This is a genomic window from Actinokineospora lacus (genome assembly GCF_053813445.1).
In genome coordinates, this window is record NZ_JBQERA010000001.1 from 669350 (window position 1) to 723512 (window position 54163).

Here is a 54163-nt window from a genome sequence, read left to right on the forward strand (position 1 = left end):
ACCGCGCTCGCGATGAGGGGCGGTTCCGGCTCTGGCACTACGGCTTGGTCATGGACGCCCTCACCCTGGGCGCGAGCCAGCGCACGGTCGCCGTCGTGGACGACGAGGTCTTCGACCGGTTGTTCACCGGACTGGTCGCCACCAACGATGAAGGCACCGTGATCGGCGAAGGCGGGCGAACCGACATCCCCTTCACCAGCGAAGCGGTTGACCGCCTCGAGCCTCGGCTTTCGGCCAGCTCATTGACGTTGCTGCGTCTGGCGTTGCGAGACCGGCGGAACCTCCTCGAACCGTGATCGGTGCGCGCCGCCTCCCTTCTGCTATCGGCTGAGGCGGGCGAGGGCGGGGGGCAGGTCTTCGGTGTGGATGACGCCGACGCGTTGGGTGGCTCTGGTCAGGGCCACGTAGAGGTCGTTCATGCCTCGGGGGGACTCCGCCACGATGTGGGTGGGTTCGATGACCAGGACGGTGTCGAATTCCAGGCCCTTGGCTTGGGTGACGGTCAGGACCACCACCCGGCTTTCGAGGTCGGGGCGTTCGCCGATGGCGGCGTCGGGTACGGCGGTCAGGACCGCCTCGCCGACGGAGGTCAGCAGGGCGGTCGGGACCAGTACCGCGAGGGAGCCGGGGGTGTTCTCGGCGGCCAGGTCGGCTGCGGTGGCGGCGGGGTTGGACACCCGGCGTGCCCAGGGGGGTACGCCGGTCTCGCGGACCGACTTCGGGGCGGTGACCGGGGCGCCCAGTTCGGCCAGGACGTCGGCGGCCACGGCCATCACCTCGGCTGGGGTGCGGTAGTTGACCGTCAGCTCCGCCAGCCGCCAGCGGTCCTCGACGTACGGTGAGAGCACCGAGGACCACGTCGACGCGCCGCCCAGGTCGCCGGTCTGGGCGACGTCGCCGACCAGCGTCATCGAGCGTGACGGGCAGCGGCGCATCAGGACCCGCCAGGTCATGGCCGAGAGCTCCTGGGCCTCGTCGACGATCAGGTGGCCGAAGGTCCAGTCGCGGTCCGCGGCGGCGCGCTCGGCGGCGGTGCGGTAGTCGACGTCCTCCTGGCGCTCGGCCAGCTGCCCGGCGTCGATGAGGTCGTGGGCCAGCAGGATGTCCGGGTCGGCCTCGTCCTCCAGTTGCAGGATGTCCAGCACGCCCTGGGCGTAGTCCTCGGCGTCGCGGCGGCGCTGCGCGGCGCGGGCGCGCTCGGCGCTGTCGTCGACGCCCAGGATCTCCGCGGCCTCGTCCAGCAGGGGGGCGTCGGAGGCCGCCCAGCCGCCGGGCTCGCGCAGCAGCAGGGCCCGCTCGGCCTCGGTGTGGTCGGGCATGGCGGTGCGCAGGCGCCCGGGGTCGGCGTAGAGGTCGTCGAGGAGCTGCTGGGGGGTGAGGTCCGGCCAGAGCTCGGCCACGACGGCGCCGACCTCGGGCGCCTCGGCCAGCTCGCCGCGGATGTCGGCGAGGTCGGCGGCGTCGAGGAACTCCGCGCCGAGGCGGTCGGCCTCCTGGCGGGTCAGCACGGCGATGATCTCGCGGGTGAAGACCGCGCGGGCGTGGTTGTGCAGCAGGCCGCAGCGGCGGGCGCGGGAGCGGGCGGCGGCGATGTCCGCCGGGCCCAGCACCATCTCCTGGCGCTCGATCTCCAGCGTGATCGGCTCGTCGGGGACCACCTGGCGGTCGGCGACCGCGCGGCGCAGCACGTCGACCATGTCGACGCGGCCCTTGACCTCGGCGGCGGCCGGGGACTCCGGGCGGATGGCCCGGACACCGGGGAACAGGTCGCCGACGGTCTGCAGGAGCACGCCTGTCTCGCCGAGGGACGGCAGCACCTGGCCGATGTACTTGAGGAACGTCGCGTTCGGGCCCACGATCAGCACGCCTCGGCGGGCCAGCAACTCGCGATGGGTGTAGAGCAGGTAGGCGGCGCGGTGCAGGGCCACGGCGGTCTTGCCGGTGCCCGGCCCGCCCTGCACGACCAGGACGCCGTTGAGGCTCGCGCGGATCACCTCGTCCTGCTCGGCCTGGATGGTCTCGACGATGTCGCGCATGACACCCGATCGGGTGGCGTTGAGCGCGGCGAGCAGCGCGGCCTCGCCGGTGACGCCGTCGCCCACCCGCTCGGCGCCGTCGGCGAAGTCCAGGTGCTCGTCGTCGATGCCGGTGACCTTGCGCATGCTGGTGCGGATGTGGCGGCGCCTGCGCACGCCGTCCGGGGCGGCGGCGGTGGCCAGGTAGAACGGGCGGGCGGCCGGGGCGCGCCAGTCCAACTGCAACGGCTCGTAGTCGTTGTCCCGGTCGAACAGGCCGATGCGCCCGATGTAGGTGTCGGTGCCGTCGGTGAAATCGAGCCTGCCGAAGCACAGGCCGTTCTCCACCGCGTCGTATTGGGCGAGGAGTTCACTCAGGTGGGCGACGGCGGCATCGCGCAGCGACATCGCCTGCGGCAGGCTGCTGACCTCCCGCAGCGTCGTGGCGAGGCGGGTGTCGGTCTCGGTCCTGAGCTGGTCGAGGTGCGTGTAGAGCATGGTGAGGTATTCCTGCTCGACACCGATCTCGTTTGACAACCGCCCTCCAACGACGATATTATAGGCGCAATGGCCGCAATTGTTTGCGGCCTTTTGTTTTGCGCGCGGACTGTCGAATATACGCGTTTGCCCTGTGGTGGTGTCAGCCTCGCGTGAGGCCGTCGTCGCCCGCGCCCAGGCTCAGCACGATCTCCTCGGTGCGGCCCAGCGCCTCGCGCATCCTGGCGGGCTCGACGTCGGGGTCGGCGGTGAGGTCGGTGAGCCGGATCGGCGGCCCGAGGTCGACCAGGGTGGGCAGATACTCGGCCTTCTCGACCGCCCAGGTTCCATCGGACCTGGTGAACCGGAAGCGGGCCAGCGCGCCCTCCTCGGTCGTCCCCTTCGGCTCGGCGTGCCGGGCGACCTGGTTGCCGAGGCCGTAGGCCACCCACTTGCCGCCGACGTTCTCGAAGGGCTGCATGACGTGCGCGTGGTGGCCGATGATCAGGTCGACGGCCGGGTCGCCGAGGATCTGCTCGGCCATGCGCCGCTGCTCGGCGGTGGCCTCGTGCTTGCCCTCGATCCCCCAGTGCAGGCTGGCGACGACGACGTCGGCTCCTGCGGCCCGCGCGGCGCGCGCGTCCTCGATGACGGTCCCGGTGTCGAGCAGGTTGGCCATCCACGGCGAGCCCGCGGGCCGCTCGGTGCCGCTGTTGAACGCGAAGGTGTACGACAGCCACCCGACCTTGGCGCCAGGCACGTCCAGGATCAGCGGCTCCTCGGCGTCCTCGGCCGACCGCGCCGAGCCGGTGTAGGCGATGCCCGCGCCGTCGAGCGCGTCCAGGGTGCTGAGCACCCCGTCGGCGCCGTGGTCCATGGTGTGGTTGGAGGCGGTGGAGCAAACGTCGTACCCGGTCGCGGCGAGCCCGGCGGCCAGCTCCGGCGGCGCGAAGAACCGCGGGTACCCCTGGAACGGCCCCTCCGCCCCGGCGATCGGCACCTCCAGGTGGCAGACGGCCAGGTCGGCCGCCCCCACCACCGGCGCGATCCCGGCGAACAGCGGCGCGTAGTCCCGCTTCCCGCCCCCGTCGGCCTCCGCCTGCTCGGTGAGCGCCGGGTGGATCAGCACGTCCCCGCCCGCGACGATGGTGAAGCCCTCGGGCTTCGCGGTGGTGGTCGTGGCAGGCGCGGCTTGGGCGGTGGACGTCGAGGCCCCGCCGCCCGGCCCAGCGGGCGTGGGCACACCACCTGTGGTGGGCGCGGCACAACCGGCCACAACCACCACAACCAAGCCGATCCCGGCACGCCGACGCACGCGCGCACCCTACCGACCGACCTCCCCCACCACGCCACGGCAGTTCCCCAACGCCCACAGCGCACGCCAGGCCCGCCCGATTACCCCCGGCAGACGGATCTGACACCTGAGGCGCACAGGTCCGCCCCACGCCGATCAGTTGTCACAGGGCTGGCGGTTTGCCGGGAGGTGTCATCTGCGTTTGCGCATCACCACCGCCACCACCGCGCTGACGGCGGCCAGTACGGCCAGTGTCGGGATGGCTCGTTTGACCACCGAGCGGCCCGCCAGTTCCATCAGGTCGATTGCCTCGCCCTCGGCGTTGGGTACCGCGGCCAGGGTGGGGCGTTCCCGGAGTTCTGATTCAGGTGTCGGTACCCGTGCTGGGATTTCCTCGGTCCCCTGCTCGGCTTCCGCGATCTTCGGTTCCGTGGTCTTTTGCTCTGGTTCCGCCGCTTCCTGGTGTGGTTCCGGGTCCGGTGCTGACGGGCTCAGCTTGTCGGAGAGGCAGGTGGCGAAGGTGTTCAGGAGTTTGCCGCCGACCTCGGCGATCAGGCCGCGGCCGAATTGGGCGGGTTTGCCGGTGATGGCCAGGTCGGTCTCGACCGTGCCGGTGGTGGCGTCGCCGTCGGGGGTCAGGGTGAGGGTGACGGTGGCCGCGGCGGTGCCGTTGCCGTGGGAGTCCTTGCCCGAAGCCTTGATGACCACGCGGCGGGTGTCGGGGTCGCGGCTGAGGAATTCGCCCTTTCCCTTGTACACCAGTGAGATGGGGCCGAGTTTGACCTTGACGGTGCCGGTGAAGGTGTCGCCGTCGACGGCGGTGAGGGTGGCGCCGGGCATGCACGGAGCCACCTTCTCCGGGTCGAGCACCGCGGCCCACACCGTCGCCACCGGGGCGGGCACGCGGAAGTGGTGTTCGAGGCGCACGTCAGACCCCCGCCGCGGCGGTGAGCGCGCGGCCGGTGAGGACGCGGGCCAGGTGTTCGCGGTACTCGCGGTCGGCGTTGCCGTCGGCCGACGGCGAGGTCCGCTCGGCGGCGTGGGCGGCGGCGTCCCGGATGGCCGACGCGGTGGCGGGCTGCCCGACCAGGGCCGACTCGACGGCCGTGGCGCGCATCGGCACCGCGGCCATGTTCGTCAGGCCGACCCGCGCCTCGGCGATCACGCCGTCGGCGACGCGCAGGGCGGCGGCCACGCCGACGATCGACCACGCCTGGGCCACGCGGTTGAACTTCTCGTAGTGGGCCTGCCAGCCGGTGTGGCGGGGGAGGCGGACCTCGACCAGGATCTCGTCGGCGCGCAGCGCGGTGGTGAAGTAGTCGACGAAGAACTCCGCCGCCGGTATGGTCCGCCTGCCGTCGACGCCCTGGGCGACGAACTCCGCCTCCAGGGCCAGCACCGGGGCGGACAGGTCGCCCGCCGGGTCGGCGTGGGACAGCGCGCCGCCGAGGGTGCCGCGGTGGCGGACCTGGGGGTCGGCGACGGTGTCGGTGGCCAGCCTGAGCAGGCGCAGGTGGGTGTCCACCAGCGGGTCGCGCTGGACCTCGTGGTGGGTGGTCATCGCGCCGATGACGACGTGGTCGCCGTCCTCGCGGATGCCGCGCAGCTCCGCGATCCGGCCGAGGTCGACCAGGGTGGTCGGCGCGGCCAGGCGCATCCGCAGCACCGGCAGCAGGCTCTGCCCGCCCGCGATGACCTTGGCGTCCTCCCCGGCGTCGGCCAGCGCGCGGACCGCCTCCTCCACTGTGGACGGCGCGGTGTAGTCGAATTCCGCCGGGATCACCTGGCACCTCCGGTCGCGTCGATGGAGCCGAGCCCGCCGCCCGCCTCCGAGCCCACCCCGCCCGCGTCGGCGCGGCCGGTGCGGATGGCCGTCCACACCCGCATGGGCGTGCACGGCATCTCGATGTCGCGGACGCCCAGGTGGCGCACCGCGTCCACGATCGCGTTGACCACCGCCGGGGTGGAGGCGATGGTGCCCGCCTCGCCGACGCCCTTGACGCCCAGGGAGTTCGTCGTCGACGGCGTCTCGGTGCGGTCGGTGACGAACGAGGGCAGGTCGGCCGCCGAGGGCAGCAGGTAGTCGGCGAAGGTGCCCGTGATCAGCGTGCCGGACTCGTCGTGCACCGCCTCCTCGAACAGCGCCTGCGCGATGCCCTGCGCCAGGCCGCCGTGCACCTGGCCCTCCACGATCAGCGGGTTGACGACCGTGCCGATGTCGTCCACGCACACGTACTTGCGCAGCGACACCGCCCCGGTCTCGGTGTCGACCTCCGCGGCGCACAGGTGGGTGCCGTGCGGGAAGGAGAAGTTGTCCGGGTCGAAGGTCGCCTCGGCGTCGAGCGAGGGCTCCATGCCCTCGGGCAGGTCGTGCGCGGAGAACACGGCGAAGGCGATGTCGGCCATCCCGGTGGACTTGTCCGTGCCGCGCACGGTGAACTTCCCGCCCGCGAACTCCAGGTCGCCCTCGGCGCACTCCAGCAGGTGCGCGGCGACCCTGCGGGCCTTGGCGATCACCTTCTCGCCCGCCTTGACCACCGCGATCGCGCCGACGGTCAGCGAGCGCGAGCCGTAGGTGTCCAGGCCGCGCGGGGAGACCTGGGTGTCGCCGTGCAGCACCTCGATGTCCTCGAACGGCACGCCGAGCTGGTCGGCGACGATCTGGCTCCACGCGGTCTCGTGGCCCTGGCCGTGCGCCGAGGAGCCGGTGACCACCTCGACCTTGCCGCTGGGCAGCATCCGCACCGCGGCGTGCTCCCAGCCGCCCGCGGCGTAGGACAGCGCGCCCAGCACCCGCGAGGGCGCCAGCCCGCACATCTCGGTGAACGTCGAGACGCCGATGCCCAGCTGGACGGGGTCGCCGCTCTCGCGGCGGCGCTTCTGCTCGGCGCGCAGGCCCTCGTAGTCGAACAGCTCGACGGCCTTGGCGGTGGCGGCCTCGTAGTTGCCCGTGTCGTACTCCAGCCCGGCCACCGTGGCGAACGGGAACTCCTCGTGCCTGATCCAGTTCTGCTCCCGCACGGCCAGCGGGTCCACGCCCAGCTCGGCGGCCAGCTCGTCCATCAGCCGCTCGATGGCGAAGGTCGCCTCGGGCCTGCCCGCGCCGCGGTAGGCGTCGGTCGGGGTCTTGTTGGTGAACACGTTGGTGCAGGCGAAGTGGTACGCCGGGAACTTGTAGATCGCGTTGAACATGAACGCGCCCAGGATCGGCACGCCAGGGCCGACCAGCCGCAGGTACGCGCCCATGTCGGCCAGCAGCTCGACCTTGAGGCCGGTGACGGTGCCGTCGCGGCGCGCGGCCAGGGTCAGCTTCTGGACCTGGTCGCGGCCGTGGTGGGCGCTCAGCAGCGACTCCGAGCGCGACTCGGTCCACTTGACCGGCTTGCCCAGGCGCCTGGCCACCAGCAGGGTGATGACCTCCTCCGGGGTGACCTGCAGCTTGCCGCCGAACCCGCCGCCGACGTCCGGGGCGATCACCCGGACCTTGTGCTCGGGGATGCCGGTGGTCAGCGCGACCATCAGCCGCAGGATGTGCGGGATCTGCGTGGCCGACCACATCGTGTACTGCTCGCCGGTCGGGTCGACCACGACCGAGCGCGGCTCCATGAACGCCGGGATCAGCCGCTGCTGGCGGAAGGTGCGCTCGATGAGCACCTCGGCCTCGGCGATGGCCTGGTCGACGTCGCCGCCGGTGCCCGCCGCCGCGGAGTCGAACACCCACAGCGCGGACTTGTTGGTGCCCAGGTCCTCGTGCACGAGATCGGCGCCGTCGGCGACGGCGGCGGTCATGTCCAAGACGACCGGCAGGTCTTCGTAGTCGACGTCGATGGCCGAGAGGGCGTCGGCGGCCTCGTACGGGCCGCGCGCGATGACCACGGCCACCGCCTCCCCGGCGAAGTTGACCTCGTCGACGGCCAGCGACGGCGCGTTGGGCGCCTTCTGGTCGGCGGTGACCGGCCACGCGCACGGCAGGCTGCCCTGCTCGTCGGCGAAGTCGCGGCCGGTGAACACCGCGACCACGCCGGGCATCTCGCGCGCGGCGGAGACGTCGATGTGGGTGATGCGCGCGTGCGCGGCCGGGCTGCGCAGGAACGCCACGTGCAGCAGGCCGGGCAGGGTGATGTTGTCCGTCCACCGGGTGCGCCCGGTGATCAGCCGGGCGTCCTCCTTGCGCAGCCGGGCCCGGCCGACCTCCGGCTCGGTCGTCGAGGTCATCACTCGCCCCCGGCCAGCTCGGCGGGCCGCATCCGCCCGGCGGCGTCGCGGACCGCGCGGACGATGTTCTGGTACCCGGTGCAGCGGCAGAGGTTGCCCTCGATGCCGTGGCGCACGGTGTCCTCGTCGGGGTCGGGGTGCTCGGCCAGCAGGTCGATCGCCTGCATGATCATCCCGGGGGTGCAGAAGCCGCACTGCAGGGCGTGGTTGTCGTGGAAGGCCCGCTGGACGGGGTGCAGCTGCCCGTCACGGGCCACGCCCTCAATGGTGGTGACCTCGCGGGCGTCGGCCTGCACGGCCAGCACCGAGCAGGACTTCACGCTGCGGCCGTCCAAGTGGACGGTGCAGGAGCCGCAGTTGCTGGTGTCGCAGCCGACGACCGTGCCGACTTTCCCGAGTTTGTCGCGCAGGTAGTGGACCAGCAGCAGCCGCGGTTCGACGTCGTCGGTGAAGGTCGTGCCGTCGACCCGGACCGTGATGCGCATCGTGCCTCCTGGAGCGGACGTGATTGGCCTCACAACCGAGACTGCTCCCGTCGCGGCCCGCCGACAACCCCGAGTCCGCCACTTGTGGACAACTTCGACGCCTGTGGACAACTTCGGCTCAGCCGTGGATGCGCCCGGTACCCTCCGCCAGCCGCAGGCCGCCGCCGCCCCAGCGCAGGGCGATGATCTCCGCGGCGATTGAGACCGCGGTCTCCTCCGGGGTCCGCCCGCCGAGGTCGAGGCCGATCGGCGAGGACAGGCGCGCCAGTTCCGCGTCGGTCAGCCCGGCCGCGCGCAGCCGGGCGAGCCGGTCGGCGTGCGTGCGGCGCGAGCCCATCGCGCCGATGTAGCCGAGCCGGGCGCGCAGGGCGACCTCCAGCACCGGCACGTCGAACTTGGGGTCGTGGGTGAGCACGGCGACCGCGGTGCGCTCGTCCACCCGGCCCGCGGCCAGCTCGGCGGCCAGGTAGCGGTGCGGCCAGTCGACGACGACCTCGTGCGCGCCCGGGAACCGCGACGTGGTCGCGAACACCGGCCGCGCGTCGCACACCGTGACCCGGTAGCCGAGGAAGGCGCCCATGCCCGCCATCGCCGCGGCGAAGTCGATGGCGCCGAAGACGAGCAGCCGGGGCGGGGGCTCGTAGGAGTTGACGAAGACCCGCATCCCCTCGCCGCGGCGCTCGCCGTCGGGGCCGTAGCCCAGCACGCCGTTGCGGCCCGCGGCGAGCAGGCCGCGGGCGTCGTCGGTGATCGCCGCGTCCACGCGCGCGGAGCCGGTGCCGCCCGCCGCCCGGTCGGGCCAGACGACGACGCGGCGCCCGAGCAGCGCGGGGTCGGGGTGGGCGACGACGGTGGCCAGCGCGACCGGCACCTCCGCGCGCACCGACCCGGCCAGCTCGGCCAGCTCGGGGAAGCCCGCGCGGTCGACCTTCTCCACGAAGACGTCGATGATCCCGCCGCAGGTCAGGCCCACGGCGAAGGCGTCGTCGTCGCTGACGCCGTAGCGCTGGAGCACCGGGCGGCCGGTCTCGATGGCCTCGCGGCCCAGCTCGTAGACCGCGCCCTCGACGCAGCCGCCGGACACGCTGCCCGCGACCGTGCCGTCGGCGGCGACCATCATCGCCGCGCCCGCCGAGCGCGGCGCGGAGGAGAAGGTCGCCACGACGGTGCCGACCGCGACCGCCTCGCCCGCCGACCAGCGGCCCAGCACTTCGTCCAGCACGTCACGCACGGCGCACCTCTCGCAGGAGTTCGTCGAGGGTGGCCAGGCTGTGCCCGGCCAGCAACACGTCGATGTGCGGCAGCGCCGCGGCGATCCCGGACTGCACCGGGCGGTAGGTGTCGGCGCCCGCGTGCGGGTTGACCCACAGGACCCGGTGCGCCAGGCGGGACAGCCGCCGCGCCTGCTCGCCGAGCAGCGCGGGGTCGCCGCGCTCCCAGCCGTCGGAGAACAGCACGACGACCGCGCGCCGGGCGACACCACGCTGGCCCCAGCGGTCCAGGAACGCGCGCAGCGTCTCGCCCAGGCGGGTGCCGCCCGCGAAGTCGGGCACGGCGCGGGCGGCGGCGGTGAGGGCGAGCTCGGGGTCGCGCTGGCGGAGCTGGCGGGTGAGCCGCGTCAGCCGGGTGCCGAGGGTGAAGACCTCGGTGGTGGCGGGGGAGCGCCGGGCCACGGTGTGGCTGAAGCGCAGCAGCGCGTCGGCGTACGGGCGCATGGAGCCGGAGACGTCGACCAGCAGCACGACCCGGCGCGGGCGGGTGTGGGCGCGCTCGCGGGGCAGCAGGACGGGTTCGCCGCCGGTGGCCCGCATCGCGCGCAGCACGCGGTCGGCGTCGAGGGTCCCGCGCCGGTCCGGGCGCTTGCGGGCGGCGCGGCGCAGCGGCGGGTCGGGGCGCAGCCGCGCCAGCAGCTCGCGCAGGTGGGCGCGCTCGGCGGCGGTGAGCCCGCCGATGTCGCGGTGGCGCAGGACTTCGGCGTCGCTGGCCGCCGGGTCGGCGTGCGGCTGGGCGTCGCCCGACGCGGTGTCGGGGACGCCGGTCAGCGCGGCGAGGGTGGAGCGGCGCGGGCGCGGGCGCGGGGGCGCGGGCCGGGCGGCGCGGGGGAGGTCGTCGCCGAACCAGGCGCGGAAGGCGTCGTCGTAGCGCGGCAGGTCGTCGGGCTCGCCGCAGAGGGTCAGGCGGCCCGCCCAGTACAGCCGGGCCGGGTCGCCCGCGTCGAGCGCCGCGGCGGCGGCCAGGTACGCCCGCACCCGGTCGGCCCCGCACGCCACCCCGGCCCCGCGCAGCGCGGCGGCGAAGCCCGTCAGCCCGGGGAGCGGGTCCATGGGGCCATTGTGACCGCGGACGAGGGGAGCCGGGCACCGCAAGCGCCGCCACGCGCTCCGGGACCCGGCTCCGAGATGGAATCCTGCCTGGTCAGTGCGGGGAACGCGACCGAATTTCAGCCGCCGAGCAGGGCGTCAAGACCCGCGGTGATCACGCGGTCGGTGTCCTCGCGGTACTTCAGCACCGCGCCCAGGGTGGCCGCCGCGGCGGCGGCGTCGAGCTCGGTGCGGCCCAGGGCCAGCAGCGCGCGCGTCCAGTCGATGGTCTCGGCGACCCCGGGCGGCTTGAGCAGGTCGGCGGCGCGCAGGCGGTGCACGGCGCCCGCGACCTGGGCCGCCAGGGTCGCGGTCACCTCGGGCAGGGTCCGGCGCAGAATGGCGATCTCGCGCGGCAGGTCGGGGTGGTCGAGCCAGTGGTAGAGGCAGCGCCGCTTGAGCGCGTCGTGCACCTCGCGGGTCCGGTTGGACGTGAGCACGACCAGCGGCGGGACGGCCGCACGCACCTCGCCCAGCTCCGGGATGGTGACCGCGTACTCGCCCAGGACCTCCAGCAGGAACGCCTCGAACTCGTCGTCGGCGCGGTCGATCTCGTCGACCAGCAGCACGCAGGGCGCCTCCTCCAGCGCGCGCAGCAGCGGCCGGGCCAAGAGGAACCGCCTGGTGTACAACGATTTCTCCGCCGCGTCGGCGTCCAGCGCTCCTGGGGCGGCGGCTTCGAGGGCACGCAGGTGCAGCAGCTGGCGGGGGAAGTCCCAGTCGTAGAGGGCCTGGGTCGCGTCGATGCCCTCGTGGCACTGCAGCCGGATCAGCGGCACGTCCAGCGCGCGGGCCAGGGCGCCCGCCAGCGCGGTCTTGCCGGTGCCGGGCTCGCCCTCGCAGAACAGCGGCCTGCCCAGGCGCATCCCCAGGAAGGCCGCGGTGGCCAAGCCCACGTCCGGCAGGTAGCCGACCCGGTCCAGGGCGGCGGCGACCTCATCCGGCGTGGTGGGCTGCACCGGGCCACCGTATCCGGAGCCCGGCCCGGGTTCACCCTGAGCCGGGACTCCGGGTCGGTCCCCGATGCGCGCGGACCCCTGCCCGGCGCACTCTGGAGTCATGACGAACGAGACCCCCACCCCCGTCCGCAAGCTCCACCGCAGCAAGTCCGACCGGATGGTCGCGGGCGTGTGCGGCGGACTGGCCACGATGCTCGGGGTGGACGCCGCCCTGGTGCGCATCCTGCTGGTCGGCGCCACCCTGCTCGGCTTCGGCGCGGGCGCGGTGATCTACCTCGCGTGCTGGCTGATCGTGCCCGAGGAGCGGTGAAATAGGGTCACCCGGTGACCCGATCCCGTGCGCTGGTGCTCATCGCCGCCGCGGTGCTGCTGGCCGCGTCCGGGCTGGTGAGCTTCGTGGTCCTGGTGTTCGGGCCCGCGCTGGGCGGGCGCCCGGTGACCGGCACGCTCGTGTTCACGCTGGTGATCGTGCTCACCTCGGCGACCGCGGTCGTGCTCGCCCTGCGCCGGGCCCAGGCATTGTGGGGCTGCGCGGTGCTGCTCGTCGGCGCGGTGGTCGCGACCGGGGCGCTGCTGGCCCTGGTCTACCAGCGCTGACCGCGCTGGACCTCGATCAGCTTGGGCCGCACGTCGACGATGTAGACGAGGGCGGCGACGAGACCGGCCATCCAGAAGATCCACCCGGTCCCCGCGAAGCTGAACAGCAGCAACGCCGCCAGCGCGCCCGCGGTGATGCCCAGCCACGCGGGCTTGGACATGCGGTCGGCCGCCGAGTACGCGTCCGGCCGCTGCAGCAGGGCATGGACGAAGGCGAACGCGCCCACCGGGACGGCCGCCCAGGAGATCACGTTCAGAATCCAGATCGCTGCCATTGGCACGCCACCAGACTACGTGCGCGCCTCGGCGATCACCAGATCGGTGCCCCCGGATCGGCGCCCCCAGGTCGGATGCCCCCAGGTCGGATGCCCCCAGCCCCGGGACCTCAGGTCCCGGGGCTGGGGTGGTGCCGCGTGTCTACTTGGTGGGCTTGCGGGTCGCGGGGGCGGTCTTGTTGGCCACCCGGCGGCTGGTGCTGCGCACCTCGTGGGCCACGTCACCGCCCGCCTCCACGACGGCCTCGGCCACCTCGGTGGCGACGCGCTCGGTCCGGGCCGCGGTCTTCTCGCCGACCGACCGGGTCTTGCGGGTCACCCGGCCCAGCACGTCCTCGGCCAGGGCGCGGGCGTCACCGGCGACGCCGCCTGCGCGCAGCTGGGCGGTGCCGACCGCCTCCTCCAGCTGCTCGATGGCCTTCTTGACCTGCGGCTGCGCGCGCAGCTTGCCCAGCGCGTCCTCGCCGTGGTCGGCCAGCTTCTGGTACAGCTTCACCGCGGCCTCGGTGTACTCGTCGACGAGCTTGCGCAGCTCGACCGCGTCGAGCCTGCCGCGCACGTCGGCGGGCAGCTCGGTGACGTTGACGTTCCCGGCCCGCTCCTTGGCGCGGTTCACGGCGTCGGCGACGGCCTTGGCGGCCAGGTCGCCCGCGCCCAGCGCGGCCAGCAGCGACGTGCGGACCTGCTCCAGCGCGGTGTTGACCGCCTGCTCGCCGCTCTTGCGGTCGCCGTCACCCTTGGGCAGCGTCATGTGTGCTCACTTCCTCAGCGGGGTCCGTCGTCTGGTCATGTCCGTCCACATCAGACCCCTCTACTGTGGACTTTCGGGTGGCTGTGTCGCGTCCCCCGGTGTTCTCGCGCCGGAAGGACTCGTAGATGTCCAGCAGGACCTGCTTCTGGCGCTCGGTCAGCTCCTCGGCGGCGCGCACGGCGTCCACCACGGGACCGCCCGCGGGCATGTCCAGAATCCCGGCCTGCACGTACAGCGCCTCGGCCGAGATGCGCAGGCCCTTGGCGATCTGCTGGAGGATCTCCGCGCTCGGCTTGCGCAGCCCGCGCTCGATCTGGCTCAGGTACGGGTTGGACACCCCCGCGAGCCGGGAGAGCTGGCGCAGCGAGATCTTCGCCGAACTGCGCTGCGCGCGGATGTACTCGCCGATGTCACGGCCGAGGTCGGCGACCTTGTCGAAGGTGTTGGACTCGTCCACTCGCGTTCCTCCTCGTGACTTCTCCGACGCTACGCCGCACTGCTAGCTCCTGCAAGCGGAGCGCTTGCGGGCTCGGTCACATACGCTCCCCGCGTGGTCCTGGCGGTGGTGGCCGCGGGCGGCGTGCTCGGCTCGCTGGCCCGGTTCGGCCTGGCGAGCGCGTTCCCCGGCGCGGTGACGACCGTCGTCGTCAACGTGGTCGGCTGCCTGCTGATCGGCGTGCTCATGGAGGCGCTGGCCAGGCACCACCCCCGTCAGCGGTTCACGCGCCCGTTCCTCGGGGCAGGCGTGCTGGGCGGGTTCACCACGTTCTCCGCGGCCATGACCGACGCGCAGGCGCTCGCCCAGGACGGGCGGGCCGCGCTCGCGGCGCTGCTGCTGGGCGGGACGGCCGTCGCCGCGGTGGCGGCGACCGCGGCCGGGGTGTGGCTGGTGCGGCGGTGACGGCGCTGTGGGTGGCCGCCGGAGCGGCCGTGGGGGCCCCGCTGAGGTACCTGGCCGACCGCGCGCTCGGCACCCGGTTCCCGTTCGGCACGCTCGTGGTCAACGCGCTCGGGTCGCTGCTGCTCGGCTACCTCGTCGCGCTGCCCGCCGACGGGCCGCTGATGGCCGGGCTCGGCGTCGGGTTCTGCGGCGCGCTGACGACGTACTCCTCGTTCGGGTACCAGACGCTGTCGCTGATCGAGCGGGGCGCGGGCGGGCAGGCCGCGGCCAACGTGGCGGCGAACCTGGGGCTCGGGCTGGCCGCGGCCTACGCCGGGATGTCGCTGGCCTGAAGCCGCGCGCGGACCCAGGCGGCCACCGCGAGCGCGGTCTCCTCGGCGGGCACGTCGGAGGTGTCGAGCAGGTCCATCGGCGGGTCGGTGGCCGCGGCGTTGTCCTTGACCCAGGCGTTGAACCGCAGCATGTCGGCGATGCGCCGCTCGTCCTGCCAGCCGCGCCACGACGGGCGCGCCAGCAGCCGGGCGCGCAGCACCTCGTCGTCGGCGACGAGGGCGAGGTAGTGGATGCCGGAGAACAGCACGCGCTCGGGCCGGGTCTCGAACTGCGGCGGGGCGACGGTGCCGCACAGCACCGACGGGCGCCCGCTCTGGTTGAGCATGGCGATCATGCGCAGCCAGGTCTGGCGGAACGCGGCGAAGTCGCCGGCGGGGTCCTGCAGCGCGTCGATCCACAGCACGTCCTGCTCCAGCACCACGACCTGGTCACCGAGCAGGGGGCCGAGGCGCTTGCAGACCGTCGACTTGCCCGTCCCGCTGGGACCGGTCAGGGCGAACACCGGGAGGCGGTGGAACGGCTCCCGGTGCCCGCACCGGACGCAGACCAGGACGGCCCCATCGACCACGGGCGCGTCGGCCCACTCGCCGCAGGCCGCGCAGATCATCGGGTTCGTCAGTCGAACAGCTCCTCGAGGAAGCTCTTGCGCTTCTTCTTGTAGTGCCCGCCCTGGTGGCCCTGGTGGCCGTATCCGGGGGGCGAGTCGCGGTAGCCGGGAGGCGAGTCGCGGTAGGCGGCGTGGCCGTAGCCCGGCTGCTGCGCGGGCGGGTACGCGGCGGGCGGGTACGGCGCCGCGGCCGGCTGGGCCGGGTAGGCGCCAGGCGCGGGCTGGTAGGGCGGCGGAGGCGCGGCGGAGGCCTGGTAGCGCTGCTCGGCGCTCAGGATCTGCTCCAGCTCACCGCGGTCGAGGAAGATCCCCCGGCAGCTCGCGCACTGGTCGATGTGGATGCCCTGCCGGTCGACCGCGGTCATCGGGTTCGAGCACTTCGGACAAATCAATTCACACGCTCCGTCTCTGGGCACGCCTGCCCACCGTCAAGATCATAGGCCGGGCACCTGCCTCAGCCGTCCAACGCCGCGCCACGCGGCCAGGTTCCCGACCGGAGAGCGGTATGGGTGCTGTCGCCATTGATTCACGACGAGGTGTAGGCGTCTGACACATGGCTGGCCCGACCCGCCCAGCCTACCGTTTCCGCCCATGACCAGTGGTCCGCATCACACGCTCGACGGGCGCACCGCGCTGGTGACCGGCGGGGCGAGCGGCATCGGGCGCGCCTGCGTCCGGGCGCTGGCCGCCGCGGGCGCCAAGGTGCACGTCGTCGACCGCGACGGCCCCGGCGCCGAGGCCGCCGCCGCGGAGGTCGGCGGGTGGGCGCACGTCGTCGACCTCGCCGACCCCCAGGCGGTGGCCGCCCTGCCCACCGAGGTCGACGTCCTGGTGAACAACGCCGGGCTGCAGCACGTCGCCGCCCTGCACGAGTTCCCGCCCGAGCGCTTCGCGCTGATCCAGCAGGTCATGGTGACCGCGCCGTTCCTGCTGATCCGCGCGGTCCTGCCGCACATGTACGAGCGCGGCTGGGGTCGCGTCGTCAACGTCTCCAGCGTGCACGGCCTGCGGGCCAGCGCGTACAAGGCCGCGTACGTCACGGCCAAGCACGGCCTGGAGGGGCTGTCGAAGGTGACCGCGATCGAGGGCGCCCCGCACGGGGTCACCAGCGTGTGCGTCAGCCCGGCCTACGTGCGCACGGCCCTCGTCGAGAACCAGATCGCCGCGCAGTCCCGTGAGCACGGCATCGATCCCGACGACGTGGTCGAGCGCGTGCTGCTCGACCGGGCGCCGATGAAGAAGCTCATCGACGCCGCCGACGTCGCCGCGCTCGTGGTGTGGCTGTGCGGGCCGCACGCGGGGCACCTGACCGGGGCCTCCATCCCGGTCGACGGCGGCTGGACCGCGACCTGATCCCCCACCAAGAGAGAAGCGGTGACCCCTTGTCCGCGAACACGGCAACGAAGCCCAAGTCGTTCGTGCGGATCGTCGGCGCGAGCCTGATCGGCACCACAATCGAGTGGTACGACTTCTTCCTGTACTCCTCCGCCGCCGCGCTGGTGTTCAACAAGCTGTTCTTCCCCAACGCCGATCCGCTGACGGGCACGCTGCTGGCGTTCACGACGTACGCGATCGGCTTCCTGGCCCGTCCCATCGGCGGCCTGGTCTTCGGTCACTTCGGCGACAAGGTCGGCCGCAAGAAGCTGCTGGTCTTGAGCCTGGTGCTGATGGGCGTGGCGACCTTCGCGATGGGCCTGCTGCCGACCTACGCCGCGATCGGCGCCGCCGCCCCGGTCCTGCTCACCCTGCTGCGCTTGGTCCAGGGCTTCGCCCTGGGCGGGGAGTGGGGCGGGGCGGTGCTGATCGTCTCCGAGCACGGCGACGACAAGCGGCGCGGCTTCTGGGCGTCGTGGCCGCAGTGCGGCGCGCCGGGCGGCAACCTGCTGGCCACCGGCGTCCTGGCGTTCCTGGCCGCGACGCAGACCGACGAGGCGTTCCTGTCCTGGGGCTGGCGGGTGCCGTTCCTGCTCTCCGGCGTGCTCGTGGTCATCGGGCTGTGGATCAGGCTCACCGTCACCGAGTCCCCGGTGTTCCTGGCCGCGCAGGCCAAGGCCGAGAAGCACACGGAGAAGCACGTCCCGGTCGTCGAGGTCTTCAAGCACGGCTGGCGCCAGGTGCTCGTCGCCATCGGCGCGCGGATGGCGGAGAACGTCTCCTACTACGTGATCACCGCGTTCATCCTGGTCTACGTCACCACCGGACTCGGGCTGGACCGCACCGTGGGCCTCAACGCGGTGCTGATCGGGTCCGCGGTGCACTTCCTGTCGATCCCGCTGTGGGGGTCGCTGTCCGACCGCCTCGGGCGGCGGCCGGTGTACCTGCTCGGCGCTGTCGGGATGGCGGTGTGGTCCTTTGTGTTCTTCCTCCTCCTGGACACCCGCTCGCCAGGGCTGATCATCATTGCCGCGACCGTGGGCCTGGTCCTGCACGGGGCGATGTACGGGCCCCAGGCGGCGTTCTTCTCCGAGCAGTTCCCCACCCGCTACCGCTACACCGGTCTGTCGATCGGCGGTCAGCTCTCGTCCATCGCGGCGGGCGCCCTGGCTCCGCTGATCGCCGTGGCCCTGTTCCAGCGCTTCGACAGCACGGTGCCGGTCTCGCTGTACGTGGTCGCGATGTGCGCCATCACCGTGATCGCGGTCCTGTCGGCCCGGGAGACCCGCGGCATCTCCCTGCACACCGACGCCGCGCCCCGCACGCCGGTCCCGGCCGCCGCGAAGAGCTGACCCACCGGCTCCGGGACCGCGCCCAGCGGTCCCGGAGCCGCGTCGGGGAGGTGCGACGATGACGGGCGTGAGGGCGGACGACGCGGTGCGCGGGCTGTTGGGGCTCCTGGCCGACGGCGCGGGCCGGGAGCGCCTCGCCAAGGTGGCCGCCGCGGCCAGGGCCGAGGGCGTCCGGGGCGAGGAACTGGCCGCCATCGAGCGGGCCACGGAGGACGCGCTGCGGGTGCGCGCGACCGTGGCGGCCCACCAGCGGCGGGAGACCGAGCTCGCCGCGCTGTTCGACACCGCCAGCGACCTGGCGCAGCTGCGCGACACCGACGCGGTGCTGCGCTCGATCGTGCACCGCGCCCGGATGCTGCTCGGGGTGGACGTGTCGTACCTGAGCATGAACGACGAGCGCAGCGGCATCACCTACATGCGGGTCACCGACGGCTCGGCGTCGGCGCTGTTCCAGCAGGTCACCCTGGGCATGGGGGAGGGGCTGGGCGGGCTGGTCGCGCAGTCCGCGCGGCCGTACGCGACCCGGGACTACTTCGCCGACGAGCGCTTCCTGCACACCTCGCCCATCGACTCCTCGGTCAAGGACGAGGGCCTGCGGGCCATCCTGGGCGTGCCGCTGGCCCTGGGGTCGAAGGTGATCGGCGTGCTCTACGCCGCCGACCGCACGCCGAGGGACTTCGCCGCCGAGGAGGTGGCGCTGCTCAGCTCGCTGGCCGACCACGCCGCCATCGCCATCGACAACGCCCACCTGCTCGACGAGACCCGCCAGGCCCTCGCCGACCTCAACCAGGCCCACAAGACCATCAGCGCGCACAACGCGGCCATGCGCCGCGCCGAGGAGGCCCACGACCGGCTCATGGACCTCGTCCTGCGCGGCGGGGACCTGCCGTCGGTGGCCGCCGCCGTGGCCGACGTGCTGCGCGGGGGGATCGCCGTGCACGACGCCGCGGGCGTGGAGCTGGCCAGGGTGGGCGAGGCCGCCGCCCCCACCGCGGAGGCCGTCGCCGCCTCCCGGGGGACCGGCCGCGCGGTGTCCACGGGCGAGACCTGGGTGTGCGCGGTGCTGGCCGGGCCGGAGCCGCTGGGCAGCCTCGTGCTGACCGGGCGCCCGACGCTGGACGACGCCGACCGGCGGCTGTTCGAGCGCGCGGGCGTCGTCACCGCCCTGCTGCTGATGCTGCGGCGCTCAGTGGCCCACGCCGAGGACGAGGTGCGCGGCGAGCTGCTGACCGACCTGCTCACCGCCCCCGACCGCAACCCGGCCGCCCTGCTCGACCGCGGCAGGCGGGTCGGGGTCGACCTGACCGCGCGCTTCGCCGTGCTGGTCGCCACCGCCGACCGCGTGCCCCGGCGCAGGCTGGCCCTGGCCGCGGCCCGCTACGGCGCGCTGGCGGGCGTGCACGCCGAGCAGGTGGTGCTGCTGGCCCGCGAGGAGCGGCCCGGCGCCCTGGCCGCCAGGATGGCCCGCGAGCTCAACGCCGCCCTCGACGCACAGGTCACCGTCGGCGCGGCCGGACCGGCGCGCGGCCCTGCGGCGCTGGCCGACGCGCACGCCGAGGCGGCCCGCTGCGTCCGGTCCCTGCTCGCCCTCGGCCGCGCGGGCGAGGGCGGCTCGTCGGCGGACCTGGGCTTCGTCGGGCTGCTGCTGGGCGACCGGGCCGACCTGGACACCTACGTCCGCGACACCCTGGGCCCGGTCCTGGACTACGACGAGCGCCGCGGCACCGACCTGCTGCGCACGCTGGAGGCGTACTTCTCCTGCGGCACCAACCTGACCCGCGCGAAGGAGGTGCTGCACGTCCACGTGAACACCGTCGTGCAGCGCCTGGAGCGCATCGCGGCCCTGCTCGGCGCGGACTGGCAGGAGCCCGGCCGGGCGCTGGAGATCCACCTGGCCCTGCGCGTGCACCGGCTGGCTAGAGAACGACCGTCGGCGTGACCACGGTGCGCGGCCTGCCGCCGTTCATCTTGACCAGGATCTGGGTGGTGCCCCGGGGTACCTCGGTCAGCACGAACCGGCCGCCGACGTCGGCCATGGTCGAGGTCGTGCCGTGGTCGGCGACCCGGACCTCGACACCGTGCTCGCCCGCCGGGACCAGCCAGCCGTCGATGCGGTGGCACTCGCCGGTGCGGGTGACGTTGACCATGACGGTCAGGTCGCCCACGAAGAAGGTGATGGTGCCGGGGCCGCCGCCGCGCACGCCGACCAGGGGGCGCTGGTCCATCCACAGCGCGGCCTCCAGCTCGACCTCCGCGTCGATGTCCTCGATGGCGACGGCGAACTGTGAGCGCTCCACCAGGCCGGGGGGCACGGGGTCGAGCTCGTCGACGAGGTAGGCGACCTGGTCGAGCCAGTACTGCTGCTCCGCCGGGTCCATCCCGGGGTCGTCCACGGTTCTCATCTGCCACCCTCCCCATCGTCGTACAGCGCGCGCAACGACTTCAGGCAGCGGCCGCGGGTGGGCCCGATGCTGCCGTGCGGCATCCCCAAGGACTCGGCCACGGTGCGGTACTCGGCCCGGCCCGCCACCACCGTCAGGCGCAGCAGGTGCCTGCACCGCTCGGGCAGGCGGGCGAAGGCGGCCCACAGCTTGCGGTCGCGCTCGCTGCGCAGCGCCTCGGACTCCGGCAGCGGCTCGTTGCCGGGCACCTGCTCGGCGTACTCGGGCAGCAGCTCGGTCTGGGCCGCGATGCGCTGGCGGGTGCGGTTGGCCTCGCGGCGGGTGGTGGTGATCAGCCAGCCCGCCAGCGCCCGCGGCTCCTCCAGGCGGTCGAGGTGGCGCAGCAGCGCCAGCCAGACCGTCTGCACGACGTCCTCCGCGGTGGTGTAGTCCAGGCCCGTCCCGCGCGCCACATGCCAGACCAGCGGGGTCAGCTCGGCGATCAGCACGTCCAGCGCGCGTTTGTCCCCGCCGCGCGCCGCGAGCATGCACGCGGCGTAGCGCTCAGATCCGGCCAGCCCCTCCCAGGGCGGGTTGGTCCCTACCGTGTGGAGCTCGGTCACCGCTCCCACCCCAACTTCCGTTATCCGGGGTTGTGCTTCCTGGTGCCTCTGGCTGCCTCGCCGGAACCCGCCGCGGTGCGTCCCCACCGCCGCGAGCTCGTCCGTCGAGATGACGCCGCGGACCATCAGTGTCCCCCGGGCGCGATCGCGCCGACGGCGGGCCTCCCGGCCCCGCGGTCTCGTGCCCGCCGCTTGGCTCATTTGTTCCTCCACAGTGACGGTACTGTCGCGCTCCGGACATCTCAAAGAGCGATCACGGGCTAGCTGGATACCTTTGACCGGGAAAAAGTTCGCGCCGGCGACGAGGTGCGCGCCCTCGGAGTCGGCCGTGCCCCGGCTAACCTGGCGGCCGTGACCTGGACCATCGCCGGAACCCTGACAGTCCTGCCCGCCGCCGAGCACCCGGAGCTGCTCGCCGAACCCGTCGCCAAGGCGCTGGCCGGGCTGGCGGACGCGGGCCGCGTGGGCGTCGCCGCGATCGACCCGGAGCTGGCCGACACCGCCGAGTTCTGCGCCGCCTACCAGTCGCCCCTGGCGGCCTCGGCCAACTGCGTCGTCGTCGCGGGCAGGCGCGGCGGCGAGGAGCGCCTGGCGGCGTGCCTGGTGCTGGCCACCACCCGCGCCGACGTCAACGGCGTCGTGCGGCGCAGGCTGGACGTGCGCAAGGCGTCGTTCGCGCCGATGGACCACGCCGTGGCGATCACCGGCATGGCCTACGGCGGCATCACCCCGGTCGGCCTGCCCGCGGGCTGGCCGCTGCTCGTCGACGCCGCCGTGGCCGCCGCGCCGGAGCTGGTCGTCGGCAGCGGGATCAGGGGCAGCAAGCTGCTCATCCCCGGCGACGTCCTCGCCGCGCTGCCCGGCGCCGAGGTCATCGAGGGACTGGGCCGGGCAGGGTGAGCATTACGGGCGAGCATCGGCGTGGCCTCCGACACTAGGCTCATGATCGTGGACTACGCCGCGTACATCGACCACATCCGCGACCAGACCAACGCCATGCGGGCGGCCGCCGAGAAGGCCGGGCCGGACGCGCCGGTCGGCACCTGCCCCGGCTGGACGGTGACCGCGCTGGTGGAGCACCTGGCCACCCTGCAGTCCTGGGTCCGCCAGGCACTGCCGCTGCCGCCCGAGGGCCCCGCGCCCGAGCGGCCCACGCCGCCCGCGCAGTGGCCCGCCCTCCTGGACTGGTGGGCGAGCGAGGCCGAGGGCATGTACGACCTGCTGGCCGCCACCGACCCGGCGACCCGCATCTGGTCGTTCCTGCCCATCCCCGACGTCACCGCGGGCTGGTTCGCCCGCCGGGGCGCGCACGAGGTCGCCATCCACCGCCTCGACGCCGAGCACGCCGTCTCCGACGAGGTGCCCACGCTGCTCTACGACACCGAGTTCGCCGCCGACGGCGTCGACGAGCTGCTCGACCTCGTCGGCGGCGCGCCCGCGCGGACGAGCGGCACGGTCCTGCTGCACGCCGCCGACGCCGAGCGGGTCTGGCTCATCACGCTCACCGAGGGCGAGCCGCTGCGGGTGGAGACCACCGGGCTGGACGCCGACGCCACCGTCGTGGGGACCGCCGACGCGGTCTACCGCGCCGTGTGGGGCCGCCCGAGCACCGCGGTGCTCGGCGGGGACGCGGCGCTGGTCGCCGCCCTCAAGTCGTTCTGAGCGGAGTGACCTGGGACAATCCGGGCGTGTCCTCGAACGAGCGTCGCTTCGTGATCAGGTTGGGCTGCCCGGACCGCACCGGGATCGTGGCGGAGATCGCGACGTTCCTGAGCGAGGCGGGCGGCTGGATCGTCGAGGCGGACTACTACTCCGACCCGGACACGAACTGGTTCTTCACCCGCCAGGTCGTGCGCGCCGACTCGATGCCCTACGGGGTGGACGAGCTGCGCCGCCAGTTCGCCGAGGTGGCCCGGCGCGTGGGCGCGCGGGCCGAGTGGGACATCGTGGACACCGCCGACCGCCCGCGCGTGGTCATCCTGGTCACCAGGGAGGCGCACTGCCTCTACGACCTGCTCGGCCGGGTGCACAGCGGGGAGCTGCAGGCGGACGTGCGCGCGGTGATCGGCAACCACGCCGACCTGGCCCCGATCACCCGCGCGCACGGCATCCCGTTCCACCACGTGCCCTTCCCCGTGGCCGACCCCGAGGGCAAGGCGGCGGCCTTCGCCCAGCTGCGCCAGCTCGTCGACGCCGCGCACCCGGACGCGATCGTCCTGGCGCGGTTCATGCAGGTGCTGCCCACGGAGCTGTGCGCGGAGTGGTCGGGGCGCGCGCTCAACATCCACCACAGCTTCCTGCCCTCCTTCGTGGGGGCGCGCCCGTACCACCAGGCGCACAAGCGCGGGGTGAAGCTGATCGGCGCCACCTGCCACTACGTCACCGCCGAGCTCGACGCCGGGCCGATCGTCGAGCAGGACGTCATCCGGGTCGACCACAACGACTCGGTGGCCGACATGGTGCGCAAGGGCCGCGACATGGAGAAGGTCGTCCTGGCCCGCGGCCTGCGCTGGCACTTGGAGCGCCGTGTGCTCGTGCACGGGAACAAGACCGTCATTTTCTGATAGCGGAATTAATTCGATTGCCTGGCGGCGCTATTGCCGGGCATCCTTTGTTCTGTGAGCGACACCGACCCCCGCAACCAGCTGACCATGCTGTCCACTTTGTCTCTCTTGGCCCGCCCGACCTGGGAGGACCGCGAGTGGTCCTGCGCACAGGCCGTACCGGCCTGCGCGGGGTGACTCGAGTTCCGATCGCCTTTCCCCGATTGTCCGGGGAATTCCACACCACCGATCCCGGGTGCGCTCGGGTCTGCCCGGCTGGTCCGGTCGTCGCCGTGAGCGGCGGCCGGGTCGGCCATTTTCGCGTGCCTTTAATTCCTTACGAAGTGGTTGGCCGCTCGGGCGCGTCGCGGGTGCCATGGGTGGAGCACTGCGCGGGTCGCGGCGAGTGCGCCGAGGTCCTCGCTACTGGCCGAGGTCGCCGGCGAGGTTGTCGAGCAGCGCGGTCAGGCGGGCGTGCAGCCTGGGCGGGGCGGTGACGCGCTGGAGCAGGCCGCGGGGGCCGTTGGCGCCGTCGTGCGCGGCGGAGAGGCGGACGCTGGTGGTCTCGGCGGTGCCGTCGACCGTCCAGGTGAACACCAGGCTGGAGTGCCGGTCGGCCTCGACGACGGAGTCCTCGACCGTGGTGACGGTGAACTCATGGCGGCGGCCGTCCAGGGTGAAGGCCGGGGTCGGCTCGTAGTCGGTGAAGTCGGGGGTCAGGATGCGCGCCCTGGCGCCCGCGTAGTCGGACACCGCGGCGCGGACCCGGTCGACCGGCAGCGGGACGAGGCGTTCGGCGATGGCGTGTATCTGGTTCATGGTCACCCCTAAGCTACCCGGCGTGCGCACGGAGTATGCCGACCTCGACGCCCTGCGGGCGGCCCGCGCCGCCAGGCACGACCTGCGCGGCGCGGTGCTCGTCGGACTGGACCTGACCGACCCGGCCGACGACCGCCTGCTGCGCACCGCCCTTGACGGCGCGCTGCTGCTGGGCTGCGCGCTGACCCCGGAGACCACCCGGCGCGCGCAGGCGGGCGGGGCGCTGCTGTTCCCGGCCGTGCCGGACCTGCCCTACGAGGTGTACCGCTCGCGGCTCTACACCCCGGAGGAGCTGTTCGCCGGGTTCGACCCCGCGCGCCCGGGGTCCTACGCCGACACCCCGGACGCCCGCGTGTACCGCTACACCCGCACCCAGGCGCTGGACCCGCTGCACGCCATCGCCGAGCGCCTGCACGACCACAGCATCACCACCGCGCTCAGCGACGCGCTCACCGGCCACCCCGTCGCGGTCATGGGCGGCCACGCCCTGGTCCGCGACTCCGAGGGCTACCGCGAGGCCGTCGAACTGGGCCGCCGACTGGGCCGCGCGGGCTTCACGGTCCTCACCGGCGGCGGCCCCGGCGCGATGGAGGCCGTCCCCCTGGGCGTCCGGCTGGCCGCGGCCGACCCCGAGCCCGCCCTGTCGGCGCTGTCGGCGGCCCCCCGCTTCGCCGCGTCAGGCGCCGACGCCGCCACCGAGATCGGCGTCTGGCTGGCCGCGGGCCTGTCCGTCGACCTGCCCGCCGACCCCCGCCCCCGCACCATCGGCATCCCCACCTGGTTCTACGGCCACGAGCCCCCCAACCCGTTCTGCCAACTGCACGCCAAGTACTTCGCCAACTCCGTGCGCGAAGACGGCCTCCTGACCATCGCCACCGGCGGCATCGTCTACACCCCCGGCAGCGCGGGCACGGTCCAGGAGGTCTTCCAGGACTACACCCAGAACCACTACGCCAGCACCGGCCCCCCAGCCCCCATGATCTTCCTGGGCACCCGCTTCTGGACCGAGGACGTCCCCGCGGCCCCCCTGGTCCGCCGCCTCGCCAAGGGGCGCGCCGCCGAACAGTGGATCACCATCACCGACGACACCACCGAAGCCGTCGACGTCCTCACCACCTACGCCACCACACTCGCCTGAACCAGCCAATAAAACTTCGGCAGTCAATCCCGAACCACTGAAGGTCGTCTTCCCGTTTCCAAGAACTCGATCAACCCTTGTCGTACCTGTGTGATGTCCACTTCGACATCGGCCTGCACTTCGCTGAGGTTTCCCATGTACACGTACTCGACGTACTCCTCCGGGCTGCCATTCCCCTTGGTGCTGCCGCCATCCTCGGCGTGATATTGGATGAAGCCTCGTTCTTGACCGAGGCCGACTTCAAGGACGGGCAACCCCTTGCGGCCGTTGATGGACACTTGAATAGCGGCCGGGCATCGGTGGTCGACGGTTTCTCGCAGCACCCGGTCGACCAGCGCGTCGAGTTCCTCCTGCGTACGGATGATGATTTCGCCATCACCCTCGCGAAAGTCATCTCCGGCGTCCTGGTCATACCAAACTGCTAGCTCGACCACTTCTCTCCTCCTTCGAAGGTGCCGTGGTAGTTGGGGCCGTGGACAGTGAGCCTGTAGCCCTCGGGCAGAATGATGGGAAGCAGCTCGCGGCAACCCAGGATACCGGGGCACGGTTGGTTGTTGACAACTACCTCGATGTGCTTCGCGCCTGAACGGATCATGCGAACCGCGACTTTCATCTCTACGTGGTTCACCGCCATTGTCTTTGCCCTTGGCGGGATGCCTGCCTTCAAAAGCCGTTGCCACACTTCGGCCGACTCGTCGTCCATGCCACTGACGATGACCTCGTCGCTGCCCATCACCTTGCCGTGCGTCTTCTTGCCGCTGGGGTTGGGTTTGGGAACTTCAGGCGGCAGGGTGGCGAGGACGTCCCTGACCTGCCTCTGCTTGTCCGACGACAAGCCGGACGTGACCGTCGTGGCGTCCGGCGTGGTCCCGGTTGACTTCCTGTTCGGCGACCTGTCCTTTGACCTGTCCGCTTCCGGCGTAGACGCACCCGTTCCCGTACCACCCACCAGATTCGTTAAGTACTGCTCCACCAACGCTTTGGTCTCGATGACACTTTGGTACACCTGCCCAAGCTGCTGCTTGCTCTGAGCGAAAAGCCCGAGCACTTGCCTGGCCTCGGGTTGTTGGCTGCCTTGGGCGGCGTTGGCGAAGGTGAGCTCAGCTTGGTGGATGAGGTCGAGTGCTTGCGTCAAGGCTGTCAGGTCGAGAAGGTCTAGGACCTGCCGCAACTCGGCGACGATTTTCTCGACTGACACCCGTTCCCCTTGACGACGAGCATCGGTAGCCGTCTTCCGCCTCGGGCGTCACTTCCGCATGGCGTCGGCTGGCCTCTTGGCCCAGTGCTTAGCCGAGTAAACCGGCGCGCTGGGCGAGGACGGCGGCGGTGACGCGGTTGGCGCAGCCGGTGGCGGCGAGGATTTCCGAGACGTAGCCGCGGACGGTGGATTCGGAGAGGCGGAGGTCTTCGGCGATCTCGGAGTTGCTGCGGCCCGCCCCGATCAGGCGCAGGACGTCGCGCAGGCGGTTGGAGAGGCGGGCCACCTCGGCCGCGGCGCCGATGCGGTCGAGGTGGTGGGTGGCCATGTGGCCCATGAGGTCGCGGGTCAGCGACGGGTCGAGGACGGAGCCGCCGCGGGCGGCCACGCGGACGGCGCGGACCAGTTCGTCGGGGTCGGTGTGCTTGAGGAGGAAGCCGTTGGCGCCCAGGTTGAGGGCGGTGGCGACGGCGTCGTCGGCGTGGAAGGTGGTCAGCACGACGACGGCGGGGCGGTTCGGGGAGCGGCGGAGTTCGCGGAGGGTGTCCAGGCCGTCCATGCCGGGCATGCGCAGGTCGAGGAGCAGGACGTTGGGGGCCTGGGTGCGGACCAGTTCCAGGGCGCCCGCGCCGTCCTCGGCCTCGGCGACGACCTCGATGTCCGGGGCGGAGGCCAGGATGCGGGTGACGAAGGTGCGGGCCATCGGCTCGTCGTCGACCACGCCCACCCGGACGGGGGCGAGCCGAGCCGGAGACTTCTCGGCGTCTGTCTGCGTGCTCACGCCGCCCATCCGACCCCAACGACCGACCGGGGACAACCCGCCATTAGTAGGGCGCGACCGCCGCCCACGGCACGGTCACCTCGCCGAGGCGCCAGCGGCGGCGGCCGGGCAGCACCGGCCACGCCGCGGACAGCGCCGTCACCGCCTCCACCCACCTGGCCCGCGGCCCGAAGGGGGCGAACGGCGCCGCGGCGTCCCAGCAGGCGTCCAGGGCGGCCAGCAGCGCGTGCACCCGCTCGCCGGGGACGTTGCGGTGGATCAGCGCCTTGGGCAGGCGCTCGGCCAGGTCGGAGGGGCGTTCGAGGTCGGCGGGCAGGCAGGACAGGGTCAGGGTGCGCGGGCCGTCGGCGTCGAGGGTGACCCAGGAGCAGCGGCGGCCGACCTCGTCGCACGTGCCCTCGACCAGCACCCCGCCGGGGGCCAGCCGGGCCAGCATCGTCGACCACGCCTGCCGCGCCTCGTCCTCGGTGTACTGGCGCAGGACGTTGAACGCGCGCAGGACGTCCGGGCGCAGGCCCGCCAGCTCGAAGCCGCCGCGGCGGAAGTCCAGCGACGGCGGGTCGCACGCCCACGCCGCCGCCTGCACCCGGACGGGGTCGATCTCCAGGCCGACGACCCGCGCCGACGGGCACACCGCGGTCAGCCTGCCCGCCATCTCCACGGTGGTGACCGGGGTGGCGCCGTAGCCGAGGTCGACGACGAGGGCGTCGGCGGGCAACGGCAGGGTCGCGGCCATCCAGCGGTCGACGCGGCGCAGCCGGTTGGGGTTGGTGGTGCCACGGGTGGGACAGCCGAGCGCACGAGCCCGCCCCGCGGCGAGCCGAGGGGTACGGGCCATGGTCAGCGGACCACGGTCAGCAGGCTGTCGGCGGGCGGTTGCGGGCAGACGATCGTCAGCGGCTCGCTGTCAGTAGGCCGTTGTCGGCGGGCCTTCACATGTAGGTCGCCGATGGCAGGCTGTCGTCGGCCAGCGTTCGGCAGTGGGCCGTGGTGCGGCTGTTGTTGACGGCCTGTCGTCAGTGGGTCGTAGTCGCTAGGCCATTGTCGGTGGGCCGCAGGCAGTGGGGCGTGGTGAGGCTGTTGTCGGCGCGCCGACGTCGGGAGGTCGTCTTCGGTGGGGCGTTGCCGGCCAGCGTTCGGCAGTGGGGCGTGGTGAGGCTGTTGTTGACGGCCTGTCGTTAGCGGGCCGTGGTCAGGTCGCTGTTGGCGGGCCGTCGGTAGTGGGCCGTTGGCGGTGGGGCGTTGGCGGTGGGCCATTGTCAGCGGGTTAGCCACTCGGCGGTGAAGGCGGCTTCTGTGGCCAGCAGGCGGATCACCTGTTCGGCGATGACCGTCTCGATCTTGCCGCCGATCAGGGGGATCTTGACCCGGGCCGTGCCCTCGGTGCGCCACAGGCAGCCGGTGTCGGTGTCGGTCAGGGTGTGGGCGCCGGTGATCTCCCCTGGAACGCCGGACACCTGTGCTGACGTCGTGCCGGTGAAAGCGGTCGTCCACGTCTCGGTGCGGTCGACGACCAGGTCGCCGCGCAGCACCGAGCGGGCGACGGATGGCAGGTGCTCGGCGGGGACCATCTGGCGCAGCCGGTAGGTCACCGTCTCGCCCGCCGTGGTCAGGTCGACCAGGGCCGCTCCGGGGCCGCCGATCGCGGCCAGGCGCTCCTGCAGGTACTCCCGGCTCACCAGCGCCGCGCGCACCCGGGATGCGGGCGCGTCGAGGGCGGCGTGGTGCTCGATGCGGCTGGCCATGCGCAGGAGGTTACCGTTGGTGCCCGTGACCAGCCTTCCCCTCGGCACCGACCCGCGCACCGGCGTCCCGCTCAGCGGGTACACGACCCTCCGCCTCGGCGGTCCGGCCGCCGCGTTCGTGGCCGCGGCCACCGCCGCGGAGGTCGTCGCCGCGGTGCGCGCGGCCGACGCCGCCGACACCCCGCTGCTGATCATCGGCGGCGGCTCCAACCTGGTGATCGGCGACCTCGGCTTCGACGGCACCGTCATCCACCTCGAACACCGCGGCAGCAAGATCGACACCGCCGAGCCGGGCCGGGTCCGGCTGACGGTGGAGGCGGGCGAGGACTGGGACGTCGTGGTCGCGGGCACCGTCGAGGCGGGCCTGGGCGGGCTGGAGTGCCTCTCGGGCATCCCCGGCCTGGTCGGCGCGACCCCGGTGCAGAACGTCGGCGCCTACGGCGTCGAGGTCGGCCAGGTGCTGGAGTCGGTCGACGTCTACGACCGCGACGCCGGTGAGGTGCGCACCCACGGCGTCGACCAATTGGGCCTCGGTTACCGCACCAGCGTGCTCAAGGGCAGCGACCGCGCCATCGTGCTGCGCGCCCGGTTCGTCCTGACCGACGACGGCCTCTCCGCCCCGATCCGCTACACCGAGCTGGCCCGCGCGCTGGGCGTGCGCCAGGACCAGCGCGTGCCGGTCGCCGACGCGCGCGCGGCCGTGCTGGAGCTGCGCAGGGGCAAGGGCATGGTGCTCGACCAGGCCGACCACGACACCTGGTCGGCGGGCTCGTTCTTCACCAACCCGGTCGTGCCCGCCGACGCGGCGGACGCGGTGATGGCCCGCATCGCCGAGCGCGTCGGACCCGACGTGACCGTGCCGCGCTACCCGGCGGGCCCGGCCGCGTCGAAGCTGTCGGCGGCCTGGCTGATCGAGCGGGCGGGCTTCACCCGCGGCTACCCGGGACCGGGCGGGCGCGTCGGGCTGTCCACCAAGCACACCCTGGCGCTGACCAACCGCGGCTCGGCGACCACCGCCGACCTGCTGGCCCTGGCCGCCGAGGTGCGCGACGGGGTGCGCACGGCGTTCGGCATCGACCTGCACGCCGAACCGGTGCTGGTCAACTGCGTCCTCTAGCGGTGCGCGGGAGTCTGACTGCCTTAAGGCTCGCGGTGGGCGCGGGTGGCTGAGGCTTGGGCGCGGGGCTTCATGACGATCTGGTCCAGGTTGACGTGGGCGGGGCGGGTAGCGGCGAAGGCGATCACGTCGGCGACGTCGTCGGCGGTCAGGGGGGCGATGCCCTGGTAGACGGCGTCGGCGCGGCCCGCGTCGCCGTCGAAGCGGTTGAGGGAGAAGTCGGTCTCGACCATGCCGGGCAGGACCTCGGTGAAGCGGACCGGCAGGCCCAGGTACTCCCCGCGCAGGGTGCGGTGCAGGGCGGACTGGGCGTGCTTGGCGGCGGTGTAGCCGGAGCCGCCGTCGTAGACCTCGTAGGCGGCGATCGAGGTGACGGTGACCACGTGCCCGTCGCCGGAGTCGATCAGCTTGGGCATCAGCGCCTTCGTCATCCGCAGCGTGCCCAGCACGTTCGCGTCGAACATCCAGCGCCAGCGCTCCTCGTCGGCGTCGGCCACGCGGTCGAGCCCCCGGGCGCCGCCCGCGTTGTTGACGAGCACGTGGCACTCTGGAACCTGCGCGGCGAACGCCTCGACCGAGGCGGGGTCGGTGACGTCCAGCGGGACGGCCCGGCCGCCGGTGGCCTCGGCCACCCTGGCCAGCGGCTCGACCCGGCGGGCGCCGAGCACGACGGCGAACCCGGCCTTGGCCAAGTGGCGGGCGGTGGCGGCGCCGATGCCCGCGCTGGCCCCGGTCACGACTGCGGTGCGCTTGTTCACAACGTCGATCCTGCCGCAACCCCTGAGGGGGCTCACGCGTCTTGCGAGCGGCGACACACGATTCTTTGGGAGGTTCCACCGGTGCCAGGACACAAGCTGCTGGGAGCGCTGCTGCTGACGCTTGCCCTGTCGAGCGCCTGTACCTCCGAGATCGCCGGAACCCCCGGTGACCCGGCCGCCGCCGACGTCCCGCCGGTCGCCAAGCTCACCGCCACCCCGGCCGACGCGGCCACCGGCGTGCCGGTGAGCGCCCCGGTGACCGTCGCCGTCGCCGAGGGCACGATCGACGCCGTCGAGCTGACCAACCCGACGGGCGAGTCCGTCGAGGGCGAGCTGGCCGAGGACAAGGCGGGCTGGGCCTCCACCGAGCCGCTGGGCTACGGCAAGAAGTACACCTACACCGCCGCGGCGACCGGCACCGACGGCAAGAAGGTCGAGCTGACCGGCTCGTTCACCACGGTCAGCCCCAAGAGCGTCCCGCGCGCCACGATCAACCCGGTCGACGGCGCCGTGGTCGGGGTGGGCATGCCGATCAGCCTCAAGTTCCCCGAGGGCAAGGTGGTCGACAAGGCCGCGGTGGAGAAGGCGCTCAAGGTCGAGACCTCGGTGCCGGTGGAGGGCTCCTGGGGCTGGCTGCACGACCGCCAGGTCGACTGGCGGCCCAAGGAGTACTGGCCCGCGAACACCAAGGTCACCGTCACCGCGAGCCTCTACGGCGTGGCCTACGGCGGCGGCGCGTACGGCAAGTCGGACCTGAGCACGGAGTTCAGCATCGGCCGCAACCAGGTCGTCAAGATCAACACCCCGGAGCACCGGATGGACGTCTACCGCGACGGGAAGCTGCACGTGAGCTACCCGGCCAGCAACGGCCGCGAGGACGACCCGAACCTCAACACCCCCAACGGCACCATGATCGTGATGGCGAAGGAGGAAGTCGGCGACTTCTCCAACCCCCGCTACGGCTACACCAACGTCAAGAAGAAGTGGGCCGTGCGCTTCTCCAACCACGGCGAGTTCATCCACGAGAACGAGGAGAACCGGGCCAACATCGGCAAGAAGAACTCCTCGCACGGCTGCGTGAACCTGTTCGAGGCCGACGCCAAGAAGTACTTCGACAGCGCCGTCATCGGCGACCCGGTCGAGGTCACCGGCTCCAAGGCGGACATGCCGACCACCTCCGACGTCAACGACTGGCTGTTCTCCTGGACCCAGTGGCAGGCGATGTCGGCGCTCTGACCCCCGTCGACGGGCAACGCCCCTGGCCGCGTCGCGTGGCCGGGGGCGTCGTGGGTCGGGGTGCTCAGCTCAGCGTGCCCCGCCTGATCGCCGCGACGAGCGCGGGCACCGGCCCCGGCAGGGTCGGGCCCGCCGGGTTCTTGCTGTCGCGCACCGCCCCGAGGGTGCTCGCGATTTCAACGCACTCGCCGCTGCCCGCGGACTTGCTCGACTTCCGCCACGTGGTCATGGCAATTCCCTCCTGATCTGGTTGATCAACCGCGCCGAATCCGCTGCTGACAAGGCTAGACCCTGGAGCTGGTCGGCCACGGCGATGTACTCGTCGATGTCCTCGACGTCGTCGCGGTACCGCCCGCCGATGCGGTCTTCGAGGTAGACCACGCCGGGATCGCGGGGGATGGGGAACTCCAGCAGGATGAACGGCCCGTGCAGGGCGGGGTGCCCGCCTGCCGAGTACGGCAGCACCCGGATGTCGATGTTCGGCTGCTCGCCGATGGCGAGCAGGTGGTCGAGCTGCCTGGCCAGCACGGATGGCCCGCCGACCTGGCGGCGCAGCGTCGACTCGTCCAGCACGGTGACCAATTCCGGGCCGTCGTCCAGGTCGAGGACGGACTGCCGGTGCATCCGCAGGTCAACGATGCGCTCGACATCGTCGTCGGACAAGCCCGCTCGATCGGCGCAGATCGCGGCCGTGGCGTACTCGCGGCACTGGATGAGCCCCATCGGCAACAGGGCTGACCAGGACACGATGCGCGACGCGCCCTGTTCCAGGCCCAGGTAGAGGTCGAATCCGGGCGGGAGCCGAACGGACTCGTCCGGCTCGAAGGCGGCGGGCGCGTTGCGCGTCTGGACGATGAGGTCGCGGAAGCTGTCGACAAGCTCGGGGGCGCCGTAGAACGGCAGCAGCAGCTCGACGTCGGTCAGCCGGGGCAGGTTGCGGCTCGTCTCCAGGTGCGTGATCCGGGACTTGGCCGTGTCCAGCCGCTTCGCGGCGTCGAGCTGGCTCTTCCCGGCCGCGGTGCGGAGTCGCCGCAGCTCGAACGCGATGTACCGCCGCAGCACGGTCGGCGTGGTCGATAGCGGCACGCGCCTTCCCCTCACTCGATCGGATTACTAGTCAAGTAACCAGTTACGTCGTAGCCTAGCGCCAAGTGATCGGTCTCACTTTGACCGATCGAGACAACGATACTCGCGGCGGACCGGCCGCTCGACGCGGTCCCCGCGCAGGTCCCGGCCACGGCCGAACAGAAGATCAACAGGAGGTTCGAGATGACGTGGTGGTCTCCGGAGCGCGGGGTGGACGTGATCGTCGGCGTCCACGTCGGGCACGAGGAGCAGGTCAGCCTGCGGTTGAGCCGCGAGGGCGGCGCGTACCTGACCGTGGGGGACGTGGAGATCGCGCTCGCCGCCGGTCACGTCGCCGCGCTGTGCGAGCAGGGGGCGGCCGTGCTAGCCGACATCCGGGCCCTCGACGACGCCGACTCCCGGCTGGCCGAGTTCGGCAGCGCGGGTGAACAGGCGGGCACCGTTGTCGAGTACGCCAGGTCGCAGGCGGACGCCGCGTGGGCGCTGGGCCTGAAGCGGGAGGCCCAGGCCGTGCGGGCGGCGGCCGACCAGGCCGCGCACGCGGTCGCCGTGGTGACCAGCACCGTGCGGAGCGCCCGGGACGCGGTGGAGGCGGCCGAACACGCGGTCGAGACGGCCGGGCAGGCAGCGGCGACAGCCCGCGCGGCGGTGACGGAGGCGGCCACGGCGTCGACTGCCTAACGGCTCAGGTTGAGTGACGAACATCACCTTCGGGCAAGGATTAGGCGGGCGTCTTCGTTGGCCTCCCTTGACGACGTCGACAAAGGGGTGAGCCTGGGTGGACCTCCCGCTGCGCCGACCGCGACGGGTCGCGGTGCTGTCCGTGCACACCTCCCCCCTTGAGCAGCCGGGGACCGGGGACGCCGGGGGCATGAACGTCTACATCAGCGAGACCGCCACGCGGATGGCGCGGCGGGGCATCGAGGTGGAGGTGTTCACGCGGGCGACGTCCTCGGACCTGCCGCCGGTGGCCGAGCTGGCTCCCGGGGTGCTGGTCCGCCACGTCGCCGCCGGGCCGTTCGAGCCGATGGAGCGGGCCGAGCTGCCCGGTCAGCTGTGCGCGTTCACCGCGGGCGTGCTGCGCGCCGAGGCCCGCCACGAGCCGGGCCACTACGACCTCGTGCACTCCCACTACTGGCTCTCCGGGCAGGTGGGCTGGCTGGCCCGCGACCGCTGGGCCGTGCCGCTGGTGCACACCGCGCACACCCTGGCCAAGGTCAAGAACGCCGCGCTCGCCGAGGGGGACACCCCCGAGCCGCGCGGGCGGGTGATCGGCGAGCAGCAGGTGGTCGACGAGGCCGACAAGCTCATCGCCAACACCGACGTCGAGGCCCGCCAGCTCCTCGACCTCTACGACGCCGACCCCGGCAAGGTCGACACCGTCGCCCCCGGGGTCGACCTGGACCGCTTCCGGCCGGGCAAGCGGGCCGCCGACCGGGCGCACCTGGGCATCGCCCCGGACGCGCTGGTGTTCGCCTTCGTCGGGCGCATCCAGCCGCTCAAGGCCCCCGACGTGCTGCTGCGCGCCGCCGCCGAGCTGCTGGCGAGCGGCGCCGTGCCCCGGGAGCGGCTGGTCGTGCTGGTCGTCGGCGGGCCGTCCGGGTCCGGCCTGGAACAGCCCACCGCGCTGCGCGAGCTGGCCGTCGCGCTGGGCATCACCGACGTGGTCCGGTTCCTGCCGCCGCAGGGCGGGGCCGCGCTGGCCTCGGTGTACCGGGCCGCCGACGTCGTCGCGGTGCCCAGCCACAACGAGAGCTTCGGCCTGGTCGCGGTGGAGGCGCAGGCCAGCGGCACGCCGGTCGTCGCCGCGGCCGTGGGCGGGCTGCCGGTCGCGGTGGCCGACGGCGTCTCCGGCCTGCTCGTCGACGGGCACCGCACCGGCGACTGGGCCGCGGCCCTCGGCAGGCTGGCCGACCCCGGGCTGCGCGCGGTCTTGGCCGCGGGCGCGGTGCGCCACGCCCGCCAGTTCTCCTGGGACCGGACCACCGACGCCCTCATCCGCGCCTACATCGGGGCCGACCGCGCCCTGCGGTACTCCCTGGCCCGTGCTGAGGTTGCGGTGTGACCGCCGATCTCGACCAGACCATCCGCAGCGCCCTCGACGAGCGCGAGCTGACCTACGAGACCCCCGAGCCGGGCCGCTACCTGGTGACCCTGCCGGGCACCCGCAAGCAGCAGACGAACTGCTGGCTCATCGCGCGCAGGCACGCGCTGCTGGTGGAGGCGTTCGTCTGCCGCAGGCCCGACGAGGCGCACGAGGAGGTCTACCGGTTCCTGCTGCGCCGCAACGCCAAGCTCTACGGCGTGGCCTACACCGTCGACAAGTCCGGCGACATCTACCTCATCGGCAGGACCGCGCCGGACTCGGTGACCGCCGACGAGCTGGACCGCCTGCTCGGGCAGGTGCTGGAGGCCGCTGACGGCGACTTCAACACGCTGCTGGAGATCGGCTTCGCCACCGCGATCCGCCGCGAGTACGACTGGCGGGTCTCGCGCGGGGAGTCGCTGGCCAACCTCAAGGCGTTCGAGCACCTGCTCAAGCCGACCGAGTCCGACTCGTAACCGGCAACCGGCAACGCGGCGCCGACAGGGCCCGTCTGTGGGGGGAGACCCACAGGAGGACCCATGATCAGGAACCGGCTGCTGGCCGTGCTGCTGCTCGCCGCCGCGGGGGCGGCGGGCTGCTCGGCGTCCACCGGGAGCTCGGCCGACCACGCCGCCCCCATGCCCGCCGCCGAGCGGGACGCGGGCTCCCGCGGCGGCGCCGAGGCCCCACAGGCCCCCGAAGGGGGTTCCGCGGCCGACCAGGCCGAGCCGCCGCGGGCGGCGCAGGTCGCCCAGCCGGGCGTCGACCGCAAGCTGATCCGGACCGCGACGCTGGAGGTCACCTCGCCCGAGGTCCTGCCCGCCGCCGAGCAGGCGCGCGGGATCGTGACCGCCGCGGGCGGCTACACCGGCGGCTCCGAGGTCCGCTCGAACCACGCCAGGCTCACCCTGCACGTGCCCTCCGACCAGTTCGACCGGGTCGTGGGCGAGCTGGGCCGAGTCGGGACGCTGGTCAGCAGCTCGCAGACCGCCGACGACGTGACCGAGCAGCTGGTCGACGTGGACAGCCGGATCACCACCCAGCGCACGAGCGTCGCGCGGGTGCGCGCACTGCTCGCCAAGGCGACCGACCTCGACGAGATCGTGCGCGTCGAGGCCGAGCTGACCCGCCGCGAGGCTGACCTCGAATCGCTGCTCAAGCGCAGGGAGACCCTCTCCGGCCAGGTCGCGGTCTCCACGGTCACGCTCACGATCAGGCGCGTCGGCGAGCCCGCGCCCGTGGTCGAGGAGGACGACGGGGTGCTGGGAGCGCTGGCCACCGGCTGGCGCGCCTTCACCGACACCCTGGGCGCGCTGCTGCGCTTCGTCGCCGTGGTGCTGCCCTTCGCGGTGGTCATCGCGATCGGCGGCGTGCTGGCGTGGCGGTGGTGGCGGGCGCGGCCCGGCCCGAAGCGCCGGGTGGCGCCGGAGCTGCCGGGGACCGCGGAGGCCTGAAGGCCAGGAAACGGGAGGCGCGGGGCGGTTCTGCGAGGGGGAGTCGCGGAAGTGAACCGCCCCGCGGCGTTCCCAGCCGGTCCATGAGGCGGGGGGCACCTCAGGGCCGGTCGGGCGATGCGGTCCGGCAGGGGAGTCGGACCGCACTGTCGCCGTCCGGACCAGGGAGTGCGTGGGAGCTGGCCCGGCTTCGGCTGGGGCCCAACCTGTCAGACGGCAGACAACTCCACAAGGGCCGCCCAATCCCCCAAACGGGAAAATCGCTCTCCGTAGGTAACTATTCGGTCTCGAAAGCGCGTGCGTGCGCAACTTTCCCGTCACTCGGTCGTTGTCAACAACACCTTTAGCCACACTAAGGGGTGACGCCGAGTGGGGGCGAGTGTAGTGATCGGGACCGTTCGGCCCAACGCGTGACGGTGGACGGCCCGCGCGGAGGTCACCGCCCCGCGCGAGTGGCGTTCGCCACGGTCGGGCCCGGTCGCGCCCGGTCGGCATCTGGCAGGCTTGCCGATTATGGGAATCGGAACCCTGGTCCTGCTCCGCCACGGCGAGAGCACGTGGAACGCGAAGAACCTGTTCACCGGCTGGGTGGACGTCCCGCTGTCAGAGAAGGGCGTCGCCGAGGCCATCCGCGGCGGCGAGCTGCTGCGCGAGACGGGCGTGCTGCCCGACATCGTGCACACCTCCTTGCAGCGGCGCGCCATCTCCACGGCCTACTACGCCCTCGACGCGGCCGACCGGCACTGGATTCCGGCCAAGCGCGACTGGCGGCTCAACGAGCGCCACTACGGCGCCCTGCAGGGCAAGGACAAGAAGCAGACCCTCGCCGAGTTCGGCGAGGAGCAGTTCATGCTCTGGCGCCGCTCCTACGACACCCCGCCCCCGCCCATCGAGCCCGGCAGCGAGTACAGCCAGGACGGCGACCCCCGCTACGCCGACCTCGGCGCCGACCTGCCGCTGACCGAGTGCCTCAAGGACGTCGTCGCCCGGCTGCTGCCCTACTGGGACGCCGAGATCGTCCCGGACCTGCGCGCGGGCAAGACCATCCTGCTCGCCGCGCACGGCAACTCGCTGCGCGCGCTGGTCAAGCACCTCGACGGCGTCTCCGACGAGGCGATCAGCAAGCTCAACATCCCCACCGGCATCCCGCTGCGCTACGACCTCGACGAGGACCTGCGCCCGAAGACCGCGGGCGGGCAGTACCTCGACCCGGCCGCCGCCGAGGCCGCCATCAACAAGGTCGCCAACCAGGGCAAGTAAGCCACTGGTCCCGGGGACGGCGCGCCGTCGCCGCCCCCGGGACCGAAAGCCACCAACGGGTGAACGAAGGCTGTCCGACCGGGGAATAAGTGGCCGGAAGGTGTCAGCAGGGTCACTGAACCGCCATTCGGGCTGGTCCAAACCCCTCCCCACCTGCTTACGATCCCCTCGTGGCCGCCCCGGTCTGTCTCCTCCTGTCGCTCGGCGCACTGCTGACCGGCCTGTTCGTCGGTTTCGCGATCGCCCGCACCCGGGCCCGCAAACCCCGGCAGCCGACCGGCCCCACCGTCTCCGACCTGCTCGGCCGCATAGTCCAGGCCAGCAGGACCGGGGTGGTCGTGCTCAACCACTTCGGCGACGTCGTCATCCACAACCCGCGCGCCGAGGCCCTCGGCCTGGTGCGCGCCAACCAGGTCGACCCGAGGGCCCGCAAGGCCGCCGAGGTCGTGCGCGAGACCGGCGAGCCCGTCGAGGTCGACATCTCCCCGCTGGAGTCGCGCGGGCGGCGCAGCCCCGAGGCCGTGCTCGGCGAGGTCCGCCCGCTCGGCGACGGGTTCACCGTGGTCGAGGCCGACGACCAGTCCGACGCGGTGCGCCTGGAGGCCACCCGGCGCGACTTCGTCGCCAACGTCAGCCACGAGCTCAAGACCCCGGTCGGGGCGATGGCCCTGCTCGCCGAGGCCGTGCTCGACGCCACCGACGACCCCGAGGAAGTCCGCCGCTTCACCACCAAGGTCCTGCACGAGGCCAACCGGCTGGGCAGGCTGGTCACCGAGCTGATCGCGCTGTCGCGCCTGCAGGGGGCCGAGCGGCTGCCGGAGATGCACGCCGTCGAGGTCGACGCGGTGGTCCGCGAGGCGCTGGGCCGCGCGCGGCTGGCCATGGACTCCACCGGCATCGACATCGCCACCGACGCCGAGACCGGCCTGCTCGTCGACGGCGACCGCACGCTGCTGGTCACCGCCCTGTCCAACCTCCTCGACAACGCCCTGGCCTACTCGCCGCCGGGCAGCCCGGTGTCGGTGAGCAGGCAGGAGGTCGACGGGTTCGTCGAGATCTCGGTGACCGACCGGGGCATCGGCATCGCCGAGGACGAGCAGCAGCGGGTGTTCGAGCGGTTCTACCGCGTGGACAAGGCGCGCTCGCGGGCCACCGGCGGCACCGGCCTCGGCCTGGCCATCGTCAAGCACGTCGCGGCCAACCACGGCGGCGAGGTGGCCCTCTGGAGCAAGCCCGGCCTGGGGTCGACGTTCACCCTGCGCATCCCCGCCCACCTGGCGACCATCCCGGCCGACGCCGCCGCCGACCCGGCGGGCCTCGCCGACCCTGTCCGTGCCGGGGCCCGCACCCCGGCGCTGGCCCCGTCGAAGTCCGACGGCGCCGCTGAACCTGGAGGAACGGCATGACGAGAGTGCTGATCGTCGAGGACGAGGAGTCCTTCGCCGACCCCCTGGCCTTCCTGCTGCGCAAGGAGGGCTTCACCGCGGCCGTCGCGGTCACCGGCCAGCAGGCCCTCGAGGAGTTCGACCGCAACGGCGCCGACATCGTCCTGCTCGACCTGATGCTGCCGGGCATGAGCGGCACCGACGTCTGCAAGGCCCTGCGCCAGCGCTCCGCGGTCCCGGTGATCATGGTGACCGCCCGCGACAGCGAGATCGACAAGGTCGTCGGCCTGGAACTCGGCGCCGACGACTACGTCACCAAGCCCTACTCCGCGCGCGAGCTGATCGCCCGCGTGCGTGCCGTGCTGCGCCGCGGCGGCGAGAGCGCCGCCGACGAGCTGCTGCCCCAGGTGCTCGCCGCGGGCCCGGTGCGCATGGACGTCGAGCGGCACGTGGTGACCGTCGACGGCGCCGAGGTCGCGCTGCCGCTCAAGGAGTTCGACCTGCTGGAGTACCTGCTGCGCAACGTCGGCAGGGTGCTCACCCGGGGCCAGCTCATCGACCGGGTGTGGGGCGCGGACTACGTCGGCGACACCAAGACCCTCGACGTCCACGTCAAGCGGCTGCGCTCCAAGATCGAACCGGACCCGGCATCGCCGCGCCACCTGGTGACTGTTCGGGGGCTGGGCTATAAGTTCGAGTCTTGATGCGCCTAGGAGTACTCGACGTCGGGTCCAACACCGTCCACCTGCTCGTGGTGGACGCCCACCGGGGCGCCCACCCCACGCCCGCCTGCTCGGAGAAGACCGTGCTGCGGCTGGCCGAGCGGATCACCCGGGGAGGCGAGCTCTCCCGCACCGGGGCCGATGAGCTGGTCCGCACGGTCGCCTCGGCGAAGACCTCGGCCAGGCGGCTGGGCTGCGCCGAGCTGATGGCCTTCGCCACCTCGGCGGTGCGCGAGGCGTCGAACTCCTCGGCCGTGCTGGCCAGGGTGGCCGCCGAGACCGGGGTCGAGCTGAAGGTGCTCTCCGGGGAGGACGAGGCCAGGCTGACGTTCCTGGCCGCGCGCCGCTGGTACGGGTGGTCGGCGGGCAACCTGCTGGTCCTCGACATCGGCGGCGGCTCCCTGGAGCTGGCCGTCGGGGTGGACGAGGACCCGGACGTGGCGCTGTCGGTCCCGCTGGGCGCGGGCAGGCTCACCCGCACCCGGTTCACCGCCGACCCGCCGTCCCGCGCGGAGATCGACTCGGCGACCGAGTGGCTGACCGAGCAGCTCGCCCCGGTGGCCAAGCGGCTGGCCCGCCACGGCGTGCCGGACCGGGCGGTGGCCACCTCCAAGACCTTCCGCACGCTGGCCCGGCTCACCGGGGCGGCGCCCTCGTCGGCCGGGGCCCGGGTACGACGTACCCTGACCGAGTCGGGCCTGCGGCAGCTGTTGGCGTTCGTCTCCCGGATGTCGGCCGCCGACCTGGCCGAGCTGGAAGGGGTCAGCTCGTCGCGGGCGCACCAGCTCGTCGCGGGCGCGCTTGTGGCGCAGGCCACGATGCGAGCGTTGTCACTGTCGGAGTTGGAGATCGGGCCGTGGGCGCTGCGCGAAGGCGTCATCCTGAGGCGGCTGGACCAGACGAACGGTGGGGACCACACTGTCACATCGACATCGGCGGTGAAGTAGTCACCGCCGCTGCCCGCGCGTGGTCGCCCGTTGGCCGTGCGCGCACTGGACGGATCGGCCCACACGGGGCACGGTGGAGTGGATGAGTCACGAAGGCGGGTCGGAGCGCACGCAGCAGCGCACCGTTGCCGAGCTGTTGGCCAAGTACGGCGACAGCTCGGGTGAAGGCGCGCCCAGGCGGCGGCGCCGCAGGGCGGACGACGTCTCGGACACCGCCCCCCAGGCGATCATCGAGCGCGTCATGTCCGACAGCGGCGAGATGGCCGCCATCAGGGAGGACCAGGAGCCCCCCGAGCGCACCTCGCACCGCCAGACCCGAGGGTCCCGCCGGGCCGCGCCCGCGCCGCCCCCTCCCGCGCCCGCCGCACCGCCCGCCGAGCAGCAGCCACCCCGACGCGCCCCCCGGCACGACCCGCCGGAGCCGATGACCGAGCAGCTGCCCCGCGTGCCCGCCACCACGCGCAGGCGCAGGCGGCCCGCCGAGGACGCGCCGGGCGGTGCCGCCCGCACCCAGCCCGACACCCCGCGCCGCCCGCTCGACCCGCAGGCCGAGGGCCGCCACCCGCAGGCCGACGCCCCGAGGCGTCCCCTGGACCCGCAGGCCGAGGCCCGGCACCCCCAGACCGACGCCCCGCGCCGCCCGCTCGACCCGCAGGCCGAGGCGCGCCACCCGCAGGCCGAGGCCCCGCGCCGGGGCCTGCCCACCGACGCGGCCCGCCGCGACCCGCGCCGGGTCGGCGACGCCCTCGACGGCGGCCAGCCGGAGCTGGAAGGCACCCAGCGCGGCCTGCCCGTCGACCCTGGCACCCAGCGCGGCCTACCGGTCGACCAGGGCACCCAGCGCGGTCTCCCCGTCGACCCTGGCACCCAGCGCGGCCTACCGGTCGACCAGGGCACCCAGCGCGGTCTCCCCGTCGACCAGGGCACCCAGCGCGGTATGCCGGTCGACCAGGGCACCCAGCGCGGTCTCCCCGTCGACCAGGGCACCCAGCGCGGTATGCCGGTCGACCAGGGCACCCAGCGCGGCCTGCCCGTCGACCAGGGCACCCAGCGCGGTATGCCGGTCGACCAGGGCACCCAGCGCGGCCTGCCCGTGGGGCCGGACACCCAGCGGGGCCTGCCGCCCCTGGACGATGAGGGCGACGGCTCCGTCAACGGCCGCTCCCCGCATCTGCCCCGCCGCGCCCCCGGCACCTCCCGGATGCCCCAGCGCGCCCCCAAGCCCGCGCCCCCGCCGGGCCCGCAGCCGTCCCAGCAGCTGCCCAAGCCCCAGCCGTCGCAACCGCTCCAGCAGCCCTCTCAGCAGCTGCCGATGGCGCCTCAGCAGCCCTCACAGCCGCTGCCCAAGCCGCAGCTGTCCCAGCAGCTCCCGATACCGCCGCGCCCGGTCGCCAACCAGGCCACCGAGGTCAGCCGCCCGGTCCGGCCCGGCGACTTCCCCGGCGACTCCTCCCAGACCGCGATCGACCACCAGGCGCCGCCGCCGGAGTTCCTCGAGGAGCACGAGGCCTTCGACGACAAGGCCGCCCGCCGCTTCGAGGGCTACCGCGCCCACGACGACCTCGACTCGCCCGCGACCGCTGACCGCGACGACCGGGGCGATCTCGACGAGTTCGAGGACCTCGACGAGATCGGCGCCGACGACGAGACCGCCGACGAGGAGATCTCGCCATCGAAGGCGTGGCTGATCATGGTCGGCCAGCTCGCCCTCGGCGTGGTCGGCGGCGCGGTCGTGTGGCTGGGCTTCAACTGGCTGTGGGGCTTCCTGCCGGTCGCCGCCCTGGTCGCCGCCGTGGCGGTCATCGGCCTGCTGGTGCTGATCGTCCGGCGCATCCGCAGGGCCGACGACCTGAACACCACGGTCCTCGCGGTCCTGGTGGGGCTGGTCGTGACGGTGTCCCCGGCGATGCTGCTGCTCATCGGGCGGTGACCCTGATCCCCGTCGGCCTCTCGACCGCGTCCGTCTGGCCGCAGTCGGCGGCGGCGGGGTTCGCTCTGGCCGCCGAGCTGGGCTACGACGGCGTCGAGGTCATGGTCTGGGTCGACCCGCTGAGCCAGGACGTCAAGGCCCTGCGCCGCCAGGTGGCCGCCACCGGGGTCCCGGTGCTGGCCGTGCACTCCCCGTGCCTGCTGATCACCCAGCGGGTCTGGTCGCCCGATCCCGAGGTGCGGCTGCGCCGCTCGGTCCAGGCGGCCCAGGAGCTGGGCGCGCGGACCGTCGTCGTCCACCCGCCGTTCCGGTGGCAGCGCCGCTACGCCGACGCCTTCCCCGACCTGGTGGACGAGCTGGAGACCGACAGCGGGGTCGCGGTCGCGGTGGAGAACATGTTCCCGGTGCGCCGGGGCCGTGCCGTGGTGTCCGCCTTCCGCCCCTCGACGGACCCGACCGTGGTCGGGCACCGCCACTACACGCTGGACCTGTCGCACACCGCCGCCGCCGGGGTGGACGCGGTGGACCTGGCCCGGCGGATGGGCCGGGGCCTGACCCACCTGCACCTCGCGGACGGCACCGGGGTGGCCAAGGACGAGCACCTGGTGCCGGGCCGGGGCGGCCAGCCCTGCGCCGAGGTGTGCCAGGCGCTGTCCCGCGAGGGCTTCACGGGGCAGGTGGTGCTGGAGGTCAACACGCGGCGGGCGCGGACGGCCACCGAGCGGATGAAGGACCTGGCGGAGGCCCTGCAGTTCGCCAGGACGCACCTCTAGGCCGTGGTTCAGCACCAAAACATGGGATGAACCCATAGGCTGCCCGTGCCCGCTCCCCGGGTCGTACCCTTTCGCTCGTGAACCCCTTGCGTTCGATCATCCTGGCCGCCGCCAAGAACGGCGCCATTCGGCGGGCGGTCGCGACCGCGCCGCTCAGTCGGGATGTGGTGCGCCGCTTCGTGGCGGGCGAGACCACTGCCGACGCCGTCGCCGTGACCCGGCAGCTCACCGGGGACGGCCTCGCCGTCACCCTCGACTACCTCGGCGAGGACACCACCGACGCCGCGCTGGCCGAGTACACCGTCCGCGCCTACGAGGACCTGCTCGGCAGGCTCAGCGCCGAGGGCCTCGCCGACCGGGCCGAGGTCAGCGTCAAGCTCACCGCCGTCGGCCAGCTCCTGGACGAGGGCATGGCCCTGGCCAACGCCCGGCGCATCTGCCGGGCGGCCGAGGCGGCGGGCACGACGGTCACCCTCGACATGGAGGACCACACCACCACCGACTCCACCCTGCGCGTCCTCGCCGAGCTGCGCGCCACGTGGCCATGGGTGGGCGCCGTCCTGCAGTCCTACCTGCGCCGCACCCTCGGCGACGCCACCGCTCTGGCCTCCACCGGCTCGCGCGTGCGCCTCTGCAAGGGCGCCTACGCCGAGCCGGAGTCGGTGGCCTACCCGGCGGGCGACGAGGTCGACCTGAGCTACGTGCGCTGCGTCAACGCCCTGCTCGCGGGCGACGGGTACCCGATGTTCGCCACCCACGACCCGCGCCTGGTGGCCATCATCGCCGAGCGCGCCGAGGCCCACGGGCGCAAGCCGGGCTCCTTCGAGTTCCAGATGCTCTACGGGGTCCGCCCCGACGAGCAGCGCCGTCTGGCCCGCCTCGGCCACACCGTGCGGGTGTACGTCCCCTACGGCGGGGAGTGGTACGGCTACCTCATGCGCAGGATGGCCGAGCGCCCCGCGAACACCGCGTTCTTCCTCCGCGCGCTCGCCAGTCGGGGCTGAGAAGACTATTTGGGGCCGTGCAAGGCGAAACCCGCCCACCCGGCGTGGCAGGCTGTCGCTCATGAGTAGTGCTGCTGGGCACGGCGACGTGCGGGTGGGCGGGCAGACGCCCGCGGGTGGGGCGTTCGCCGCGGCGACCAGGGTGCGGGCACTCGGGGACGGTACGTTCACCGCCGACCTGCCCGCGTCCTGGACGGTCGGGGGACGGCCGCATGGGGGTTTCCTGCTGGCCCTGATGGCCAGGGCGGCGGTGGCCGCGCACAGCGCGGGCGCGCCGCTGGTGGACCCCCTGTCGGTGAGCGCGCAGTTCCTGCGCCCGCCGGGTGTCGGGCCGGTCCTGTTACGCACCGACGTCCGCAAGTCGGGGCGGCGCACGACCGTGGTGTCGGTCTACTTGGAACAGAGCGGCGGGCCGTGCGTCGAGGCCATGGTCACCACCGGGCGCCTGCCCCGCGAGCGCGCGGCGTGGAGCGACCTGCCCAACCAGCCCGCCGAGCCGCCGGGCAACGCCATCGACCTGGCCACGCTGCCCGCCGCGTCGGTGTTCAAGCTCACCGCGGGCTGCGACGTGCGCCTGGACCCCAACGGGGCCGGGTTCCTGCACGGCCAGGTCGGCGACCCGCTGCGGCTGCGGCTGTGGGCCCGTCCGCGCGGGGAGCACGCCGACCCGCTCTTCGCCCTCGTCGCCGGGGACATCTCGATGCCGGTGACGTTCAACCTGGGCCGCACGGGCTGGTCGCCGACGGTGCAGCTCACCGCGCACCTGCGCTCGCGGCCCGCGCCGGGCTGGCTGCGCATCCAGGTGGAGTCCAAGGCCGTCCACGGCATGTGGTTCGACTCCGACGCCACCGTGGTCGACTCGACCGGGCGACTGGTCTGCCAGGCGCGGCAACTCGCCCTCTCGGCGATCGCGTGAGCGTTTAGGGTGGTCGCCATGACCCAGCGCCCCACCGTCGCCGTGATCGGCGCCGGGAAGATCGGCGAGGCCCTGCTCTCCGGGCTGCTGCACGGCGGCCGCAGCGCCGACGAGCTGCTGTTCACCGAGCGCCACCCGGAGCGGGCCGCCGAGCTGACCGCCATCTACGGCATCCGCTCGGCCGACGTGCCGACCGCGGCCAAGACCGCCGACGTGCTGGTGGTGGCCGTCAAGCCGCAGGACATCGATCCGGTGCTCGACGAGCTGGCCGGGGTGGTCTCCGCGGGCACCCTGGTCGTCTCGCTGTGCGCGGGCCTGCCGACGGCCCTGTTCGAGCGCAGGCTGCCCGACGGGGTGCCGGTGGTGCGGGTCATGCCGAACACGCCGATGCTCGTCGGCGAGGCGATGAGCGCCATCTCCCCCGGCCGCCACGCGGGCCCGGAGCACCTGGCCGTGGTGGAGGACCTGCTGGCCGCGGTCGGCAAGGTGGCGCGGGTGCCGGAGTCCCAGCAGGACGCGGTGACCGCGCTGTCGGGGTCCGGCCCGGCGTACTTCTTCTACCTGGTCGAGGCCATGATCGACGCGGGCATCCTGCTCGGGCTGCCGCGCACGGTCGCCGAGAAGCTGATCGTGCAGTCCGCCGTGGGCGCCGCGGCGATGCTGGTGGAGACCGGCGAGCACCCGGTCACCCTGCGCGAGGCGGTGACCTCCCCGGCGGGCACCACCATCATGGCCATCCGCGAGCTGGAGAAGCACGGCGTCCGCGCGGCCCTGATCGCGGCCATCGAGGCCGCCCGGGACCGCTCCCGCGACCTGGGCCGCGAACACGAGGAGGACTGACCCAACCGGGTCGGACCTTCTCCCAAGTTGCGCTCCTCGGGGGTCGTGGCGTCGCACGAGTCACAGGAGTCCCGCTACCCTCGGGGGAGCACGTGCGTGTCGAAACCGTCGGTGGGGAAGCCGGCGGCGCGACACGTGGTTAAGGACGCGGTGAACCATGTCTGCGAACAAGCGCGACCCCAACACGCCGGCCTTGGCACCGGTGCAGTTCCTGACGGTGGCCGAGGTGGCCACCATCATGCGAGTATCCAAGATGACGGTGTACCGCCTGGTCCACGGCGGCGACCTCCCCGCGGTCCGCGTGGGCAAGTCGTTCCGGGTGCCGGAGCAGGCCGTGCACGAGTACCTCGAGAAGGCGTACTTCGACGCCGGATGAAGACGGGACAGCCCAACCGGGTACCCTGGATGACCGTTGTGCCTGGTGTCTTGGCGCGCGTCGGTGACGTGCCCGCACCTTCAGCGCCCGGCACCCGAAGATTCACCACGAACAGCTAAGGACACCTATGGGCTCCGTCATTAAGAAGCGCCGCAAGCGCATGTCGAAGAAGAAGCACCGCAAGCTGCTGCGCAAGACGCGTGTCCAGCGTCGAAAGCTGAAGAAGTAGCGGTCTCGGCACGCTGAGAGCGGGCGCCCACCTCGAATTCCGAGGCGGGCGCCCGCTCTTTTTCGTGCTGCTGGATCTGGTGGGTCAGATGGCGCGGCGGCGGTAGGCGAGGCCCGCGGCCACCGCGCCCGCGACGGCGCCCGCCCCCAGGACCGACGGCACGCCGATCTTCGCGGCCTTGCGCCCGGTCCGGAAGTCCCGGATCTCCCAGCCGCGCTTGCGCGCGGCGTCGCGCAGCCCGCCGTCGGGGTTCACCGCGACCGCGGTGCCCACCACCGACAGCATCGGCACGTCGTTGGAGGAGTCCGAGTACGCCGTGCACCGGCGCAGGTCCAGGCCCTCGCGCGCGGCCAGCGAGCGCACGGCGTGGGCCTTGGCGGGCCCGTGGAGCAGCTCCCCGACCAGCTTGCCGGTGAACACCCCGTCCACGCTCTCGGCCACCGTCCCCAGCGCCCCGGTCAGCCCCAGCCGCCTGGCGATGATGGTCGCCAGCTCGACCGGGGTGGCCGTCACCAGCCACACCCGCTGCCCGGCGTCGAGGTGCATCTGCGCCAGCGCGCGCGTGCCCGGCCAGATCCGGTCGGCCATCAGCTCGTCGAAGATTTCCTCGCCGAGGTCGCGCAGCTCGCCGACGGAGTGCCCGGCCACAAAGGACAGTGCCTGCTCGCGGTGGTTGCGGATGCCCTCGACGCTCTCCCTGCCGCCCACCCGGAACATCATCTGCTGCCAGGCGAAGCGGGCGAGGTCGGCGTTGGTGAAGAACTTGCGGGAGGCGAGGCCGCGGGCGAAGTGGAAGATCGACGCGCCCATCATCATGGTGTTGTCGACGTCGAAGAAGGCCGCGGCCGTGAGGTCGACCGGGTCGTCGACGTCCTGGCTCAGCGCGACGGCCGCCTCGGCACTGGCCTGACCGGCCTCCACGGCGATCTGGTCCAGCTCCGCAAGTTCCTCCCGCCGCAGCGACGACACCCACGCCTCCCGTACTCGCTTTGGACAACAGCCTAGCGATCGGGCACGATCGCGCGCTCGGGAAGTGGACCGATCTCCTAGTCCGGCAAACCCGGCAGCAGAGGGGGAACCTCGATGGGCGGCAGCGGCAGTGGCGGCAGCGCGTTCGGCCCCGTCGTGGTCGTGGGCGGCGGCGTCGTGGTGGGCGCTGACGGGGGCGTGGGGGTGCCCGTGGCCCGCGGGGACGGCTCGGGGCCGCCGGGGGTGGTGGGGCCGCCCGCGGTCCGGCCAGGGGCCGTGCCGGGGCCGGGAGCGGTCGCGGTGGGGGCGGGCGAGGGGACGCCCAGCGGCGAGGTGGCCACCGGGGCGGGCGCGCACGCGGTGGTGGCGGGCAGCGGGCCGAGCTCGTCGAGGGCGCCGGAGGTGACCTGCGCGCAGGCGAGCCTGCCGGACAGCGCGGCGGCGCGGTCGTCGATGCGGCCGAGCAGGGCCAGCGACACCGCCTGCGGGGTGAGCGCGGCCGCGGGCGCTCGCAGCGTGCCCAGGCGTACGCGCTGGTGGCCCGCCCAGTCGCGCAGGGTGCCCAGCAGCGCGCCATCGCGCCCGGCGGCGGCCACCTCGGTGAGCGAGCGCGAGCCCGCCGCGGCGTCCTGGTCGAAGTCGGCCAGCGCCGAGAGGTACGCCCCCAGGGGCGCGTTCGCGGGGTCGGCGTACGCCTGGGCCAGCGTCTCCAGCTCGCCGACGCGGTCGGTGGCGAACTCCAGCAGCTTGAACCCGCGGCCCTCGTCACCGAAGGTCAGGCCGAGGGAGGCGGCCTCGCCGGTGCGCTTGACGCCGTAGAGCGGGTCGCCGGGCAGGGCGTCACGGGCCAGCAGCAGGCTCATCCCGGCCAGGGAGAACACCAGGGCGAGCACGGCGACGGAGGCGATGGCGAAGCGGCCGCGGGCGCCGTAGCCCTTGGCTCTCGGCTCGTCCCCGGGACGCGTCGCGGCACCGGCCGCCCGCCTGCCGCGGGGGGCCCGGCCCGCCCGCGCCGGTCGGGGGCTCGGCGTGCGGGGGACGGGGCTCGGCCGGTTCAGCCCGGCGAGCACCCGCTCCCGCATCCGGTCGCGCTCGGCGCGGTCCGGGGCGGTCAGCGGGGCGAGTTCGGCCAGCAGGGCGATGACGGCGTCGTCGGTGGCCGGGGTCGCCCCGGCGCGGTCGCCGTCGTCCGGCTCCCGCTGGCGTCGAGGGCCCTGCGGCCCGGTCCCGCTCTGCACCATCCCACTCCGACTCGTGTTCGATCTCGCCCAGTGAAACGAGCGCCGCGCGTGCGGGGTTACGGCAGTGAACCGTATCCGGCGGGCGCTATCTGATCTCGGTGGGCAACAGCTGGCCCAGCCGTCGGACGGCGCGGTGTTGCAGCGCCTTGACCGCGCCCTCGTTGCGGTTCATCACCCTGGCCGTCTCGGCGACGGTCAGGCCCTGCAGGAAGCGCAGCACGATGCACTCGCGCTGGTCGTCGCCGAGCTGGTCGACGCAGGCCAGCAGCGCCTCGCGGGTGACCTTGGACATCACCTGCTGCTCGGGGCCCGCCTCGACGCGCTCGGAGTCGCGGATCTCGGGGGTGGTGATCTCCAGCCGGTAGCGGCTGGACTTGACGTGGTCGAGGACCAGGTTGCGGGCGATGGTGACGAACCACGCGCCCACGTCGCGGCCCTGGTAGCTGACGGTGGTGATGCGCCGCAGCGCGCGCAGGAACGTCTCGCTGGTGACATCCTCGGCCAGCTCGCGGTCGCCGACGCGGAAGAGCACGTACCGGAAGACGATGTCGACGTAGCGGTCGTAGAGCCTGCCGAAGGCGACCGTGTCGCCGCCCTGGGCCGCGTGGACGAGGTCCCAGGCGGCGCCGTGCCCCTCGGCGGGCGCCTGGGTGGGCGCCTGGGCGTCGGCCACCGGCTCGGGCCCCGGCTCGGGCACCGACTCGCCGTCGGGCTGGGTCGGCTCGGCGTCAGCGCGCACCTCAGCCGCCCGATCCGGTGCGGATCGGGCCTGCGGCACGGCGGAGGCCTGCGGCGGGCGCGTCTGGCGGGTCATCGGGCAGGCGCACACTTCCCTCGATGTGGTCCGAGCTCGCAGCTTACGGGGTTGCTACTTCTTAGTAGGCACCAAGTCCGAGTCCAAGGACGGGACGTGGCAGGTAGTTAATCGTGACGCGGGTGACCCGTGCCACACTGCGATCGGCTCTGGAACGATCTCCCTGCGACTCGGCCCGACAGCGATTGAGGACGACACGATGCACGGACCGCCGACCGGCAATCTCGCGGACCTCGTCTCCGAAGCGAGCGCGAAGGTACCCCGACATCTGGCGCTGGTCGATCCCTCCGCGTCGGCTTCACTCACTTGGCAGCAGGTCGAGACCGCCGTCGACCGCTGCGCCGCCCGGCTGCTCGGCACGGGCCTGCGCCCCGGCGACCGGGTCGCCCTGCGGATGCCCACCGGGGCGGCGTTCTGCGTGGCGCTGTTCGGGGTCCTGCGCGCGGGCGGGATCGCCGTGCCGGTGGACATGGACGCCGCGCCCCGCGAGATCGAGCGGCAGCTCGCGCACAGCGGCGCCGTGCTCGGCTTCGGCGAGCTGACCGGCCTGACCGTCCTGGACCCGCCTGACCTGGACCTGTCCGACCTGAATCCGCCCGAACCGGCCGAGAAGGTCGCCGCGGTCGGCGGCGGCGAGGACATCGCCGTGCTCGCCTACACCTCCGGCACCGGCGGCGAGCCGCGCGGGGCGATGCTGTCGCACCGGGCGCTGCTGTCCAACGCCGCGCAGTGCGGGCAGCTGCGGCCCGCGCCGGTCACCGCCACCGACCGGGTGCTGCTGTCGATCCCCATGTCGCACGCCTACGGCCAGTCAGGGCTGTGGCAGGTCGCCGCCACCGGGGCCACCGGCGTCCTGGTCGACAAGTTCGCCGTGGAGCCGGTGCTCGAGCTGTGCGAGCGGCACCGGGTCTCGGTGTTCATCGGCGTGCCCGCCATGTACACCGCGCTGACCCTCGCGGGCGCCGACCGGCTCGGCGAGGCCCTGGCCACCCTGCGCATCTGCACCTCGGGCGCGGCCCCGCTCACCCCCGGCACGCTGGCGCTGTTCCGGGCCGAGACCGGCCTGTCGGTCTTCGAGGGCTACGGCCTGACCGAGACCGGCCCGGTGCTCACCTCCACCCTGGTCGGCGGCGCCGCCAAGCCCGGCTCGGTGGGCAGGCCCATCCCGGGGGTGGAGATCCGCCTCGTCGACAGCGACGGCACCCCGGTGGGCGGCGCCCCCGACGGGGCCGACGGCGGGTCCGTCGCCATGGACTTCACCGACGACACCGACACCGGCCTGGTCGCCGCGCGCGGGGCGAACCTGTTCAGCGGCTACTGGCCCGACGGCCACCACGGCCCCGGGTCCGACGGCTGGTTCCGCACCGGCGACGTCGGCTACCTCGACGAGGACGGCGACCTGCACCTGGTCGACCGGGCGGGCGACCTGATCATCGTCAACGGGTTCAACGTCTACCCGCACGAGGTCGAGCAGGTCGTCGCCGAGCTGCCCGAGGTGCTGGAGGTGGCCGCGATCGGCGTGCCCGACGAGCGCGCGGGCGAGCGGGTCAAGGTCGTCGTCGTGCTGCGTCCGGACGCCGAGCTGGACGCCGAGGCGCTGCGCGCGCACTGCGCCGAGCGGCTGGCCCGGTTCAAGGTGCCCGCCGCGGTCGAGTTCACCCCGCACCTGCCGCACTCGGCCACCGGCAAGCTCCGGCGGGCCAGCCTGCGCCGGTAGCGTGGCGGCGTGCGAGTTCAGGTGATGACGCGGGCGGGCTGCCCGTCGTGCGAGACCGCGGAGGCCGACGTCGCGCGCATCTGCGGCGAGCTGGGCGTGGGATGGGCGGCCGTCGACGTCGACGGCGACCCGGAGCTGCGCGCCGAGTACGGCGACCGGGTGCCGGTGATCCTGGTCGACGGCGCCGAGCACGGCTACTGGCGCGTGGAGGAAGACCGGTTGCGGACCGTTCTGGGTTCGTGACAATCCGCGGGGCCGGTTGGGCCGAATGACTCACATGGAAACCCGCCTGCGGTGGCACGTCGCGGCCCTCATCGGCGTCTTGGGCGTGGGCGCCGCGTTGGCCGCGGGCCACCTCGTCGCAGCCCTTGTCGGCAGCAGTGCCTCGCCCTACCTGGCCGTGGCCAACAGCGCCGTCGACCTCTCACCGCCGTGGCTGGTGGAGTTCGGCAAGCAGTTCGGCCCCGAGTGGGACAAGCTGCTGCTGTTCATCGGCATCGCCGTGGCGCTGGTGGGGTTCGCCGTGCTGGCGGGCCTGCTGTCGCGGCGCTCGCCGCTGCCTGGCACCGTGCTGGCCGTCGTGCTCGGGCTGATCGGCGTCGCCGCCGTGCTGTACCGGCCCGACGTCGGCCAGCTGGCCGTCCTCGCCCCGATCGCGAGCATCGTGGCGGGCGTGGTCGTCCTGCGTTGGCTGCACGCCCTGGCCATGACCGCGGGTCCGTCGACCACGGTCACGGGCAAGGCCCCAGGCAAAACCACAGGCAAAGGCCCTGACGAGCCCACTGACGGATTCCCTGGCGAGCCCGTGCCCGCGGGCGCCGAGCCCGGCGGGACCGCGCGGGACAGCGGCGTCGGCAGGCGGCGGTTCCTGGTGACCTCCGGCGGTGTCGCCGCGGGCGTGGGGGTGGCCGCCGTCGGCGGGCAGTACCTGGGCGGCCGCGCCGACATCCAGGGCTCGCGGCAGGCCGTGGGCGTGGTCACCGCCGCCCGCCCCGCGCCGCCCATCCCGGCGGGCGCGGACTTCGCCAAGGCGGGCACGCCGAGCTTCATCACGCCCAACAAGGACTTCTACCGCATCGACACCGCGCTGACGGTCCCGCGGGTGCGGGCCGAGGACTGGCGCCTGCGCGTCCACGGACTGGTCGACAACGAGCTGGAGCTGACCTTCGACGACATCCGGGGGCGGACCCAGATCGAGAAGACGATCACCATGACCTGCGTGTCCAACGAGATCGGCGGCGGGCTCATCTCCACCGCCAACTTCGTGGGCGTGTCGATGCGCGAGCTGCTGATGGAAGCGGGCGTGCGCCCCGAGGCGGGCCAGGTGTTCGCGACCAGTGTGGACGGGTGGACCACCGCGACCCCGGTCGCGGACATGATGTCCGAGGAGCGCGGCGCGCTGCTGGCCATCAACATGAACGGCGAGCCGCTGCCGCTGGAGCACGGGTTCCCGGCGCGCGTCGTCGTCCCGGGCCTCTACGGGTACGTCTCCGCCACCAAGTGGGTCGTGGACCTGGAGCTGATCCGCGACGGCGAGAAGGCGTTCTACTGGCAGGACCGCGGCTGGGGCAAGGTCGCCCCGATCAAGACCATGTCGCGCATCGACGTGCCCAAGCCGTTCCAGACCTTCCCCGCGGGGGCGGTGACGCTCGCGGGCATCGCCTGGGCGCAGACCACCGGCGTGGAGAAGGTGGAGATCCGCCTCGACGGCGGCCAGTGGCAGGAGACCGACCTCACCACCGAGGTCAACGACCAGACGTGGCGGATGTGGAAGCTCGAGGTCACCCTGGCCGCGGGCAGCCACCGCGTCGAGGTCCGGGCCACCGACCGCGGCGGGTACACGCAGGTCGAGGAGCGCGTGGCGCCGATCCCCGACGGGGCGACGGGCTGGCACTCGATTCTCTTCAACGTGGCGTGACCACCCATTCGTGAACCTGATTTGTGCAGAGCACGCTTTGACAGCTCCCGCAACTCGAAAAAGAAATCGGTTTCCCCCGATCGGGAACCCAACCTTCGGGCCATCGGCGCCGAAGTAACGATGAGAGTCCATTCGGAAACGGAGTGATCCAAGGTGAATATG

The 54163-nt window shown here is 73.1% G+C and carries 62 protein-coding genes (2 of these 62 cut by a window edge); 34 read left to right on the plus strand and 28 right to left on the minus strand.

Annotation, left to right across the window (positions count from 1 at the left end; translation table 11 throughout):
- Positions 1-296, plus strand: the 3' portion of a protein-coding gene (locus ACTG9Q_RS03285; RefSeq protein ID WP_455571055.1) for a helix-turn-helix transcriptional regulator. Its footprint begins 898 nt before the window's first position; the window shows 296 of its 1194 coding nt (coding positions 899-1194); the start codon falls outside the window, past its left edge; its stop codon occupies positions 294-296.
- A gap of 24 nt (positions 297-320) precedes the next feature.
- Here the strand turns inward: ACTG9Q_RS03285 and ACTG9Q_RS03290 are convergent, their stop codons facing one another.
- The 9 genes from ACTG9Q_RS03290 to ACTG9Q_RS03330 form a co-directional block, all read right to left on the minus strand.
- Positions 321-2513: a HelD family protein gene (locus tag ACTG9Q_RS03290; protein ID WP_455571311.1), complete on the minus strand. Its 2193-nt coding sequence runs from the start codon at positions 2511-2513 to the stop codon at positions 321-323.
- A 142-nt stretch (positions 2514-2655) separates the two neighbouring features.
- Positions 2656-3807 (minus strand): CapA family protein, encoded by a 1152-nt coding sequence (locus tag ACTG9Q_RS03295; RefSeq protein ID WP_455571056.1) that lies wholly within the window; start codon positions 3805-3807, stop codon positions 2656-2658.
- A gap of 171 nt (positions 3808-3978) precedes the next feature.
- Positions 3979-4713: an SRPBCC family protein gene (locus ACTG9Q_RS03300; RefSeq protein ID WP_455571057.1), complete on the minus strand. Its 735-nt coding sequence runs from the start codon at positions 4711-4713 to the stop codon at positions 3979-3981.
- Position 4714: 1 nt separating this feature from the next.
- Positions 4715-5569 (minus strand): FAD binding domain-containing protein, encoded by an 855-nt coding sequence (locus tag ACTG9Q_RS03305; protein WP_455571058.1) that lies wholly within the window; start codon positions 5567-5569, stop codon positions 4715-4717.
- Positions 5566-8001: a xanthine dehydrogenase family protein molybdopterin-binding subunit gene (locus tag ACTG9Q_RS03310; protein WP_455571059.1), complete on the minus strand. Its 2436-nt coding sequence runs from the start codon at positions 7999-8001 to the stop codon at positions 5566-5568. Before ACTG9Q_RS03310 ends, ACTG9Q_RS03305 begins: the two co-directional genes overlap by 4 nt.
- On the minus strand, positions 8001-8486 hold the full coding sequence (locus ACTG9Q_RS03315) for a (2Fe-2S)-binding protein (protein WP_455571060.1): 486 nt from the start codon (positions 8484-8486) through the stop codon (positions 8001-8003). The genes ACTG9Q_RS03310 and ACTG9Q_RS03315 overlap by 1 nt, the downstream gene beginning before the upstream one ends.
- Positions 8487-8604: 118 nt before the next feature.
- Entirely contained in the window at positions 8605-9717 is a 1113-nt protein-coding gene (locus ACTG9Q_RS03320) for an XdhC family protein (RefSeq protein WP_455571061.1), read from the minus strand.
- Positions 9710-10810, minus strand: a complete 1101-nt coding sequence (locus ACTG9Q_RS03325; RefSeq protein ID WP_455571062.1) for a vWA domain-containing protein — start codon at positions 10808-10810, stop codon at positions 9710-9712. The genes ACTG9Q_RS03320 and ACTG9Q_RS03325 overlap by 8 nt, the downstream gene beginning before the upstream one ends.
- A 116-nt stretch (positions 10811-10926) precedes the next feature.
- Positions 10927-11805 carry an AAA family ATPase gene (locus ACTG9Q_RS03330; protein WP_455571063.1) on the minus strand — a complete coding sequence of 293 codons (879 nt, stop codon included), beginning with the start codon at positions 11803-11805 and terminating at the stop codon, positions 10927-10929.
- Between the two features lie 100 nt (positions 11806-11905).
- On the opposite strand from ACTG9Q_RS03330, the gene ACTG9Q_RS03335 reads away from it, so the two are divergent.
- Both ACTG9Q_RS03335 and ACTG9Q_RS03340 read left to right on the plus strand, forming a co-directional pair.
- A complete protein-coding gene (locus ACTG9Q_RS03335; RefSeq protein WP_455571064.1) occupies positions 11906-12115 on the plus strand; it encodes a PspC domain-containing protein in 210 nt (69 codons plus the stop codon).
- 14 nt (positions 12116-12129) lie between these two features.
- A complete protein-coding gene (locus ACTG9Q_RS03340) occupies positions 12130-12402 on the plus strand; it encodes a hypothetical protein (protein ID WP_455571065.1) in 273 nt (90 codons plus the stop codon).
- On the opposite strand, the gene ACTG9Q_RS03345 is transcribed toward ACTG9Q_RS03340, so the two are convergent.
- The 3 genes from ACTG9Q_RS03345 to ACTG9Q_RS03355 all read right to left on the minus strand — a co-directional run bounded on the left by ACTG9Q_RS03345 (position 12390) and on the right by ACTG9Q_RS03355 (position 13885).
- Complete coding sequence (locus ACTG9Q_RS03345) at positions 12390-12677, minus strand: DUF2516 family protein (protein ID WP_455571312.1); 288 nt, start codon at positions 12675-12677, stop codon at positions 12390-12392. The genes ACTG9Q_RS03340 and ACTG9Q_RS03345 overlap by 13 nt on opposite strands.
- A 142-nt stretch (positions 12678-12819) precedes the next feature.
- A complete protein-coding gene (locus tag ACTG9Q_RS03350; protein WP_455571066.1) occupies positions 12820-13428 on the minus strand; it encodes a hypothetical protein in 609 nt (202 codons plus the stop codon).
- A complete protein-coding gene (locus ACTG9Q_RS03355; RefSeq protein ID WP_455571067.1) occupies positions 13409-13885 on the minus strand; it encodes a helix-turn-helix domain-containing protein in 477 nt (158 codons plus the stop codon). Before ACTG9Q_RS03355 ends, ACTG9Q_RS03350 begins: the two co-directional genes overlap by 20 nt.
- A gap of 93 nt (positions 13886-13978) precedes the next feature.
- On the opposite strand from ACTG9Q_RS03355, the gene ACTG9Q_RS03360 reads away from it, so the two are divergent.
- Both ACTG9Q_RS03360 and ACTG9Q_RS03365 read left to right on the plus strand, forming a co-directional pair.
- The gene (locus tag ACTG9Q_RS03360; RefSeq protein WP_455571068.1) at positions 13979-14329 is read left to right on the plus strand and encodes a fluoride efflux transporter FluC; all 351 of its coding nucleotides are present in this window, start codon (positions 13979-13981) and stop codon (positions 14327-14329) included.
- Positions 14326-14661, plus strand: a complete 336-nt coding sequence (locus tag ACTG9Q_RS03365) for a fluoride efflux transporter FluC (protein WP_455571069.1) — start codon at positions 14326-14328, stop codon at positions 14659-14661. The genes ACTG9Q_RS03360 and ACTG9Q_RS03365 overlap by 4 nt, the downstream gene beginning before the upstream one ends.
- Here the strand turns inward: ACTG9Q_RS03365 and ACTG9Q_RS03370 are convergent.
- The gene (locus tag ACTG9Q_RS03370) at positions 14637-15269 is read right to left on the minus strand and encodes an AAA family ATPase (protein WP_455571070.1); all 633 of its coding nucleotides are present in this window, start codon (positions 15267-15269) and stop codon (positions 14637-14639) included. The genes ACTG9Q_RS03365 and ACTG9Q_RS03370 overlap by 25 nt on opposite strands.
- Before the next feature lie 8 nt (positions 15270-15277).
- Complete coding sequence (locus tag ACTG9Q_RS03375) at positions 15278-15661, minus strand: TFIIB-type zinc ribbon-containing protein (protein ID WP_455571071.1); 384 nt, start codon at positions 15659-15661, stop codon at positions 15278-15280.
- 199 nt (positions 15662-15860) lie between these two features.
- Here ACTG9Q_RS03375 and ACTG9Q_RS03380 point away from each other — a divergent pair, with 199 nt between their 5' ends.
- The 3 genes from ACTG9Q_RS03380 to ACTG9Q_RS03390 are packed head-to-tail and all read left to right on the plus strand — an operon-like array spanning position 15861 to position 19934.
- A complete protein-coding gene (locus ACTG9Q_RS03380; protein ID WP_455571072.1) occupies positions 15861-16622 on the plus strand; it encodes a 3-hydroxybutyrate dehydrogenase in 762 nt (253 codons plus the stop codon).
- A gap of 29 nt (positions 16623-16651) precedes the next feature.
- Positions 16652-17995, plus strand: coding sequence for an MFS transporter (locus ACTG9Q_RS03385; protein ID WP_455571073.1), 1344 nt, complete (start codon positions 16652-16654; stop codon positions 17993-17995).
- 58 nt (positions 17996-18053) lie between these two features.
- Positions 18054-19934, plus strand: a complete 1881-nt coding sequence (locus ACTG9Q_RS03390) for a helix-turn-helix domain-containing protein (RefSeq protein ID WP_455571074.1) — start codon at positions 18054-18056, stop codon at positions 19932-19934.
- Here ACTG9Q_RS03390 and ACTG9Q_RS03395 read toward each other — a convergent pair.
- Both ACTG9Q_RS03395 and ACTG9Q_RS03400 read right to left on the minus strand, forming a co-directional pair.
- Positions 19912-20397, minus strand: a complete 486-nt coding sequence (locus tag ACTG9Q_RS03395) for a carboxypeptidase regulatory-like domain-containing protein (RefSeq protein ID WP_455571075.1) — start codon at positions 20395-20397, stop codon at positions 19912-19914. The genes ACTG9Q_RS03390 and ACTG9Q_RS03395 overlap by 23 nt on opposite strands.
- Entirely contained in the window at positions 20394-20999 is a 606-nt protein-coding gene (locus ACTG9Q_RS03400) for an RNA polymerase sigma factor (protein WP_455571076.1), read from the minus strand. Before ACTG9Q_RS03400 ends, ACTG9Q_RS03395 begins: the two co-directional genes overlap by 4 nt.
- A 351-nt stretch (positions 21000-21350) precedes the next feature.
- Here ACTG9Q_RS03400 and ACTG9Q_RS03405 point away from each other — a divergent pair, with 351 nt between their 5' ends.
- The 4 genes from ACTG9Q_RS03405 to ACTG9Q_RS03420 are packed head-to-tail and all read left to right on the plus strand — an operon-like array spanning position 21351 to position 23740.
- The gene (locus ACTG9Q_RS03405; protein WP_455571077.1) at positions 21351-21899 is read left to right on the plus strand and encodes a YbaK/EbsC family protein; all 549 of its coding nucleotides are present in this window, start codon (positions 21351-21353) and stop codon (positions 21897-21899) included.
- Between the two features lie 42 nt (positions 21900-21941).
- Positions 21942-22661 (plus strand): maleylpyruvate isomerase family mycothiol-dependent enzyme, encoded by a 720-nt coding sequence (locus ACTG9Q_RS03410; protein ID WP_455571078.1) that lies wholly within the window; start codon positions 21942-21944, stop codon positions 22659-22661.
- Between the two features lie 26 nt (positions 22662-22687).
- Positions 22688-23563, plus strand: coding sequence for a formyltetrahydrofolate deformylase (purU, locus tag ACTG9Q_RS03415; RefSeq protein WP_455571079.1), 876 nt, complete (start codon positions 22688-22690; stop codon positions 23561-23563).
- Between the two features lie 54 nt (positions 23564-23617).
- Entirely contained in the window at positions 23618-23740 is a 123-nt protein-coding gene (locus tag ACTG9Q_RS03420; RefSeq protein ID WP_455571080.1) for a hypothetical protein, read from the plus strand.
- 225 nt (positions 23741-23965) lie between these two features.
- On the opposite strand, the gene ACTG9Q_RS03425 is transcribed toward ACTG9Q_RS03420, so the two are convergent.
- On the minus strand, positions 23966-24361 hold the full coding sequence (locus ACTG9Q_RS03425) for an SRPBCC family protein (RefSeq protein WP_455571081.1): 396 nt from the start codon (positions 24359-24361) through the stop codon (positions 23966-23968).
- Positions 24362-24383: 22 nt separating this feature from the next.
- On the opposite strand from ACTG9Q_RS03425, the gene ACTG9Q_RS03430 reads away from it, so the two are divergent.
- Entirely contained in the window at positions 24384-25499 is a 1116-nt protein-coding gene (locus tag ACTG9Q_RS03430; protein ID WP_455571082.1) for an LOG family protein, read from the plus strand.
- Between the two features lie 23 nt (positions 25500-25522).
- Here the strand turns inward: ACTG9Q_RS03430 and ACTG9Q_RS03435 are convergent, their stop codons facing one another.
- From ACTG9Q_RS03435 to ACTG9Q_RS03455, 5 genes are all read right to left on the minus strand, one after another.
- Entirely contained in the window at positions 25523-25933 is a 411-nt protein-coding gene (locus tag ACTG9Q_RS03435) for an Imm1 family immunity protein (RefSeq protein WP_455571083.1), read from the minus strand.
- Positions 25921-26697 carry a DddA-like double-stranded DNA deaminase toxin gene (locus ACTG9Q_RS03440; RefSeq protein WP_455571084.1) on the minus strand — a complete coding sequence of 259 codons (777 nt, stop codon included), beginning with the start codon at positions 26695-26697 and terminating at the stop codon, positions 25921-25923. The genes ACTG9Q_RS03435 and ACTG9Q_RS03440 overlap by 13 nt, the downstream gene beginning before the upstream one ends.
- Positions 26698-26785: 88 nt before the next feature.
- The gene (locus ACTG9Q_RS03445; protein ID WP_455571085.1) at positions 26786-27478 is read right to left on the minus strand and encodes a response regulator; all 693 of its coding nucleotides are present in this window, start codon (positions 27476-27478) and stop codon (positions 26786-26788) included.
- Positions 27479-27521: 43 nt separating this feature from the next.
- On the minus strand, positions 27522-28316 hold the full coding sequence (locus tag ACTG9Q_RS03450; RefSeq protein ID WP_455571086.1) for a class I SAM-dependent methyltransferase: 795 nt from the start codon (positions 28314-28316) through the stop codon (positions 27522-27524).
- 421 nt (positions 28317-28737) lie between these two features.
- Complete coding sequence (locus ACTG9Q_RS03455) at positions 28738-29223, minus strand: DUF2505 domain-containing protein (RefSeq protein WP_455571087.1); 486 nt, start codon at positions 29221-29223, stop codon at positions 28738-28740.
- Between the two features lie 25 nt (positions 29224-29248).
- Here ACTG9Q_RS03455 and ACTG9Q_RS03460 point away from each other — a divergent pair, with 25 nt between their 5' ends.
- A complete protein-coding gene (locus ACTG9Q_RS03460) occupies positions 29249-30340 on the plus strand; it encodes a UDP-N-acetylmuramate dehydrogenase (RefSeq protein ID WP_455571088.1) in 1092 nt (363 codons plus the stop codon).
- A gap of 23 nt (positions 30341-30363) precedes the next feature.
- On the opposite strand, the gene ACTG9Q_RS03465 is transcribed toward ACTG9Q_RS03460, so the two are convergent.
- A complete protein-coding gene (locus ACTG9Q_RS03465) occupies positions 30364-31098 on the minus strand; it encodes an SDR family NAD(P)-dependent oxidoreductase (protein ID WP_455571089.1) in 735 nt (244 codons plus the stop codon).
- An 81-nt stretch (positions 31099-31179) separates the two neighbouring features.
- Here ACTG9Q_RS03465 and ACTG9Q_RS03470 point away from each other — a divergent pair, with 81 nt between their 5' ends.
- Positions 31180-32334: a L,D-transpeptidase gene (locus ACTG9Q_RS03470; protein WP_455571090.1), complete on the plus strand. Its 1155-nt coding sequence runs from the start codon at positions 31180-31182 to the stop codon at positions 32332-32334.
- 64 nt (positions 32335-32398) lie between these two features.
- On the opposite strand, the gene ACTG9Q_RS03475 is transcribed toward ACTG9Q_RS03470, so the two are convergent.
- Together ACTG9Q_RS03475 and ACTG9Q_RS03480 are read right to left on the minus strand one after the other, a co-directional pair.
- On the minus strand, positions 32399-32563 hold the full coding sequence (locus tag ACTG9Q_RS03475; RefSeq protein WP_455571091.1) for a DUF397 domain-containing protein: 165 nt from the start codon (positions 32561-32563) through the stop codon (positions 32399-32401).
- Positions 32560-33420: a helix-turn-helix domain-containing protein gene (locus ACTG9Q_RS03480; protein ID WP_455571092.1), complete on the minus strand. Its 861-nt coding sequence runs from the start codon at positions 33418-33420 to the stop codon at positions 32560-32562. The genes ACTG9Q_RS03475 and ACTG9Q_RS03480 overlap by 4 nt, the downstream gene beginning before the upstream one ends.
- A 183-nt stretch (positions 33421-33603) precedes the next feature.
- Here ACTG9Q_RS03480 and ACTG9Q_RS03485 point away from each other — a divergent pair, with 183 nt between their 5' ends.
- The 15 genes from ACTG9Q_RS03485 (at position 33604) to ACTG9Q_RS03555 (ending at position 47342) form a co-directional block, all read left to right on the plus strand.
- Positions 33604-34101 (plus strand): hypothetical protein, encoded by a 498-nt coding sequence (locus ACTG9Q_RS03485; RefSeq protein ID WP_455571093.1) that lies wholly within the window; start codon positions 33604-33606, stop codon positions 34099-34101.
- Between the two features lie 97 nt (positions 34102-34198).
- Complete coding sequence (gene mshA / locus ACTG9Q_RS03490; protein WP_455571094.1) at positions 34199-35485, plus strand: D-inositol-3-phosphate glycosyltransferase; 1287 nt, start codon at positions 34199-34201, stop codon at positions 35483-35485.
- On the plus strand, positions 35482-35982 hold the full coding sequence (locus ACTG9Q_RS03495; RefSeq protein WP_455571095.1) for a YbjN domain-containing protein: 501 nt from the start codon (positions 35482-35484) through the stop codon (positions 35980-35982). The genes mshA and ACTG9Q_RS03495 overlap by 4 nt, the downstream gene beginning before the upstream one ends.
- A gap of 63 nt (positions 35983-36045) precedes the next feature.
- Positions 36046-36960: a DUF4349 domain-containing protein gene (locus ACTG9Q_RS03500; protein WP_455571096.1), complete on the plus strand. Its 915-nt coding sequence runs from the start codon at positions 36046-36048 to the stop codon at positions 36958-36960.
- 513 nt (positions 36961-37473) lie between these two features.
- Positions 37474-38220 carry a phosphoglyceromutase gene (locus ACTG9Q_RS03505; RefSeq protein WP_455571097.1) on the plus strand — a complete coding sequence of 249 codons (747 nt, stop codon included), beginning with the start codon at positions 37474-37476 and terminating at the stop codon, positions 38218-38220.
- 170 nt (positions 38221-38390) lie between these two features.
- Positions 38391-39626: a sensor histidine kinase gene (locus ACTG9Q_RS03510; protein ID WP_455571098.1), complete on the plus strand. Its 1236-nt coding sequence runs from the start codon at positions 38391-38393 to the stop codon at positions 39624-39626.
- Positions 39623-40309, plus strand: a complete 687-nt coding sequence (locus ACTG9Q_RS03515; RefSeq protein WP_455571099.1) for a response regulator — start codon at positions 39623-39625, stop codon at positions 40307-40309. The genes ACTG9Q_RS03510 and ACTG9Q_RS03515 overlap by 4 nt, the downstream gene beginning before the upstream one ends.
- Positions 40309-41274 (plus strand): Ppx/GppA phosphatase family protein, encoded by a 966-nt coding sequence (locus ACTG9Q_RS03520; RefSeq protein ID WP_455571100.1) that lies wholly within the window; start codon positions 40309-40311, stop codon positions 41272-41274. Before ACTG9Q_RS03515 ends, ACTG9Q_RS03520 begins: the two co-directional genes overlap by 1 nt.
- An 82-nt stretch (positions 41275-41356) precedes the next feature.
- Positions 41357-43204, plus strand: a complete 1848-nt coding sequence (locus ACTG9Q_RS03525) for a hypothetical protein (RefSeq protein ID WP_455571101.1) — start codon at positions 41357-41359, stop codon at positions 43202-43204.
- Positions 43201-43977 carry a sugar phosphate isomerase/epimerase family protein gene (locus tag ACTG9Q_RS03530; protein WP_455571102.1) on the plus strand — a complete coding sequence of 259 codons (777 nt, stop codon included), beginning with the start codon at positions 43201-43203 and terminating at the stop codon, positions 43975-43977. The genes ACTG9Q_RS03525 and ACTG9Q_RS03530 overlap by 4 nt, the downstream gene beginning before the upstream one ends.
- Positions 43978-44054: 77 nt before the next feature.
- Complete coding sequence (locus ACTG9Q_RS03535; protein WP_455571103.1) at positions 44055-44981, plus strand: proline dehydrogenase family protein; 927 nt, start codon at positions 44055-44057, stop codon at positions 44979-44981.
- Positions 44982-45042: 61 nt separating this feature from the next.
- Positions 45043-45897, plus strand: a complete 855-nt coding sequence (locus tag ACTG9Q_RS03540; RefSeq protein WP_455571104.1) for a thioesterase family protein — start codon at positions 45043-45045, stop codon at positions 45895-45897.
- Between the two features lie 18 nt (positions 45898-45915).
- Complete coding sequence (proC, locus tag ACTG9Q_RS03545; RefSeq protein ID WP_455571105.1) at positions 45916-46737, plus strand: pyrroline-5-carboxylate reductase; 822 nt, start codon at positions 45916-45918, stop codon at positions 46735-46737.
- A gap of 157 nt (positions 46738-46894) precedes the next feature.
- Positions 46895-47113: a helix-turn-helix domain-containing protein gene (locus ACTG9Q_RS03550; protein ID WP_455571106.1), complete on the plus strand. Its 219-nt coding sequence runs from the start codon at positions 46895-46897 to the stop codon at positions 47111-47113.
- A 127-nt stretch (positions 47114-47240) separates the two neighbouring features.
- Complete coding sequence (locus tag ACTG9Q_RS03555) at positions 47241-47342, plus strand: 30S ribosomal protein bS22 (protein ID WP_018684825.1); 102 nt, start codon at positions 47241-47243, stop codon at positions 47340-47342.
- An 84-nt stretch (positions 47343-47426) separates the two neighbouring features.
- Here ACTG9Q_RS03555 and ACTG9Q_RS03560 read toward each other — a convergent pair whose 3' ends face one another.
- From ACTG9Q_RS03560 to ACTG9Q_RS03570, 3 genes are all read right to left on the minus strand, one after another.
- Entirely contained in the window at positions 47427-48263 is an 837-nt protein-coding gene (locus ACTG9Q_RS03560) for an HAD family hydrolase (protein ID WP_455571313.1), read from the minus strand.
- A 125-nt stretch (positions 48264-48388) separates the two neighbouring features.
- Complete coding sequence (locus ACTG9Q_RS03565; RefSeq protein ID WP_455571107.1) at positions 48389-49552, minus strand: DUF5667 domain-containing protein; 1164 nt, start codon at positions 49550-49552, stop codon at positions 48389-48391.
- 85 nt (positions 49553-49637) lie between these two features.
- The gene (locus tag ACTG9Q_RS03570; protein ID WP_455571108.1) at positions 49638-50366 is read right to left on the minus strand and encodes a sigma-70 family RNA polymerase sigma factor; all 729 of its coding nucleotides are present in this window, start codon (positions 50364-50366) and stop codon (positions 49638-49640) included.
- Positions 50367-50565: 199 nt separating this feature from the next.
- On the opposite strand from ACTG9Q_RS03570, the gene ACTG9Q_RS03575 reads away from it, so the two are divergent.
- The 4 genes from ACTG9Q_RS03575 to ACTG9Q_RS03590 all read left to right on the plus strand — a co-directional run.
- On the plus strand, positions 50566-52083 hold the full coding sequence (locus tag ACTG9Q_RS03575) for an AMP-binding protein (RefSeq protein WP_455571109.1): 1518 nt from the start codon (positions 50566-50568) through the stop codon (positions 52081-52083).
- A gap of 24 nt (positions 52084-52107) precedes the next feature.
- Complete coding sequence (locus tag ACTG9Q_RS03580; protein ID WP_455571314.1) at positions 52108-52326, plus strand: glutaredoxin family protein; 219 nt, start codon at positions 52108-52110, stop codon at positions 52324-52326.
- Positions 52327-52360: 34 nt separating this feature from the next.
- Entirely contained in the window at positions 52361-54001 is a 1641-nt protein-coding gene (locus ACTG9Q_RS03585) for a molybdopterin-dependent oxidoreductase (protein ID WP_455571110.1), read from the plus strand.
- 159 nt (positions 54002-54160) lie between these two features.
- A protein-coding gene (locus ACTG9Q_RS03590) for a fasciclin domain-containing protein (protein WP_455571111.1) crosses the window boundary here: on the plus strand, positions 54161-54163 show its 5' end (the start). The gene runs 669 nt beyond the window's last position; the window shows 3 of its 672 coding nt (coding positions 1-3); it begins with the start codon at positions 54161-54163; its stop codon lies off the right edge, out of view.

What these genes read in the sequence shown, in the direction of transcription:
- ACTG9Q_RS03350 (WP_455571066.1), bottom strand. Translation starts at nt 13,428, where the DNA reads ATGACGCTGCCCAAGGGTGACGGCGACCGCAAGAGCGGCGAGCAGGCG.
- ACTG9Q_RS03525 (WP_455571101.1), top strand. Translation starts at nt 41,357, where the DNA reads ATGAGTCACGAAGGCGGGTCGGAGCGCACGCAGCAGCGCACCGTTGCC.
- ACTG9Q_RS03395 (WP_455571075.1), bottom strand. Translation starts at nt 20,397, where the DNA reads ATGAGAACCGTGGACGACCCCGGGATGGACCCGGCGGAGCAGCAGTAC.
- ACTG9Q_RS03455 (WP_455571087.1), bottom strand. Translation starts at nt 29,223, where the DNA reads ATGGCCAGCCGCATCGAGCACCACGCCGCCCTCGACGCGCCCGCATCC.
- ACTG9Q_RS03555 (WP_018684825.1), top strand. Translation starts at nt 47,241, where the DNA reads ATGGGCTCCGTCATTAAGAAGCGCCGCAAGCGCATGTCGAAGAAGAAG.
- ACTG9Q_RS03575 (WP_455571109.1), top strand. Translation starts at nt 50,566, where the DNA reads ATGCACGGACCGCCGACCGGCAATCTCGCGGACCTCGTCTCCGAAGCG.
- ACTG9Q_RS03540 (WP_455571104.1), top strand. Translation starts at nt 45,043, where the DNA reads ATGAGTAGTGCTGCTGGGCACGGCGACGTGCGGGTGGGCGGGCAGACG.
- ACTG9Q_RS03570 (WP_455571108.1), bottom strand. Translation starts at nt 50,366, where the DNA reads ATGACCCGCCAGACGCGCCCGCCGCAGGCCTCCGCCGTGCCGCAGGCC.
- ACTG9Q_RS03410 (WP_455571078.1), top strand. Translation starts at nt 21,942, where the DNA reads ATGATCGTGGACTACGCCGCGTACATCGACCACATCCGCGACCAGACC.
- ACTG9Q_RS03315 (WP_455571060.1), bottom strand. Translation starts at nt 8,486, where the DNA reads ATGCGCATCACGGTCCGGGTCGACGGCACGACCTTCACCGACGACGTC.
- ACTG9Q_RS03500 (WP_455571096.1), top strand. Translation starts at nt 36,046, where the DNA reads ATGATCAGGAACCGGCTGCTGGCCGTGCTGCTGCTCGCCGCCGCGGGG.
- ACTG9Q_RS03345 (WP_455571312.1), bottom strand. Translation starts at nt 12,677, where the DNA reads ATGGCAGCGATCTGGATTCTGAACGTGATCTCCTGGGCGGCCGTCCCG.
- ACTG9Q_RS03450 (WP_455571086.1), bottom strand. Translation starts at nt 28,316, where the DNA reads ATGGCCCGTACCCCTCGGCTCGCCGCGGGGCGGGCTCGTGCGCTCGGC.
- ACTG9Q_RS03390 (WP_455571074.1), top strand. Translation starts at nt 18,054, where the DNA reads ATGACGGGCGTGAGGGCGGACGACGCGGTGCGCGGGCTGTTGGGGCTC.
- ACTG9Q_RS03580 (WP_455571314.1), top strand. Translation starts at nt 52,108, where the DNA reads ATGACGCGGGCGGGCTGCCCGTCGTGCGAGACCGCGGAGGCCGACGTC.
- ACTG9Q_RS03550 (WP_455571106.1), top strand. Translation starts at nt 46,895, where the DNA reads ATGTCTGCGAACAAGCGCGACCCCAACACGCCGGCCTTGGCACCGGTG.
- ACTG9Q_RS03565 (WP_455571107.1), bottom strand. Translation starts at nt 49,552, where the DNA reads ATGGTGCAGAGCGGGACCGGGCCGCAGGGCCCTCGACGCCAGCGGGAG.
- ACTG9Q_RS03515 (WP_455571099.1), top strand. Translation starts at nt 39,623, where the DNA reads ATGACGAGAGTGCTGATCGTCGAGGACGAGGAGTCCTTCGCCGACCCC.
- ACTG9Q_RS03380 (WP_455571072.1), top strand. Translation starts at nt 15,861, where the DNA reads ATGACCAGTGGTCCGCATCACACGCTCGACGGGCGCACCGCGCTGGTG.
- ACTG9Q_RS03425 (WP_455571081.1), bottom strand. Translation starts at nt 24,361, where the DNA reads ATGAACCAGATACACGCCATCGCCGAACGCCTCGTCCCGCTGCCGGTC.
- ACTG9Q_RS03310 (WP_455571059.1), bottom strand. Translation starts at nt 8,001, where the DNA reads ATGACCTCGACGACCGAGCCGGAGGTCGGCCGGGCCCGGCTGCGCAAG.
- ACTG9Q_RS03485 (WP_455571093.1), top strand. Translation starts at nt 33,604, where the DNA reads ATGACGTGGTGGTCTCCGGAGCGCGGGGTGGACGTGATCGTCGGCGTC.
- ACTG9Q_RS03475 (WP_455571091.1), bottom strand. Translation starts at nt 32,563, where the DNA reads ATGACCACGTGGCGGAAGTCGAGCAAGTCCGCGGGCAGCGGCGAGTGC.
- ACTG9Q_RS03325 (WP_455571062.1), bottom strand. Translation starts at nt 10,810, where the DNA reads ATGGACCCGCTCCCCGGGCTGACGGGCTTCGCCGCCGCGCTGCGCGGG.
- ACTG9Q_RS03520 (WP_455571100.1), top strand. Translation starts at nt 40,309, where the DNA reads ATGCGCCTAGGAGTACTCGACGTCGGGTCCAACACCGTCCACCTGCTC.
- proC (WP_455571105.1), top strand. Translation starts at nt 45,916, where the DNA reads ATGACCCAGCGCCCCACCGTCGCCGTGATCGGCGCCGGGAAGATCGGC.
- ACTG9Q_RS03335 (WP_455571064.1), top strand. Translation starts at nt 11,906, where the DNA reads ATGACGAACGAGACCCCCACCCCCGTCCGCAAGCTCCACCGCAGCAAG.
- ACTG9Q_RS03585 (WP_455571110.1), top strand. Translation starts at nt 52,361, where the DNA reads ATGGAAACCCGCCTGCGGTGGCACGTCGCGGCCCTCATCGGCGTCTTG.
- ACTG9Q_RS03505 (WP_455571097.1), top strand. Translation starts at nt 37,474, where the DNA reads ATGGGAATCGGAACCCTGGTCCTGCTCCGCCACGGCGAGAGCACGTGG.
- ACTG9Q_RS03370 (WP_455571070.1), bottom strand. Translation starts at nt 15,269, where the DNA reads ATGATCTGCGCGGCCTGCGGCGAGTGGGCCGACGCGCCCGTGGTCGAT.
- ACTG9Q_RS03290 (WP_455571311.1), bottom strand. Translation starts at nt 2,513, where the DNA reads ATGCTCTACACGCACCTCGACCAGCTCAGGACCGAGACCGACACCCGC.